The 57671-nt window shown below is 35.2% G+C and carries 52 protein-coding genes and 1 pseudogene (1 of these 53 running past the window's edge); 23 read left to right on the top strand and 30 right to left on the bottom strand.

The window, feature by feature from the left end; all coding sequences use genetic code 11:
- From F6K18_RS24970 to F6K18_RS24945, 6 genes are all read left to right on the top strand, one after another.
- A protein-coding gene (locus F6K18_RS24970) for a tetratricopeptide repeat-containing sulfotransferase family protein (RefSeq protein ID WP_287525017.1) crosses the window boundary here: on the top strand, positions 1 to 153 show its 3' end. The gene continues 2094 nt to the left of window position 1, outside the view; the window shows 153 of its 2247 coding nt (coding positions 2095-2247); its start codon lies beyond the left edge, outside the window; its stop codon occupies positions 151 to 153.
- A 74-nt stretch (positions 154 to 227) separates the two neighbouring features.
- Positions 228 to 464 (top strand): hypothetical protein, encoded by a 237-nt coding sequence (locus F6K18_RS24965; protein ID WP_287525016.1) that lies wholly within the window; start codon positions 228 to 230, stop codon positions 462 to 464.
- 1329 nt (positions 465 to 1793) lie between these two features.
- On the top strand, positions 1794 to 1985 hold the full coding sequence (locus F6K18_RS24960) for a hypothetical protein (protein WP_287525015.1): 192 nt from the start codon (positions 1794 to 1796) through the stop codon (positions 1983 to 1985).
- Entirely contained in the window at positions 1982 to 2173 is a 192-nt protein-coding gene (locus F6K18_RS24955) for a hypothetical protein (RefSeq protein WP_287525014.1), read from the top strand. Before F6K18_RS24960 ends, F6K18_RS24955 begins: the two co-directional genes overlap by 4 nt.
- Positions 2174 to 2381: 208 nt before the next feature.
- Positions 2382 to 2570 (top strand): hypothetical protein, encoded by a 189-nt coding sequence (locus F6K18_RS24950; RefSeq protein ID WP_287525013.1) that lies wholly within the window; start codon positions 2382 to 2384, stop codon positions 2568 to 2570.
- Positions 2571 to 2750: 180 nt separating this feature from the next.
- Positions 2751 to 4790: a tetratricopeptide repeat protein gene (locus F6K18_RS24945; RefSeq protein WP_287525012.1), complete on the top strand. Its 2040-nt coding sequence runs from the start codon at positions 2751 to 2753 to the stop codon at positions 4788 to 4790.
- A 950-nt stretch (positions 4791 to 5740) separates the two neighbouring features.
- Here F6K18_RS24945 and F6K18_RS24940 read toward each other — a convergent pair.
- The 3 genes and pseudogenes from F6K18_RS24940 to F6K18_RS24930 all read right to left on the bottom strand — a co-directional run.
- Positions 5741 to 6040 (bottom strand): annotated as a pseudogene (locus tag F6K18_RS24940) (hypothetical protein); the annotation flags it as partial.
- A 267-nt stretch (positions 6041 to 6307) separates the two neighbouring features.
- Entirely contained in the window at positions 6308 to 7480 is a 1173-nt protein-coding gene (locus F6K18_RS24935; RefSeq protein ID WP_287525010.1) for a hypothetical protein, read from the bottom strand.
- Entirely contained in the window at positions 7473 to 8261 is a 789-nt protein-coding gene (locus tag F6K18_RS24930) for an NACHT domain-containing NTPase (RefSeq protein WP_287525009.1), read from the bottom strand. Before F6K18_RS24930 ends, F6K18_RS24935 begins: the two co-directional genes overlap by 8 nt.
- Before the next feature lie 35 nt (positions 8262 to 8296).
- On the opposite strand from F6K18_RS24930, the gene F6K18_RS24925 reads away from it, so the two are divergent.
- Positions 8297 to 8473, top strand: coding sequence for a hypothetical protein (locus F6K18_RS24925; RefSeq protein ID WP_287525008.1), 177 nt, complete (start codon positions 8297 to 8299; stop codon positions 8471 to 8473).
- 228 nt (positions 8474 to 8701) lie between these two features.
- Here the strand turns inward: F6K18_RS24925 and F6K18_RS24920 are convergent, their stop codons facing one another.
- Together F6K18_RS24920 and F6K18_RS24915 are read right to left on the bottom strand one after the other, a co-directional pair.
- Positions 8702 to 10057, bottom strand: a complete 1356-nt coding sequence (locus F6K18_RS24920; protein WP_287525007.1) for a glutamine synthetase family protein — start codon at positions 10055 to 10057, stop codon at positions 8702 to 8704.
- Between the two features lie 631 nt (positions 10058 to 10688).
- Entirely contained in the window at positions 10689 to 10832 is a 144-nt protein-coding gene (locus tag F6K18_RS24915; RefSeq protein WP_287525006.1) for a hypothetical protein, read from the bottom strand.
- 533 nt (positions 10833 to 11365) lie between these two features.
- On the opposite strand from F6K18_RS24915, the gene F6K18_RS24910 reads away from it, so the two are divergent.
- Positions 11366 to 11497, top strand: a complete 132-nt coding sequence (locus tag F6K18_RS24910; protein WP_287525005.1) for a hypothetical protein — start codon at positions 11366 to 11368, stop codon at positions 11495 to 11497.
- Between the two features lie 23 nt (positions 11498 to 11520).
- Here F6K18_RS24910 and F6K18_RS24905 read toward each other — a convergent pair whose 3' ends face one another.
- The 3 genes from F6K18_RS24905 to F6K18_RS24895 form a co-directional block, all read right to left on the bottom strand.
- Complete coding sequence (locus F6K18_RS24905; protein ID WP_287525004.1) at positions 11521 to 13368, bottom strand: hypothetical protein; 1848 nt, start codon at positions 13366 to 13368, stop codon at positions 11521 to 11523.
- A 1248-nt stretch (positions 13369 to 14616) separates the two neighbouring features.
- Positions 14617 to 15702 (bottom strand): restriction endonuclease, encoded by a 1086-nt coding sequence (locus F6K18_RS24900; protein WP_287525003.1) that lies wholly within the window; start codon positions 15700 to 15702, stop codon positions 14617 to 14619.
- A gap of 1046 nt (positions 15703 to 16748) precedes the next feature.
- Positions 16749 to 17015 carry a hypothetical protein gene (locus F6K18_RS24895; protein ID WP_124143340.1) on the bottom strand — a complete coding sequence of 89 codons (267 nt, stop codon included), beginning with the start codon at positions 17013 to 17015 and terminating at the stop codon, positions 16749 to 16751.
- Between the two features lie 979 nt (positions 17016 to 17994).
- Here F6K18_RS24895 and F6K18_RS24890 point away from each other — a divergent pair.
- Positions 17995 to 19650: an AarF/ABC1/UbiB kinase family protein gene (locus F6K18_RS24890; RefSeq protein WP_287525002.1), complete on the top strand. Its 1656-nt coding sequence runs from the start codon at positions 17995 to 17997 to the stop codon at positions 19648 to 19650.
- Positions 19651 to 19919: 269 nt separating this feature from the next.
- Here F6K18_RS24890 and F6K18_RS24885 read toward each other — a convergent pair whose 3' ends face one another.
- A complete protein-coding gene (locus F6K18_RS24885) occupies positions 19920 to 20600 on the bottom strand; it encodes an MAE_28990/MAE_18760 family HEPN-like nuclease (RefSeq protein ID WP_287525001.1) in 681 nt (226 codons plus the stop codon).
- Positions 20600 to 21718, bottom strand: coding sequence for a DUF262 domain-containing protein (locus F6K18_RS24880; protein WP_287525000.1), 1119 nt, complete (start codon positions 21716 to 21718; stop codon positions 20600 to 20602). The genes F6K18_RS24885 and F6K18_RS24880 overlap by 1 nt, the downstream gene beginning before the upstream one ends.
- Positions 21719 to 22334: 616 nt before the next feature.
- Here F6K18_RS24880 and F6K18_RS24875 point away from each other — a divergent pair.
- Positions 22335 to 22832 carry a 2TM domain-containing protein gene (locus F6K18_RS24875; RefSeq protein ID WP_287524999.1) on the top strand — a complete coding sequence of 166 codons (498 nt, stop codon included), beginning with the start codon at positions 22335 to 22337 and terminating at the stop codon, positions 22830 to 22832.
- Between the two features lie 519 nt (positions 22833 to 23351).
- Positions 23352 to 23561, top strand: a complete 210-nt coding sequence (locus F6K18_RS24870; protein ID WP_287524998.1) for a hypothetical protein — start codon at positions 23352 to 23354, stop codon at positions 23559 to 23561.
- Positions 23562 to 23588: 27 nt separating this feature from the next.
- On the opposite strand, the gene F6K18_RS24865 is transcribed toward F6K18_RS24870, so the two are convergent.
- The 4 genes from F6K18_RS24865 to F6K18_RS24850 form a co-directional block, all read right to left on the bottom strand.
- Positions 23589 to 23960 (bottom strand): hypothetical protein, encoded by a 372-nt coding sequence (locus F6K18_RS24865; protein WP_287524997.1) that lies wholly within the window; start codon positions 23958 to 23960, stop codon positions 23589 to 23591.
- A 485-nt stretch (positions 23961 to 24445) separates the two neighbouring features.
- Positions 24446 to 25372 carry a glycosyltransferase family 2 protein gene (locus tag F6K18_RS24860; protein WP_287524996.1) on the bottom strand — a complete coding sequence of 309 codons (927 nt, stop codon included), beginning with the start codon at positions 25370 to 25372 and terminating at the stop codon, positions 24446 to 24448.
- A gap of 223 nt (positions 25373 to 25595) precedes the next feature.
- Positions 25596 to 26681: a phospho-N-acetylmuramoyl-pentapeptide-transferase gene (gene mraY / locus F6K18_RS24855; protein ID WP_287524995.1), complete on the bottom strand. Its 1086-nt coding sequence runs from the start codon at positions 26679 to 26681 to the stop codon at positions 25596 to 25598.
- A 232-nt stretch (positions 26682 to 26913) separates the two neighbouring features.
- Positions 26914 to 27996 (bottom strand): DUF3134 domain-containing protein, encoded by a 1083-nt coding sequence (locus tag F6K18_RS24850; protein ID WP_287524994.1) that lies wholly within the window; start codon positions 27994 to 27996, stop codon positions 26914 to 26916.
- A 587-nt stretch (positions 27997 to 28583) separates the two neighbouring features.
- Here F6K18_RS24850 and F6K18_RS24845 point away from each other — a divergent pair.
- Positions 28584 to 29168 (top strand): PAP/fibrillin family protein, encoded by a 585-nt coding sequence (locus F6K18_RS24845; RefSeq protein ID WP_124145828.1) that lies wholly within the window; start codon positions 28584 to 28586, stop codon positions 29166 to 29168.
- 553 nt (positions 29169 to 29721) lie between these two features.
- On the opposite strand, the gene F6K18_RS24840 is transcribed toward F6K18_RS24845, so the two are convergent.
- Both F6K18_RS24840 and F6K18_RS24835 read right to left on the bottom strand, forming a co-directional pair.
- Entirely contained in the window at positions 29722 to 30312 is a 591-nt protein-coding gene (locus tag F6K18_RS24840; protein WP_287524993.1) for a hypothetical protein, read from the bottom strand.
- A gap of 348 nt (positions 30313 to 30660) precedes the next feature.
- Positions 30661 to 31752, bottom strand: coding sequence for a ParM/StbA family protein (locus F6K18_RS24835; RefSeq protein WP_287524992.1), 1092 nt, complete (start codon positions 31750 to 31752; stop codon positions 30661 to 30663).
- Positions 31753 to 32994: 1242 nt separating this feature from the next.
- On the opposite strand from F6K18_RS24835, the gene ftsH2 reads away from it, so the two are divergent.
- The 4 genes from ftsH2 (at position 32995) to F6K18_RS24815 (ending at position 37540) form a co-directional block, all read left to right on the top strand.
- Entirely contained in the window at positions 32995 to 34881 is a 1887-nt protein-coding gene (gene ftsH2, locus F6K18_RS24830) for an ATP-dependent zinc metalloprotease FtsH2 (protein ID WP_287524991.1), read from the top strand.
- Between the two features lie 250 nt (positions 34882 to 35131).
- Positions 35132 to 35257: a hypothetical protein gene (locus tag F6K18_RS24825; RefSeq protein WP_287524990.1), complete on the top strand. Its 126-nt coding sequence runs from the start codon at positions 35132 to 35134 to the stop codon at positions 35255 to 35257.
- Positions 35258 to 35361: 104 nt separating this feature from the next.
- On the top strand, positions 35362 to 35487 hold the full coding sequence (locus tag F6K18_RS24820) for a hypothetical protein (RefSeq protein ID WP_287524989.1): 126 nt from the start codon (positions 35362 to 35364) through the stop codon (positions 35485 to 35487).
- Positions 35488 to 36229: 742 nt separating this feature from the next.
- Positions 36230 to 37540, top strand: a complete 1311-nt coding sequence (locus F6K18_RS24815) for an aminopeptidase P N-terminal domain-containing protein (protein WP_287524988.1) — start codon at positions 36230 to 36232, stop codon at positions 37538 to 37540.
- A gap of 887 nt (positions 37541 to 38427) precedes the next feature.
- Here the strand turns inward: F6K18_RS24815 and F6K18_RS24810 are convergent.
- Complete coding sequence (locus F6K18_RS24810; protein ID WP_287524987.1) at positions 38428 to 38694, bottom strand: hypothetical protein; 267 nt, start codon at positions 38692 to 38694, stop codon at positions 38428 to 38430.
- Between the two features lie 351 nt (positions 38695 to 39045).
- Here F6K18_RS24810 and F6K18_RS36835 point away from each other — a divergent pair, with 351 nt between their 5' ends.
- Complete coding sequence (locus F6K18_RS36835) at positions 39046 to 39165, top strand: ATP-binding protein (protein WP_353734854.1); 120 nt, start codon at positions 39046 to 39048, stop codon at positions 39163 to 39165.
- Between the two features lie 63 nt (positions 39166 to 39228).
- Complete coding sequence (locus tag F6K18_RS24805) at positions 39229 to 39540, top strand: hypothetical protein (protein WP_287524986.1); 312 nt, start codon at positions 39229 to 39231, stop codon at positions 39538 to 39540.
- A 282-nt stretch (positions 39541 to 39822) separates the two neighbouring features.
- On the opposite strand, the gene F6K18_RS24800 is transcribed toward F6K18_RS24805, so the two are convergent.
- Entirely contained in the window at positions 39823 to 39951 is a 129-nt protein-coding gene (locus tag F6K18_RS24800) for a hypothetical protein (protein WP_287524985.1), read from the bottom strand.
- Between the two features lie 874 nt (positions 39952 to 40825).
- Here F6K18_RS24800 and F6K18_RS24795 point away from each other — a divergent pair.
- The gene (locus tag F6K18_RS24795) at positions 40826 to 45223 is read left to right on the top strand and encodes a response regulator (RefSeq protein ID WP_287524984.1); all 4398 of its coding nucleotides are present in this window, start codon (positions 40826 to 40828) and stop codon (positions 45221 to 45223) included.
- A gap of 325 nt (positions 45224 to 45548) precedes the next feature.
- Here F6K18_RS24795 and F6K18_RS24790 read toward each other — a convergent pair whose 3' ends face one another.
- Positions 45549 to 45740, bottom strand: a complete 192-nt coding sequence (locus F6K18_RS24790; protein ID WP_124145835.1) for a hypothetical protein — start codon at positions 45738 to 45740, stop codon at positions 45549 to 45551.
- Between the two features lie 523 nt (positions 45741 to 46263).
- Between F6K18_RS24790 and F6K18_RS24785 the strand changes: the two genes are divergently transcribed.
- Complete coding sequence (locus F6K18_RS24785; RefSeq protein ID WP_287524983.1) at positions 46264 to 46482, top strand: hypothetical protein; 219 nt, start codon at positions 46264 to 46266, stop codon at positions 46480 to 46482.
- A 115-nt stretch (positions 46483 to 46597) separates the two neighbouring features.
- Here the strand turns inward: F6K18_RS24785 and F6K18_RS24780 are convergent, their stop codons facing one another.
- Entirely contained in the window at positions 46598 to 46963 is a 366-nt protein-coding gene (locus F6K18_RS24780) for a translation initiation factor (protein ID WP_124145836.1), read from the bottom strand.
- A gap of 470 nt (positions 46964 to 47433) precedes the next feature.
- Between F6K18_RS24780 and F6K18_RS24775 the strand changes: the two genes are divergently transcribed.
- Together F6K18_RS24775 and F6K18_RS36830 are read left to right on the top strand one after the other, a co-directional pair.
- A complete protein-coding gene (locus F6K18_RS24775; protein WP_124145837.1) occupies positions 47434 to 47760 on the top strand; it encodes a DUF760 domain-containing protein in 327 nt (108 codons plus the stop codon).
- 987 nt (positions 47761 to 48747) lie between these two features.
- Positions 48748 to 49326: a hypothetical protein gene (locus F6K18_RS36830; protein WP_353735158.1), complete on the top strand. Its 579-nt coding sequence runs from the start codon at positions 48748 to 48750 to the stop codon at positions 49324 to 49326.
- 322 nt (positions 49327 to 49648) lie between these two features.
- On the opposite strand, the gene F6K18_RS24760 is transcribed toward F6K18_RS36830, so the two are convergent.
- From F6K18_RS24760 to F6K18_RS24750, 3 genes are all read right to left on the bottom strand, one after another.
- Complete coding sequence (locus F6K18_RS24760) at positions 49649 to 50353, bottom strand: ROK family protein (RefSeq protein WP_287524982.1); 705 nt, start codon at positions 50351 to 50353, stop codon at positions 49649 to 49651.
- A gap of 89 nt (positions 50354 to 50442) precedes the next feature.
- A complete protein-coding gene (locus F6K18_RS24755) occupies positions 50443 to 51096 on the bottom strand; it encodes a YqiA/YcfP family alpha/beta fold hydrolase (RefSeq protein WP_287524981.1) in 654 nt (217 codons plus the stop codon).
- Between the two features lie 372 nt (positions 51097 to 51468).
- Positions 51469 to 51933 (bottom strand): Spy/CpxP family protein refolding chaperone, encoded by a 465-nt coding sequence (locus F6K18_RS24750; protein ID WP_287524980.1) that lies wholly within the window; start codon positions 51931 to 51933, stop codon positions 51469 to 51471.
- Between the two features lie 115 nt (positions 51934 to 52048).
- On the opposite strand from F6K18_RS24750, the gene F6K18_RS24745 reads away from it, so the two are divergent.
- Positions 52049 to 52192: a hypothetical protein gene (locus tag F6K18_RS24745; RefSeq protein ID WP_287524979.1), complete on the top strand. Its 144-nt coding sequence runs from the start codon at positions 52049 to 52051 to the stop codon at positions 52190 to 52192.
- Positions 52193 to 52253: 61 nt separating this feature from the next.
- On the opposite strand, the gene F6K18_RS24740 is transcribed toward F6K18_RS24745, so the two are convergent.
- The 7 genes from F6K18_RS24740 to F6K18_RS24710 form a co-directional block, all read right to left on the bottom strand.
- Complete coding sequence (locus F6K18_RS24740) at positions 52254 to 52490, bottom strand: hypothetical protein (protein WP_287524978.1); 237 nt, start codon at positions 52488 to 52490, stop codon at positions 52254 to 52256.
- Positions 52491 to 52707: 217 nt separating this feature from the next.
- Positions 52708 to 54051 (bottom strand): glutathione-disulfide reductase, encoded by a 1344-nt coding sequence (gor, locus tag F6K18_RS24735; protein ID WP_287524977.1) that lies wholly within the window; start codon positions 54049 to 54051, stop codon positions 52708 to 52710.
- Between the two features lie 170 nt (positions 54052 to 54221).
- Entirely contained in the window at positions 54222 to 54596 is a 375-nt protein-coding gene (locus F6K18_RS24730; RefSeq protein WP_287524976.1) for a hypothetical protein, read from the bottom strand.
- A gap of 39 nt (positions 54597 to 54635) precedes the next feature.
- The gene (locus F6K18_RS24725) at positions 54636 to 55178 is read right to left on the bottom strand and encodes a hypothetical protein (protein WP_287524975.1); all 543 of its coding nucleotides are present in this window, start codon (positions 55176 to 55178) and stop codon (positions 54636 to 54638) included.
- A 74-nt stretch (positions 55179 to 55252) separates the two neighbouring features.
- Positions 55253 to 56209 carry a class I SAM-dependent methyltransferase gene (locus tag F6K18_RS24720; protein WP_287524974.1) on the bottom strand — a complete coding sequence of 319 codons (957 nt, stop codon included), beginning with the start codon at positions 56207 to 56209 and terminating at the stop codon, positions 55253 to 55255.
- 74 nt (positions 56210 to 56283) lie between these two features.
- The gene (locus F6K18_RS24715) at positions 56284 to 57234 is read right to left on the bottom strand and encodes a class I SAM-dependent methyltransferase (protein WP_287524973.1); all 951 of its coding nucleotides are present in this window, start codon (positions 57232 to 57234) and stop codon (positions 56284 to 56286) included.
- A 78-nt stretch (positions 57235 to 57312) separates the two neighbouring features.
- On the bottom strand, positions 57313 to 57671 hold a 359-nt coding region (locus F6K18_RS24710; RefSeq protein WP_287524972.1), incomplete at its 5' end, for a hypothetical protein.

The raw sequence follows: 57671 nt of genomic DNA, 5'->3' as shown, positions 1-57671 counted from the left end.
CCAAATTATAAAGTTCCTGACTACAAGAAATTAAATTTAGGTTCATATCCCCCTATAAGTAAATCACTGCATCAAAAATTGACCAACTTCTTTCGACCTCATAATCAAAAATTAGAGGAGTATTTAGGGATAAAATTTAACTGGGAAAGTTGAAATGGATGACTAAAAGTTAGGAGAAAAATTTCGAGAAAAACAGTAGGGTGAAGCTCTTAATTTCTCCTACAACTATGATCGAACGAGTATTTGATTTTCTGAATTTGCCAAACCATCAAATTCCCGACTACCAAAAATTAAACGGAGGATATTATCCACCTATCAAGAAATTACTGCCTCAAAAATTTAGAGATTTCTCTCAAGCTGAAATTCACAACTATGAATCAGACTTACAGATGAAATTTAACTGGGAAACTAGAGATAGATGGTTAAAAGTTAGGAGAAAAATTTCGAGAAAAGCAGTGCCATAAAGCTCTTAATTTCTTCCACAACTATGGTGAAAGGAGTCTTTGATTTTCTCAATTTGCCCCACTATCAAATTCCCCACTACCAAAAATTCAAAGGAATCTTTGATTTTCTCAATTTGCCAAACTATCAAATTTCCAACTACCAGAAATTTAACTGAAGGTCTTATCCATCTATCAAGAAATTACTGCCTCAAAAACTGAGAGATTTTTTTCTAGCTGAAATTTACAAATTAGAATCAGACTTAGAATAGATGATTAAAAGTTAGGAGAAAAATTTCGAGAAAAGCAGTGCCATAAAGCTCTTAATTTCTCCCACAACTATAATCAAACGAGTCTTTGATTTTCTCAATTTGCCCCACTATCAAATTCCCGACTACCAAAAAATTCAACGTAGAGTCTTATCCACCTATTAAGAAATTGCTTCACCAAAAATTGAGAGATTTCTCTCAAGCTAAAATTCACAACTATGAATCAGACTTACAGATGAAATTTAACTGGGAAACTAGAGATAGATGATTAAAAGTTAGGAGAAAAATTTCGAGAAAAGCAGTGCCATAAAGCTCTTAATTTCTCCCACAACTATAATGAAACGAGTCTTTGATTTTCTCAATTTGCCAAACTATCAAATTTCCAACTACCAGAAATTTAACTGAAGGTCTTATCCATCTATCAAGAAATTACTGCCTCAAAAATTGAGAGATTTCTCTCAAGCTGAAATTCACAACAAAGCAGTGCCATAAAGCTCTTAATTTCTCCCACAACTATAATGAAACGAGTCTTTGATTTTCTCAATTTGCCCCACTATCAAATTCCCGACTACCAAAAAATTCAACGTAGAGTCTTATCCACCTATTAAGAAATTGCTTCACCAAAAATTGAGAGATTTCTCTCAAGCTGAAATTCACAAACTAGAATCAGACTTACAGATGAAATTTAACTGGGAAACTAGAGATAGATGATTAAAAGTTAGGAGAAAAATTTCGAGAAAAGCAGTGCCATAAAGCTCTTAATTTCTCCCACAACCATGATGAAACAAGTCTTTGATTTTCTCAATTTGCCCAACCATCAAATTCCCCACTACCAAAAATTTAACTGAAGGTCTTATCCATTTATAAAGTTCCTGACTACCGAAAATTAAACTTAGGATCTTATCCACCTATCAATAAATCACTTCACCAAAAATTGACCAATTTATTTCGACCTCATAATCAAAAATTAGAGGAGTATTTAGGGATGACATTTAACTGGGAAACTTAGAGATGAATGACTCAGAGTTAGGAAAAAAATTTCGATAACAACAGTAGGTTTAAGCTGTTAATTTCTCCCACAACCATGATGAAACGAGTATTTGATTTTATGAATTTGCTTAACCATCAAATTCCCGACCACCAGAAATTCAATGGAGGGTTTTATCTATCTATCAAGAAATTACTTCAGCAAAAATTGAGAGATTTCTTTCTACCTCATCATCAAAAATTAGAATCAGACTTACAGATGACATTTAATTGGGAAAATGGAAGATGAAAAGAGTATTTGATTTTCTGAATTTGCCCAACTATCAAATTCCCGACTACCAGAAATTTAACTTATGCTCCTATCCACTTATTAGGAAATTATTGCCTCAAAAATTTAGATATTTCTTTCAAGCTGAAATTCACAACTTAGAATCAGACTTAGATATGAAATTTAACTGGGAAACTAGAGATAGATGACTCAGAGTTAGGAAAAAAATTTCGAGAAAAGCAGTGCGATAAAGGTCTTAATTTCTCCCACAACACCTGATGAAAGGAGTCTTTGATTTTCTCAATTTGCCCAACCATCAAATTCCCTACTACCAAAAATTCAACGGAGGATATTATCCACCTATCAAGAAATTACTGCCTCAAAAATTGAAGCTCTTAATTTCTCCCACAACACCTGATGAAAGGAGTCTTTGATTTTCTCAATTTGCCCAACCATCAAATTCCCCACTACCAAAAATTCAACGGAGGGTTTTATCCACCTATCAAGAAATTACTGCCTCAAAAATTTAGAGATTTCTCTCAAGCTGAAATTCACAAACTAGAATCAGACTTAGAGATGACATTTAACTGGGAAAATGGAAGATGACAGGAGTATTTGATTTTTTCAATTTGCCAAACTATCAAATTCTTGACTACCAGAAATTAAACTTAGACTCTTATCCGCTTATCAAGAAATTACTGCCTCAAAAATTTAGAGATTTCTTTCGAGTTGAAATTCACAAACTAGAATCAGGCTTAGAGATGATATTTAATTGGAAAATTTGAAATGGATGACTACGAATTAGGAGAAAAATTCCGAGAACAACAACAGTGGGATAAAGCCGTTAATGCCTACCATCAAGCAATAAAGATCGACCCAAATTTTTCTTGGTCTTACTATAAATTAGGGCAAGCTTTGACTAAACTACAAAAATGGGATGAAGCTATTACAGCTTACCGTCAAGCCATCAAATTAAATCCTGATTTTCCCTGGTCTTACCATAACTTAGGAAATGCCCTTATTAAACTAGAAAAATACTCAGAAGCTGTCGTTGCTTACCGTCAAATTATTAAAATTAATCCTGATAGTTATTGGGATTACAATAAATTAGGAGAAGCACTGGTTAATGTTGGAGAATTTGAGCAAGCTATTGTTTCTTATCAAACAGCAATTCAACTCAAACCAGAACTTAAAGGTACTCATCAAAAATTAGCAGATATTCTCTTTCAAATTGGCAAACTAGAAGCAGCAGAAATAGCATATCGTCAAGCAATAAAACTAAATCCAGAAGTGGTTTGGTATCGCCAATGTCTGGGAGATGTTTTACTTAAACAAAAAAAATTAGATGAAGCGATCGCTACTTATTTGGAGGTTGCTCAAGTTAGACCAGATTTACCTTGGATGCACCTACAGTTAGGAGATGCTTTTGCCCAACTTTCTCAATCAAACTTAGATGAAACTATCAATTATTATTGTCAAGCTATTAAAAATCCAGATAAATATCCTATTTATCAAACAGCACTATATCTCATCAGAGAAAATCCAGAACTATACCTAAAATTAGGAACAGCTTTAGCACAAGCAAATCAGATTTCTGGAGCCATCATTATCTATTATATGTTGCGAGAAATTTTCCCTAGTAAGAATCAAATAGATATCTTTCAGGAATTAGAAAAAATATTACGGCAAAAAATTCAACTAGAACAAGATTTAAACTCATATTATGTTGCTGTAGAAACTAATCGAGATAGCCAATCTTACTATTATCTAGGATTAGCTCTAACTCAACAAAAAAAATGGTTAGAAGCTTCTATTGCCTATCATCGTGCCATAGAAATTAATCCTGATTTTGCTTGGTGGTCTGATACTCGTCTCTGGGAAACTTTTGAAAAATTAGGCAAACTTGAGGAGACAGTAAATTTATTTCAGAAACTTATTGAAAATCAAAATAATTCAGTTTCCACTTACCTAAACTTAGCAGAAGCTTTAACTCAAGTAGACAGAACTAATGAAGCGATCAAATATTATCAAACAGCTTCTAAACATTATATTTATAAAACCCATCCCACCTTTGTTAAACAACACTGGAACTCAGAACAATTATCTGAAGCCAACTTTCTAATTATTGGGGTAGGCAAAGGAGGAACCACCTCTCTTTATAGCTATATAACTAAACATCCCCAAATTTTACCTGCCATCAAAAAAGAAATACATTTTTGGTCTTTCAATTTCCATAGAGGTATAGATTGGTATCGGGCACATTTCCCTTCCATTTCAGAGTCAAAAAAATTTTTAACTGGAGAAGCAAGTACTACCTATTTTGATGCTCAATATGCCGCCTGTAGACTCTTTCATTTTTTTCCCAAAACCAAGCTAATTCTCATTATGAGAAATCCTGTCGATCGAGCAATTTCTCATTACTATCATCAAGTACGTTTAAATAAAGAATTTCGTTCTTGTGAAGTAGCTATTAACTCTCAACTTGAAAAACTCAGCAAAATTTCTCATCCTAATTATTGGAATTTTGCAGGAGATTATATTGCTTCTGGAGTATATGTAGAATTCCTCAAGAAATGGTTAGCTATTTTTCCTAGAGAACAATTACTAATTTTGAAAAGTGAAGACTTTTATCGTGACTCGGCAACTACCATGAAACAAGTTTTCGACTTTCTAGGTTTGCCAGATTATCAAATACCAGATTATCCAAAATTAAATGCTGGTTCTTATTCTTCTATTAGTAAGTCACTTCGACAAAAATTAAGTGATTATTTTCAACCTCATAATCAGCGTTTAGAAGCATATTTGGGGATAAAATTTAATTGGTAGAAAGTAAGCATTCAGCTGTCAGCTATCAGCTATCAGCTATTAATTCATTTATTAAGTAATTAACTTATGTAGAACAACCTTTTTGCTAATTAGCAGCCCAGTTAATGTTAATTATTCTTATGTTTAATTCTCCCCCACTCCCTCACTCCCTGACCTATCCGTATATCCGTGCCATAATCCCTGTGAGCCACTCCCCTACTCCCAGGCTCAAGAAAATTTTGTCAATGGCTAGAATTACTTAAGTATTTGCACTTGTTCAAAATTTGTTTTTTTGAGATTATATCTCTCGGCTGAAAATTGGCATATTTAAGATGTTATTAACGTAAATACTAGGTTATAGCCTTGTATTGAAGAGTCTATTCTTAGGTTTAAGCACAAAATTGGCACAATATCTTATGTACAGACTATGTACTAAATCGCTGAAACAACGCAAGCTCGTGAAATATTTTGTAATAATTTGAGGAAAATTAGACTACTTTGATTTAGAGAAATAATATTAAAAGCTGATTTAATTAGTAAAAGCTATATCGAGCGATCGCGATTTAGTTTTGTTTTTGAAAGTTACTTTGCAATGCTCTGAAAAAGTCAAACGGAAAGTAGTAATAATTTTCTAATTGCTTTGTCATACTATAATTCCTTGGAGCGATCGCTCTATTTCTGGATTTTTCTGTGTTGAGTAAATCAGGAAAAGTCTATCAAGAAAGATTCAGGTAGGGGAACTCTTGGATTGGTGGCGTACAGAATTCGGATGAAAATTATTTACGACTGGCGGATGAGTCAGTGGGAAAAGAAAGATTCAGTAAGTGAAAATTTTTCCTAAACTTTTCTGTATATTGCTCAAGCTATGCCTCCCACATTCTCCCTATATGAATCCTTAGTTCAACAAAACATTGCCAATTTTGGAGTTGGATTTTGATGGAGATTTTGCTGGAATTAGAGGATGTTTATAACTAAAGATTTGCTGTGTTACGTTTTTCTATTTCAGCAATTGATAATAATAATGTGTCTTCTATTTCTTGTCTAACTTCTCGACTGACATAACAATCACTCTTGAGGCAATTTAAAAGTAGTCCGTTGGCATAATAATACTCTTGTAAGGCAAAAGGCTGCTCATAGTTAAACTGCCAATCGTGACAAATATTGCCATATTTAATTATTAATTTTCTTAATTTATCACTACAAGCTTGACCATTAGTTTTCAACCATTCCTCAAATTTTTCCTTTGGTTGATTAAAATTTGGTAATTCAGATTTTAGCTTATGTCTCCCACATTCTCTCTATAGCAATATGATTTTAGTTGTGAGATATTGGAGACTTTTGTTTTAAGGAATAGGGAATAGGGAAAAAACGAATATATAAGAATAAGAAAACTGCTATATTCTATGGTTTAAGGGAAAACTTCAATTCTTACTTCTGATTCCTGATTGCTATATATGAATTCTTAGTTCAACAAAAAATTGCCAATTTTGGAGTTGGATTTTGATGGAGATTTTGCTGGAATTAGAGGATGTTTATAACTAAAGATTTGCTGTGTTACGTTTTTCTATTTCAGCAATTGATAATAATAATGTGTCTTCTATTTCTTGTCGAACTTCTCGGCTGACATAACAATCACTGTTGAGGCAATTAAAAAGTAATCCATTGGCATAAAAATATTCTCTCAAGGCAAAACGCTGCTCATCATTAAACTGCCAATCGTGACAAATATTTCGATATTTTATTATTAATTTTCTGAATCTATTACCCCAAGGTTGACCATTGATTTTCAACCATTCCTCACACTTTTCCTTTGGTTGATTAGAATTTGGTAATTCAGATTTTAGTTGATGTAATTTTTGTTTAAATTCTAAGTCTATTGGATACTCAATAATACTGTCAATTATATTTTTTGTACTAGATGGATACTCAATAATACTGTCAATTATATTTTTTGTACCAGAATTAGGCTCAAAAGACATTTTTACCGAAGATAACAATTTATATAATTCTACATCGAGCATAAAACCAGAGTGCTTAAACCTTTCTTCAAACATCAAATCGTTCAAAAAAATACTCGTTTCGTTAAAACTATCTATAAATTCTTGATAAAGATATCTGATATTCTTAAGCTCAGATTCTTCAGTTGATTTTGAAGCTTCCTTTAAGAAAAAAAAATTAACACTAGATAGACATTCCCAGAAAAAGAATCCAACTCGAATATCCAAATATTTTACCGAAATATTACCCATAAGAGACTTTTCATTTACCCATCTCAAAAAATCCTGCAATTTTTCATCTCCACTTAAAATTCCATCTACCTTTTCCTTCATTAACAACAACAAACCATCAGCATTAGAAGACATTCCAACCGCAAATAAAAATACCTCTTGCCAACGATAGTCAGTAAGATGACTAACTAAACTTTTCAACGCCTCCTCCGAAGAATTTTTGCCAATAATAAATTCCCTAGCAGTAAAATATTCGTGAAAAGTCAAATGGGAAAAAGAATAAACACTTTTCGCACGTTCAACTAATAACCCATGCTGAGATTCTATAGAACGCAAAACAACTTCACTATCCAGTTGTAAAGCTTCCTCATCAGTATTAGCTCCAGGCAAATTACAAATATAATCAGTGATATATTTCTCAGCTACTTTCTGCTTAAAGAAAAGCTCTCCATTCTCAAAAGTAATCCAGGCGATTTTACTCAATAAATCCTCCTTCCTTTGAGGCGATAATTTCCCATAAACTTGACGACGTTGAATTCCACGCTTGGCATCCCATTTTTTTAATAGCGCATCTAAATCCTTCCTTATATAACTCAGAACGATTTGCTGGAAAATCTCCAGACTCCTCAAATACCAAACATAAAAGAGTCAATAATAAAGGATTTGTCGCCAGTTCCAAAACTCGCTCATTTTCTCGTACCTGTTCCAGAAAATATTCAGGTTTTACAGACTTATTTTCAAACCAATTATTAGCAAACCTCGATATTTGTTCATCATCAAAATCAGCAACCTCCACCTCAGTGAACTTATCAAACGTATATTCTCTCGCTGCTATTCGACAAGTAATAATAAAATGATTGGCTGGATATCGATCGGAAAAATCACGAATTTTCCTAATAACATCCTCCACATTTACCTCCCTCACCTCATCCAAACCATCAAATAAAATTATTGCCCTGCCTTCCCTAATAATTTCTTGTAAATCACTTTCTTGTCTCGGCAAATTTGGCAAAAATTCCTGATGAATATATTCCAAAATTCCCTGTTTATCCGCAACTTCAGCAAAATCTCTCAGAGTCAAAAATATAGGTAAATAGTCAGATAAAAAATTCCCTTCTATACATTGAATAGCTATATAATATTTTAAAAAAGTAGTTTTACCCGCTCCTGGGTTACCCCAAATCATTAACTTCCGATATTTTTCTACTGCCTCCATTCCTGGAAATCTTGTCTCTGTAGTTTTTCCAAATACCCAACCTTCCAACTTTCCCGATTCACATTCTTGTAATAACTCATTAATTGATTTACGTCACTGAAATTTGTTCTACATGGCCTTGCGTAGCTGACCGAACTATAAACTTTATCATTGTGCATCGAGAAGCTGGTTTGTTAATTTCTAGTGCTATTGGTTTATCTATAATTATTTATGTGACCACAATTTCGGCAGTAAAATTAATCAAAGCGATTGGGAAGTAATATCAAATCCGGTATAGCAATGAGCGCTCAGGTATTTACAATGTCCAGCTCAAAGTGCAGTAAGCGAAAAGGTGTACAAAAAATAATGTGTAAATATGCCAGCGCACATTGCTATAGTAATCCACCAAGAGAAAATCAAGTTCAACATTTCAATCCCAGTGCTTTCCTAGGTCATGCTACGCAAACAGGCAGAGGAACTGATAACTGATAACTGAAATACCCCAAAAACTAATATCGCGACAACAGAATCTTAACCTCCTCCTCTATATCCATATCCTTCATCGCCTCCCACTCAGCTTGACGCACAGCAATAAACGCTTGAGCCAACTCAGACCCCAAAGCATTTTTCAAAACATCATTATTATTTAGATGAGCGATCGCCTCTCCCAAAGAACCAGGCAAAGCATCTATCCCCCGCGCCTCCCTTTCTGCAGAAGAAAAATTTCCAGGGTCAACATCCACAGGTTCCCCCACATCAAGACCACGATTAATCCCATCCAAACCAGCAACTATCACACTTCCCAAAGCTAAATAAGGATTAGCAGAAGGATCAACAGTTTTCAACTCAAAGTGAGTAGGAGAAGGTGGAGCAAAATTACTCGGCACTCTCACAGCAGCCTCCCGGTTATCCAACCCCCAAGCACGAAAAGCACCGCTCCAAAAATGGGGGCGAATCCGACGATAAGAATTAACGCTCGGAGTTGTTAGTGCCATTAAAGCAGGTAAATGTTCGAGAATTCCAGCAATAAAACTACGAGCTTTTTTGGAAACTCCCCCCATCCCTTCCGAGTTAGGAACAATATTTTTTCCCCCCTCCCACAGACTCAGATGTAGGTGACAACCACTACCAGCTTGGTCAGCAAAAATTTTCGGCATAAAAGAAGCAGTAAGTCCATGATTGAGAGCTACTCCTCGCACGGTTTCCCGGAAAGTTATTTGTCTATCAGCAGCTTGTAAGGCATCACTATAACGAATGGAAATCTCCTGTTGACCAGGACCTGACTCTGGATAATATCTTTCCACTTGAATATCTTGACCCATGAGACAGTCCGCAATATCGTCAATGACGGTGCGGTTAATATCCATCCCCAAGGTTGAGGCAAAAACTGTATTATCTGTGGGGGCGATACCGTCAGAAGTAGATTTCAATAGATAAAATTCATTTTCAAAAGCAGCTTTTATTTGTAAACCTGCTTTTTCGGCAGTGGCGATCGCTTGTTTGAGAAATTTACGGGGACATAATGACCAGGGGGTACCATCTTTAAATATATCACCAATTACACTGGCATGAGTAGGAGTGTAGGGTAATGTACGGAGGGTAGACCAGTCAGCAACTAACCAAGCTTCTCCTACTGGAGTGAGACCTGTTTCGGGAATTACCGCATCATACATGACTGGTAATGCTTGTTGGGCAACTGTGATGCTGGGTCCTGTATGGAAATGTTCTGGTAATAGGTTGATATGGAATGCTTTGGAGCGGATAATATTGGCATTATCACAGAAGAGGATACGGACGAATTTTGTACCGTTTTCTTTGAGATGTTGAAAAATGTCTTGTTGTATATTTTGTTTTTTGTTGTTCATGTTTTAAGGGAATAGTTGTAGTTTTAGGTTGGGTTAAGCGAGAGCGCAACCCAACAAAAACTTGTATGGAAGTAATTTTTTTAGTCTAAGAGAATAAATTTTGCTGGAAAAAAATATCAGAATGTTAACAGTGGGATGTGCTATATATGTTGGGTTGATCCTGCGGAGAAGCTAGGCTAAAGTTGCCTCAAACCAACCTATAAAGTAGTTAAGTTCGCTAATTATAAGTTGATGGCGGTTTGCAATTAAGTTGTCGATCCTCGGTAGACATCTCCAAATAATAAAAAATCAAATCAATTATCGCACAGAAATTATCAATTCTTTCCCCCCTACTCCCTACTCCCTCTTTTGGAGGAGATGTCTAATCTAATCTAATTCAGGACTTACGCAAAGGCACTGTATATAGAGTCTTGGTGCCTTACGCTGGGGAAGTTCGCACCCTACCAATAGCGTTCATGCTTAAGTCCTATAATTAATATAGATGTAGATGAGTAAAATTCGACGCTCGCCACTCATCAAAATCGTCATTGCCAAGCTCCCAATTTTAAACCCACAATTGTCATTGCACGAAGCACCAAAAGAAGGTAGGATTTCTGATTGCAACTCGGAAAAAATGATGATAGTATAAGTATTATTGGGGGTTTTTCGCCCCTAAGCATGGCTTTTTATTCAACACAAAAAAGCAGCTCATAATCAACACACTAATAGCGATCGCTAAATAGATGAGTAAAAGTCGCCATTGCCAGGCTCCCAAGTTTAAACTCACAACTGTCATTGCATGAAGCACCAAAAGAAGGTAGGATTTCTGATTGCAACTCAGAAAAAATGATGATAGTATAAGTATTATTGGGGGTTTTTCGCCCCTAAGCATGACTTTTTATTCAACCAAAAAAGCAGGTAACAATCAAAACAGTAATATGGAAAAGCGATCGCTAACCAACTAAGACTAAAATGATGAGTAAAATTCGACGACCGCCACTCATCAAAATCGTCATTTCCAGACTCCCAACTTTGAACGGACAACCATTGTCATTGCACTAAGCACCAAAAGGTAGGATTTCTGATTGCACCTCGGAAAAAATGATGATAGTATAAGTATTATTGGGGGTTTTTCGCCCCTAAGCATGACTTTTTATTCAACCAAAAAAGCAGGTAACAATCAAAACAGTAATATGGAAAAGCGATCGCTAATATAGATGAGTAAAATTCGACCCTCACCACTCATCTCGTCATTTCAAGACACCAAAGTTTGAAGCCACAAATTTCATTACACGAAGCACCGAAAAAATGTAGGATTTCTCATTGCACATGAGAAAAAACGGTGATATTATAAGTGTTCTTGGGGGTTGTTCGCCCCTACACATGACTTTTTATTCAACGCAAAAAAAAGCAGCTCATAATCAACACAGCAATATGGAAAAGCGATCGCTAAATGCTTAATTAAAATCAAGCCATGTAGTTAATTATCCCTGAATATAACTATCAATAACTTTCACAATATTAACCCCCATTAATTTCACATAATCATCCATATATTTAGTACCAGGAGTAAGAATTGGTAAATTTTTCCTGTAAGTAGGCAGCCAAAATTCACTACTAATACTCCAATTTTTAACAGTACTTTGATAATTTTCCAGATAACTTTGAATCAAATACTCATAGACAAACTGTTTTCTAATACTCCTACTTTTAATTTCTTCTCGGTTTCCTGGATTCAGATAATAATCAAAATTGGCATATTTAATATCAATCACCTGAATAGAGATTTTATTCATAATTTTATTCAGGAAATTACTAAAGCTTTGATTGATTTCTTTGAGAGAGCGGAGTCTATCCTTATCCCGAAAGAGAGATAGATAGAATATGTTGTCTTTAAGGAGATATTCAGACCCCAAAACATAGTGAATAAATCGTTGAAAAAATCTATCGGGAGATAAGATGCCAAATTTAAGAGCTAGATAAAATATGTGATTCAAATTTTCCATCATTTGTAGTTGTTCGAGACTAAAGTCATCCAAAATTTCCCAATAAGAATAAAACTGATTTGGCAAGGAGTTAACTATCAGTGTATCTCCCTCAAGTTTGCAGAATTTAGCTAACTCGTTAAAAGTATGGTTTTCTAGTTCTGGGTTTTGATTAAGAAGGGCAATTTTTAAGTGATATTTATTGCATTTGAAGGTGGTGTAGTAGTGTAAGTCATTCCAATTTTTTACTTTTTCAATTTTATATGAATTTGTAGATGGGATTAAATCTGGAACTGTGGAGTTTGAGCGATTATTTTTAGTATTAAATGAAATAATTACAGCATCGGGAAAAATATCCTTGCCGTTGACATGAAAAATCTTACTCAAATCAATAATTCTATTTTTGTAATTCAAATGAGCAATTATTTCAGAAGCAATATATCGGCTATTCAGATAACAGACAAAACATGGATTTGTGTATCTGAGCAGATAAGTTAAACACATTCCCTCCCAAACACTATGAAAATTATTAAATCCCCATATTTTGCCATCTTCTACATCATCCAATTCCCCAAATAAAAATTTCTCAACTGCATCATAAAAATGCCAATAATCTATATCTTTTAACGCCGTATAGTTATCAATTGCTTCTAAAGCATCTCTCAAAGTGTTGATGATTAAAGAATAATGGGTTTCGCTAAACAGACTATATTCATACCCAATATACTTATGCCGAAATCTAGCAGATAGAGCAGCAATTTCTGGATTAACATTTTCGCCTAATTTTTGTTTAATCTCAGTAAATATATAACAATACATAGCCACAAGATCAGAAGCTTCATAAGATATTTGTTGGCGAGGTATATCAATAGAGTCAATAAAAATAGCACCATTATTCAGGAAAGTAGATTTGTGAAGATAACGATGAATTTTACTATAGTCTATAGTTTCAGATTTACTAAGACGAGAGACAAGTGCTAATATTTTCAATTCATCGTAAACATCTAATATATTATCTAAAGCATCAAGTTTGCTATAAAAAATGCTTTCTTGATTATCGTTGATGATAACTTCTTTTCCTGCTTCCTGTTTTAATACACCGTCACGGTCATTTATTTTGATATTTTTCTGCAAATATCCTTTTTCTTGATAAATATTTTGCACAATTTTCAGAACTTTATAGAGCTTGAAAAATAATTCACATTTAAACTCAAAATTATTAATATTCTGGTCATTCTGAGTGAACCCTTTAGGTAAATGAAAAATTAACTTACCTCCCTTTTTTTCAATGCCGACAAAAGAATATTTAGTGTTAACTCTAGGTTTTAATTCGGCAAAATTTATCATTTTTATGAGGAAGGAAGAAAGTGTTTAGTTATCTAGGAGAGAGGGAAGCAAGGAAGAAGTAAAGCAGATAAATAAATTTAGGGACTAATGTTAAGTCCAGATAGTTAGTGATTGAAATAAACCAGGGCAATAAATTTAGAGACTAATATTAAGCTCAGATAATCGGTAATTATAAAACCAAAATATGAATTTCTTCTTCACTTCTTATCCACAATAAAGCCACCGACTACCAAAAAAATATCAGACTAAGCAAAAATTCTTATTGCGACATACGCAACAAAACCACCGACTGCCAAAAAAATATCAGACTGAGTAAAAACTCCTATTGCGACATACGCAACAAAACCATCGACTACCAAAATATCAAACTAAGCAGAAATTCCTATTGCGACATACGCAACAAAACCATCGACTACCAAAATATCAAACTAAGCAGAAATTCCTATTGCGACATACGCAACAAAGCTACCGACTACCAAAATATCAAACTAAGCAGAAATTCCTATTGCGACATACGCAACAAAGCTACCGACTACCAAAATATCAAACTAAGCAGAAATTCCTATTGCGACATACGCAACAAAGCTACCGACTACCAAAATATCAAACTAAGCAGAAATTCCTATTGCGACATACGCAACAAAACCACTAGACCTGTACTAAAAATAAATCGCGATCTAATAATCAAAAATCTTATTTTGGTCTAGAAATTATGAGCAGAACATATTCACAGTCATCCTCAATTCTATCGCAACGTTTACTGAGAATTAAGTATGAATAACGAGAAAAATTATTATGCACAAGCAATAAAACTACACGAACAACGGCAGGAGTTAGTATCAACAAAAAATATAAGAATTATTGCACCTGGCAGTAGTAGAGCGCCATGATTATCCCCATCAGAGCAAATCATTTTCACTTTAATTTATTGAATAAATTTGACAACATTTCAACTACCTTGAAATTCAATTCAGAGGAGTTTAAAACTACTGCCAATTATCTTTAATTACTGGTGTTCAATAATTGGGTAATTGTTACCACAAAATCTGCTAAAATAGGTCATTTCAGTGATCAGTTATCAGTTGTAAAAAAAACTCAAGCGTTCGAGAAATTGTTAAAGAAATTACGAGCAAATTAAGTAAAAAATTTTATCATACTAAATCCGGTTGAAAATCTTACCTCTTTCCTTTTCTCCTCTGCCTTTTCCTGTATTAAATATCCTCTAGAAACAGCAAAAAATAAAATAACTTAAAAAGTCAACCATTCACAAGAAATAATCGCATCAATAAAATCATCAGATAAAGCAATAAAATCAGAATATGTAATTAATTTAATACTTTGTTTATCCACTTTTGATAATAAATCTTCCAAAGGTCTTCTATCTCTAGGAAATACACTATCCCACAGATAAAACATTAACTTATTTTCTATAGATTCTTTAGTAACTTGATTATCTTCAGACTTCAAAAACCAAACCCCAATTTGTTTGTCTTCAATGCGGCGAATTAGATGATGATTTACCTTAATAAAATCATTCAACTTATTCACAAAAGAAACCCATTTCTCATCCCTACCCTCAATCGCTATATCTTTAATTTTTTCTATTCCATAACCAGGCACATCCACATATTCCCAATCCCATCTCCGCTTGAAGGCACTATCCAGATAATAAATAGACTCATCCGAAGTATTAATCGTCGCAATAATCGATAAATTTCTAGGAATAGAAATTCTCTGACTTGTCAAATTTTCTAAGACCCTTAAACCATCCTGATTATCACTCATTTCTAAATTCATCTTTGTCATCTTACAAAAAACATCAAAATTACTTCCATCCACTTGTATATTTTTATCAGTTGTTTGAGCATCATACCCCATCGATCCTAACAAAGCCACTATTTCTAACTCTGATAAATTGACATCATAAGTTGACCAATTATCTGTTTCTCTATCTAATAATTGAAAAATCGGACCGAATATAGCAGCAGCATTACCTCGGTTTAATTCATCAATTACTAACAGCACATTCTCATTACTATTATTAATTAAATTTTTGTAAGCTAATCCTAATGCTCGTAAAAAATGACCTTGATAAAATTTATATATAACCGAACTTCCGATAGTTTGTGGCAATAGTTTACCCACAAAATCAGCATAATTATATTCAGGATGAAATACTGTTTTAATTGTGTTTTCTAATGATTTTGTTTGTTCATGCCATTTAATTCCCAAGGAATTAGTTGCTATCTCTCGCACTTTATAACTTTTGCCTGTACCTGGACTGCCAAATAGAATTTTCTGAATAGGTTTAGTTGTTTGAGAAATATCTAACATCAGTTCATTTTTAATATTGACTGAAAATATATATAGAAATTATCATACTTGTGAGGTACACAATTCTGGGTTTTAGGCAACAAGTAACAGGGAACAGGCAACAGGCAACAGGGAAATACAAAGAAATAAAGATAACTGTACCTCGCTAACCTCAGAAACGCCATAGCAGTTATTTTTTTGTTGTGTATAAAATTTCTTGAAATATTGTTGAATAATACCAAATTAATAAGAAGTTGCATAGAATAAAATTTTAATCAGAGTTGATAGTAGATCAAGACAGAGAAATTAATGAATTCATAATTCTGTGCAGCTTCACATAAAAATGGTATTAGTAGTCAAGCAAAATTAATTTTATATTTGGTGATCAGCTTAAATAGGTAGGAAAAATTATTTTTAGATTGACATCTCTACCCCAAAAAAATATATATTTTATTCTCTATTCCCTGTTCCCTATTCCCTGTTACCTACGAACAAATTTTAAATTAATTTTGCACAGGTACTTATTTATTACTTATTTTTAAGATGTTTATAGTAGTTTTTAACGTGGTTGTATAGAAAATATCAAGGCAACAAACAATAGGAGTAATAGACATCTCCAGAAAAGAAGGAGTAGTACGGATGTTGCATGCAACGTCCCTATAGAGTAGGCGGAAAGAATTAATGATTTATGTACGAGAATTAATTTGATTTTTTATTATTGGAGATGTCTAATTTTTAACAAAATTATTTCTACAGCAGTCGAAGGAAAGGTTAGGAAAGTTCAAAAGTTTAAAACTCAGGCAACGTAATACTTTTCCTTCTTCCTTCTTCCTTCTTCCTTCTGCTATAACTAAAATTGACAAAAAACATTAACGGTGCGCCATTGCACACCGCTAGCTGTAATTTATATATTATATAGCGCCCTACTGCAACTCGAACAAGTCTTAGTAGAAGGGTAGAATCTATTAAGAATATTAATTCATAGCTATACCATTCACACTTGTATTCAAGTTCTATATCTCACCAGTATGAAAATTGCTATATGTATAATTTAACCAAGAAAATAATCAGGCTAAAGATTGACGCATCGGAGTACGACCGTAAGGATGTCCCTTGTAACTAATTACGATTTGATGAGCTAACCATAAATCTAAACACCGACGCATTAATAGGTAGCGATCGCGCCAAAGTTGATGGCACTTTTCCGTAGATGGGCAGTCAATCACCATTACTACCCTAGACCCAACTAACTCGCGGTTTAACTGACAACTGTCTAAATCTATAGGACTACGAGTCTGAAACCGTTCAATTGCGACAGATTCTATATTATTCATCTAAAAATATTTCGGTAATTTGGAAACCCTTAGCTTTCGCTAGGGGATCAATAAAGATCGGCCATAGCCGAAACGAGAATGTTATAGGTCGGTATCATGTCAAAGGTACTGGCTTAACCCACTATGCCTGTTTAACCATTGAGTTCTAGAGGATAGGACTGGCAGAGAGAGCATCTCAAGATAGGAACTTTAACACTAACCTGTAACTTAGACTGCAAATATCTAAGGATAGTCAGGTGTTGGTTGGCAAAGACTTCCAGCAGTCTGTCCAAGCCTTTGAACTTTAGTCCTGGGGTTCCTGACTATTATCTTTATTGATTATAAAATAAATATAAAGAATTTTGAGAATAATGTAAAGCAGAAATTTGTGTAATTTATAGTTTTCTTGCTGTCAAAATAGATACCATTTATTCAAACAAAAGTCAAAAATAAAAAGTCAAAAGTTTTATAGCGCTACGCGCTAGGGAATAGGGAGTAGGCAATAGGCAATAGCTGGACTTTTAGATTTTTTACAGTGAAAATGGCTTCAAACCCAGTATTAGCAAGGAAAATACCTAAACTTGCTTAAAATGGCTGTTTGCGTAGCATTCCGTAGGAAAACCTAGATATATCAAGAAAACGTTTGATTTAAGATAGAAACATTGCTGTATATAAGGTTTGACCTTATTTTTAACCTGTTTTTTCCTAAAGTCCAGATAGTAACCTGTTAAAGGGTTTTTCCTACGGAAAAGCTCCGCTAACAGGGTTGAGAAATGTCAAACACTTTAATGTGTAGCGCTATAATTTTACTAATGACTGATACATTATATTTCGGATAAAATGCTTGAAAATCAGTACAGATAAGGAAAAAAAAGTCTGTAGGTGAAATGAAAGTTACTCACAATGCACCAGTTTATGATCGGCGCTATCCTAAATATTTAGATATATTAAATTTTCCCTATAGGTAAAGCAAACATCAATCCAATCATTGGGAGGCCCCGTGTTATCTAGCCTGACAGCAACTAATTCTCGCCGAGCTGAAATAGTCGAAATTGTGTTCCGTAACGGTTGGGGCTATATGAAAACCCTCCTCACAGGGGGCAAAACTGGCGAACCAGATATACCAACACCAGAAGTTCTACGCAATATTCTGGTAGATTTAGGCCCAGTATATGTAAAACTCGGCCAGCTACTTAGTACCCGTCCAGACTTATTACCAGCAGACTATATAAATACCTTGTCAAGTTTGCAAGCTAATGTACCAGCAGTACCTTGGTCAGAAGTGGAAATCTTAATTCGTCAACAGTTATCCCAACCTCTAGAAGAAATATTTAGCGATATTAATACTGAGTGTGTAGCAGCGGGTTCCATCGCTCAAACTTATAAAGCGACCTTAAAAGACGGTACGGAAGTAGCTCTAAAAGTTCAACGTCCAGGTATTGACAGAATAATTGACAAAGATACATCCCTGCTAAAAAGTTTAGCTGAATTAGTCTCATTCACAGATTTTGGCAATGACTACGATATAGTTTCTCTTGCGGAAGAATTTAGTATTGCTCTGAAAGCTGAACTTGACTTCACTAAGGAAGCTGGTTATACCGACGAACTACGTCGAGACTTATCTACCAGTAAGTGGTTTGACCCCAAGCAAATAATGCTTCCGAAAGTATATTGGCAACTAACAACTCCGAAAATATTAGTTCTCGAATGGCTAAATGGTAAACCTATCTTATCAGCGAAGGTTAAAGGCATTAACAATAATGGGGATGTAGATGCAGAAAAGCAGGCACTCTCTACTTTATTATGTCGTGCTTTCTTTCAACAGTTTTATATCACTGGTTTCTTTCATGCCGATCCTCATCCTGGGAATATATTTTATCTTGAAGATGGACGTATTGCTCTACTAGACTGTGGAATGGTTGGTCGCCTCGATCCTCGCAGTCAGCAGAATTTAACGGAATTATTATTAGCGATCGTCGATCTAGATGCTAAAAGATGTACTCAGTTAACTCTACAAATGGCAGAAGTTGCTCAACCGCCAAACTTAGCTAAGGTGGAAAATGAGTATAGCAAAATGCTGCGGAAATATTATAATCTGAGCTTGGCTGAAATCAATTTTTCTGAGGTTTTTTATGACATATTACAATTGTGTCGTAATAACAGAATTAAGTTGCCTAGTAATTTAGGTTTGTATTCCAAAACTTTAGCAAATTTGGAAGGTGTCGCTCGTAGTTTCTATCCTAAGCTTAATCTTTTGGATGAAATTAGACCATTAATGACCGATTTATTTCGACGACAGTTATTAGGGGAAGATCCAGTTCAAACATTATTAAGAACAGCTATTGATGTGAAGAATTTATCTTTAGAGTCACCTCGTCAACTAGACTTACTTTTAGATAGAGTTACTTCTGAAACATTGAAGTGGAATTTAACTTTAAAAGATATTGAACCTTTGACTCGTAGTGTAAATAAGTCGGCTAATAGACTATCTTTTAGTGTGGTTGTAGGTTCATTAATTATTGGTGCTGCTATTGTAACTGCGGGTTCTCAAAGTAGTCAGTTATCTGTGTTAAGTGAAGCTTTATTTGCAGTAGCTAGTTTTCTTGGGTTATGGTTAATTATTAGTATTCTTCGTTCTGGTCGTTGGAGAGAGTAAATACAGTTAGAAGAAGGAAGAAGGAAGAAGAAAGAAGGAAGAAGGAAGAAGGAAGGGTGCATCTAAATTTTGAATAAAGCCAAAGATTTATCGCTTTTAGGCAACAGCTCCGAAAGGCAACAGGCAACAGGGAATATACAGGAAAATAGTATTTCTGCAAATATGAAATGCACTTAGAAGGAAAGTACATGAGTCTATAGATTGATACCTTATGAGTTTTGGTATTATATGAACCGTATTGAATTATATTTCATAATCTGAACATAATATTAGGGAGAATTTGTAGATGAATCTAAATATTCTTGATTGTCTAAATATGTTTCAATATTTTCCAGAATTTGTCTTAAATATTCTACTACTTTATTTTTAATTTCCATCAGTTCATCAGCACTTATTTTCTTTCCTACTTCTGCAAAAGGTCTAATGCCATGTGCTAAATCATTTCTGTTATCCTTGACTGTCAATAAATCACTACTATCAATTTTTGTTTTTGCAGACAATCCATATTCCTGAGCTATTTCTTTAATTTTTTTAGCATCAATGTTTCCAGAAAATAGTTTTTCTTTATCAAATCCAACAGTAATAATATCTCTTGATATATCTACAATTTTTTGAAGAACTTTGTCTGGATTTTTCTGCTTCAAATTACGAAGCACAATTTTCTGTAATTCAGGTCTAATATTATCAAAAGAAACTCCTTGATTTTTTAGCTCATCAAATATTGCTTCAATAGCATCTTTCATTGTGGATTCTATTAAATTGTAAAGTAATAAATAAGCACTCGCTTTCAGAGTATTTTCTAATTCAGTGTATATTTTTTTAGCTTTACTATTTCCTTGACTTTCTGTGATTAATTTTATTTTTCCTTGCTGTAAGCTTTGGAGGAAAATAAAATATTTACTAACTTCTTCAGAGCGTTCATTAAAATATTGAACTAATATGCTTGTCATTATTTACCTAATAGTTTATCCCTGACATATTCAATTCGTCTAATTACTTTCTTATTAGAACTGCTTGCATCACCTTTCGTGTAATTTTGAAAATTACTCTTAGGAGAATTCAGCAAATCATCTCCTTGATAATGAAGATTATTTTTTTCTCTCAAAGCAAGAGCAACACCTACAGAAAGAGATTCAAATTTAATCCTAGTAGTTGTTTGATTTAATTTTTTACCTGAACGAAAACCATCAGGAAAATTTTCTTTGACAAAATTTATCATTGCTTCAAATTCATGTCGCATTTTCTCTAAGTCTATATTTTTATCATCATTAGCATTTTTTAAATACTCATCAAGAAAATTAATTACTCCCAATTGACTATTAAAATTTTTATACTTATTCAAAAAAGCAAAAAAACGTAGTACAAACTCTTGAGGGTCTCGTTGCTTAATAGCTGCTTGAGAAAAAGAACAAAGATTCCTAAATTTTGGTAATTTTGATAATTCTTCAATTAAATTAGTAACTTTTCCTGGGTATATACCTCTGCGTTTCTCCATTTCATTTAATTGAACACTACCAGTATTAATTCTTTCAAAAACATCTCTTCGTGTTTCCTCATCTGCTTTTTCTGTTAATTCAATTATCCGAACAGTAGCTCTGTTAAAGCGTCTCTGACGAGGAAGAGGTAAGTCTTCAAATTTAAAATTATTAAGCTGACTTAACTTTTTTAATTCACATAGTGTTAGCTCATTTTTAATGAATCTAGTTAAGGTACGAATACGTTGAGTACCATCAATAATTTCTAAACGAGCTTCATCTTCTTCATTTTCCTCATCATTAATACCAGCAACAAATATAGGAGGTATTGGCAATCCTAAAAATACAGACTCAATAAATTTTGACTGCCTTTCATCATCCCAAACCATCTCTCTTTGATAATCAGGTACAAATAACTCATTAGTATCGTTTTCTTCTCCTTCCATATACTTCTGAACAATAACTTCCACTGGATATTCCGTTGTTCGATAATCAACAGCTTTTTGTTTTTCCCTAATCTCAGCTTCAGCAGCTTCTTTTTGTGCGTTAGTTATTTTTAGTTTACTATTAGTAACTTTCGACTTTGGTGGCATATTTTTGTTTTAAGTAATTTGTTTAAACCTAAAAGTATATTATAACAGTCGAAGGAAAGTTTAAGACCTATCAAAAGCTTAAAACTCAGACAACATAATATTTTTCCTTCTCTTCTAGATAACTAAAACCTTCTTCCTTCTGCTATATAACTTCAGAGACTATTCATCAAGTAAATATTTAAGATAATCACAAACAAAAAATACATCTATTCTGTAAAAAATATTTTCTCTTTTGATATAACTGTCATTTTTTGAGGTGCATCTCAATTAAGCGATAAATAATTATATTCAACAAGAGGGAATACTCAAACCACTTGGTGAATTTACAGGTAAACTCAGACTATAGAGCATCCTGATTTTTGAGGTGCATCTCATATTTACAAAAATACTTTTTTTCCTATTCCCTATTCCCAGATCCGGTGTTCCCTAAAAGCGATAAATTTTTGGCTTTCTTCAAAACTGAGATGCACCCATTTTTTCTAGTGCTAATGACCAATAATATCCAGTAGAAATTTCACCTATTGACAGGACAGGAATCTACTATTGTTATTCTTTGATATCTATAGCAAGCTAGAATATATGATAGAAATAATTCTAAAATTTAAGCAATAAAGTTATGACAAACGAACAAAACCAAATTACCCAAACTTATGCTCAAGACGATGCCCAACAAATTCTGCAAATTGCCCTAGCACGTCGCTCTGAAGGAGGCGAACTAACAAGAGCACAAGTATTAGAAATTGCTCATGAGATGGGTATTTCCACAGAAGACTTAGCAGCAGCAGAACAGGAATGGCTTTCCCACCGAAGTGAGTTTCAGGAAAAACAACTTTTTAATCAAGTTCGTAGAGACAAATTAAAGCAAAGTTTGATTAAATATGGCATTGTAAATTCATTTTTACTGTTGCTGAATTTAGTAACTGCTCATACTCTTTCCTGGTCTTTACCAATTTTATTATTGTGGGGATTATGGTTAGCTTTAGATGCCTGGAAAACTTTCCAAATTGAAGGAGAAGAATATGAAAAAGCTTTTCAAAGATGGCGGTTGAAAAAACAATTAGGTCAATCTTTTGGCTCTTTAGCAAATAAAATTTTAAAAAGTTTACAGTCTTGAAAAGAAATGGAGATACTTGCTAAATAGACATCTTCATAAAAGAGAGAATAGGGAATAGGGAATAGGGAGAAATAACTGATAATTTATGTACGATAATTAATTTGATTTTTGATGATTGGAGATGTCTAATTATATATAGGAAAGAGAAGGTTTGTTTGATTAATTAAAACCATGGAAAATTACCCCTAATTCCTTACCTAACAAATAAGCGATCGCTCACTTAAATTATTTAAAAAATCAATGCCTATTCAGAAAAGAGGGAATAGGGAATAGGGAATAGGGAATAGGGAATAGGGAGAAATAACTGATAATTTATGTACGATAATTAATTTGATTTTTGATGATTGGAGATGTCTAATTATATATAGGAAAGAGAAGGTTTGTTTGATTAATTAAAATCATGGAAAATTACCCCTAATTCCTTACCTAACAAATAAGCGATCGCTCACTTAAATTATTTAAAAAATCAACGCCTATTATTAGTGTTCAAACGTTTTATTGAAATCAATAAAACACACTATGAAATTTATTAACCCCAAAATTGATTACGCCTTTAAAATAATCTTCGGATCTGACCAAATTAATGAACAAGAACACTTAAGCGTTAGCATAAAAGTCAAACAACGCAAGATTTTTTCTTCTTCCTTCTTCCTTCAAAATAAACAGAAACGATCGCCCACCTCAGTAACTAAGAGAGCGATCGCGTCAAATTTATTACTAATTTTTTGACAAAAAACCCAATATCAAACTGATGATTTACGCATCCAAAATAGAAACAGTAACTTCACCAGAATTATCATCTTCATAAACATCAAGAAATAAAGCACTAACTATAATTGCTTCTTTGACTTCCAATGTAATCGTATCATCATATCCATTTAAAGAAGACCATGTAGCTGAAGTTTCAACATTGGTCTTCAAGTTAACAAATTTGCCACCATATATCCAGAGTAACACAAATGGTTCAGCACCCATGCCACTACCATAGCTAAATGATCCACTCTTAATCCGCAAAACATACATACCAGGATCTAAACTTGCAGATGCAGCCTCTTTCTGCAGGTTTTCCATCCATGTTTTGTCTACTAATAAACAGTTCTTCTTACTATCAACAGTCAAGTTTTTCATGTTACTATCTCCTCTTTGATTAGATTATGTATCAGTTTTTGGCCTGTTTTAAACAGATTCAATTGAGCTTACCTGCCACTATTATTATTGGAGTAAGCATCAATAATAATATCACAATACAGCCTGTAGAAAAATATTGAAGAAGGCAGAAGGCAGAAGGAAAAATTCCTTATGGATAGTCTTCTACTTAGTTAGATAAGCAATTATAATAACTTCTATAAAAATCAATAATTAAAGCATCCTATTGAATGAAATTCCATATATAGCAATGTGCGTTAGCATATTTACAAATTGCAGGAGGTGTCCAATAACTAAAAGTCTTATTATTATCAGCAATTTATTCCCTCTATTGCCTCTCTTGGTCAGGGTTCCCTTGCGTCTGACGGCGACGCGGGATCTGATCGCTTGCGTCTATCGCCGACGCGGGGTCGCACCGCTGTTGCTTATTGCCTGTTGCCTGCGCGCAGCGCTATAAAAAAATTAGACTAAAATCTTTCAATTTGTCGTGCTTCATCTGACAACTTTGCTTCTTTTTGACCGATAATTCTTGCCCTACCATTTAACAAACCAATAGGAGTATCAAACAACTCTACAAATTCTGCTTTACCTGATATTATTTTCATCGTTGTTAGAGGTAACTCTTTTAATAACCATCTACTCAAACGATACACATACTCTTTAGTTTTAAACTCTCGCATTAAATCGATACCGTGCAGTTCATGCAAATACTTATTTGACTTTCCATACCTGCGCCATTGACTTTGTAAATCTTTCCAAGTTGAACGATGACGATGTTTAACTACTGCATTTTCTACAAATTTAAACTGATAAGATGTTTCTCGTAAAATACGCCAACAAATATCAGCATCTCCACCCGTTGTTAAATAAGGACGAAATAATCCTACCTCTACAAATGCTTGCTTTCTAATAGCTAAATTAGCAGTTTGACCATAAGGACAAAATGAATTAGCTAAAGTATGTTTTTGAGAAAGAGTATCTTGTTTATCTGCATATTTTTCTAATAAACTATCCCCAGGTAAAGCAAGTATTTCTCCCACAACAATGCCAATATTAGGGTCAGAAAATGGCTGAATTAAATTTTCTAACCATTGAGGTTGAGGACGACAGTCGCCATCAGTGAAAGCAAATATATCGCTACTAGCAGCACGAATACCAGCATTGCGAGCAGCATAGGAACTTTGAATTTGATTTTCAGTGACTAGACAAATTGTAATTTGATTTGACTGTGCTGCTGCTTCAATTAGTGACTTACTGCGATCGCCACTATTATTATCTACGAGTAAATATTCTACTTGGTCAGCAGGATAAGTTTGCGACCGCAGACATTCTATCAAGTCTGGCAAGTCTTTCTCACCATTATAAATTGGTACAATTACCGAAACTTTTGTCATGATCGGTTTTTCAATTAATAATTTATATCATGTCCGGATAATTAGACATCTTCAGAAAAGAGGGAAAAGGTAACAGGGATAAATAATTGATAATTTATGGATAAGAATTGATTTTATTTTGGATTTTTACCAGATGTCTATTAGTGATAAAAAAACTTTCTCCTTTTCCCGATCTTCTTTCTTCCCTCCTGACTCCTGACTCCTGACTCCTGACTCCTTTTTTTTAAAATAAACACAAGCTAGCCAAAATTGCACTAACTGAGTAAAAACATCCCACCACTTGAGTTTCCGACCAACCAGATAATTCTAAATGATGATGAAAAGGAGCCATTTTAAATAAGCGTTTGCCTACACCATCAGGTCCTTTTGTTGCCTTGTAATAACTCACTTGAGCAATAACCGAAAGAGTTTCTATTAAAAAAACCACACTAAGAATTAACAATATCCATAGAGTATTAGTTAGTAGAGCAACTGCAGCTAAACTTCCACCCAAAGCTAACGACCCTGTATCACCCATAAACACCTTAGCAGGATTGCGGTTATGAACAACAAAACCGAGACAACTACCACTCATACAAGCACAAAAAATCATTAACTCCGGAGCAGTAGGAGCTAAATAAGCAGCTAACCCTAAAAATGCAACTGCTCCCAAACCTCCCATCAAACCATCAACACCATCCGTAAGATTTGTAGCATTACTTTCTGCAACTAAAACAAAACCTGCCAGAGGCCAAAATAGTAATCCTAAAGATAATTGTAAACCAAATGGTAAAGCAATATTAGTAACCGTACTAGGTTCACTCCATGCTAGCCATCCACAAAATAGCATTGCAAAACCCACCTGCAAAGCCAATTTCATTTTCGGAGATATTCCCTTATTAGACTTACGTTGCAAAATTCTCCAATCATCCAACCAACCAATAAAACCATAAGCTAGAGTCATTGCCGATACTGCCATGACATCTGGATGAAACTTCGATAATAACAGAGCGATCGCTACTCCCACCGGAACAAAAAATATACCTCCCATAGTTGGAGTACCTGCTTTTTGTAAATGCGCTTGGGGGCCATCCTCCCGGATTATTTGTCCAGCTTTAAGTTTTCTAAGTATAGGTATAATCCAATACCCCAAACTTGCAGTTGCTAGAGCACATAGAATTAGGGGTAAGCTCAGAGATTCTATACCGATAATTCGATTAGCCATGCTATCTAAAATTAGGGCAAAAGAGCTTAACCCTAAACCCAGACCCAAGAATAAATTTTCTCCCGATAAAGCAATAGATTTGCTAAAAATGAGCTTATTTTGCATAAAAAATCTCCTCCACACACACTTTTTAATACTTTAGGTTTGATTAAATAATTATCAAATTCAGCTTTTAACTGAATAGCTTTTTAGTAATTACCGAATAATTAAGGTTTAAAGCCTCTCCTTTACAAGGAGAAAAAAGAAAAAATTTTCCCACTCCGCGTCAATCCTATCCGTTTTCAAGGAGAGGTAATAATTAATTATTAATTATTAATTATTAATTGTTGAAAAATATCTATTCACCAGAGTCATCGGCATTTCCTTCTAAAACATCATCATCACTAAAATTGTCATCTACAGCTATCAATTCTGAGATTTCCTCTTCCTCTTCTAGATAATTGTCTGATTCTGAAGGATCTCTAGGTAACATTCTGCCTGATGTTTCTAACCAGTCCACTATAGATGAGTCTCGTTGGGTAGGGATTACATCTGCCGGTTCATGGCGAGGTATTAGAAGCAGGGAGGGGTTGTAAACAAGAACTGGTTGTGACTGAGATTGGTTATTTCTACGACTAATAACTCCTACTGGTTGTCCTACTGGTTGTTCTACATTTGCCTTCACCATACTTGGTGACACAACTACAGGTTGTGGATTTACTGTCTCCTGTACCGTAGTTGGTTGTGGCACTACTGGTTGTGGATTTACGGTCTCCTGTACCGTAGTTGGTTGTGGCACTACTGGTTGTGGATTTACGGTCTCCTGTACCGTAGTTGGTTGTGGCACTACTGGTTGTGGATTTACGGTCTCCTGTACCGTAGTTGGTTGTGGCACTACTGGTTGTGGATTTACGGTCTCCTGTACCGTAGTTGGTTGTTGTACTACTGGTTGTGGATTTACGGTCTCCTGTACCGTAGTTGGTTGTTGTACTACTGGTGTTTCCTGTACCGTAGCGGGTTGTGGCACTACTGGTTGTGGATTTACTGTTTCCTGTACCGTAGTTGGTTGTGGCACTACTGGTTGTGGATTTACTGTTTCCTGTACCGTAGTTGGTTGTTGTACTACAGGTTGTGGATTTACTGTTTCCTGTACCGTAGTTGGTTGTGGCACTACTGGTGTTTCCTGTACCGTAGCGGGTTGTGGCACTACAGGTTGTGGATTTACTGTTTCCTGTACCGTAGTTGGTTGTTGTACTACAGGTTGTGGATTTACTGTTTCCTGTACCGTAGTTGGTTGTTGTACTACAGGTTGTGGATTTACTGTTTCCTGTACCGTAGTTGGTTGTTGTACTACAGGTTGTGGATTTACTGTTTCCTGTACCGTAGTTGGTTGTGGCACTACAGGTTCTGATGAACTGTTTGTTTGTTGTTTTTCTTCCATATATCCTCAGTCAAGGAATTTTAGTAAGTCTATCCTAATATCTTTAGATTTACTCATCTCCTCTATCCAGTCTCTTGGATTTTAGGGGATTTTGTTTTAAATTTGCCAGCAAATAATATATATAAATGTTTTTCCTATCCTTGTTTAACAGATTAGATGAATTTACTGGCATCAAATTTTGAAGAAGTAGTCAGTACTAGGGGCGAATGGCCATTCACCCCTACAGTAGGTTACAATGCTGTCGATAGGGGTGATCATCTCTATCAAACCTTATTTGCACCTCTTGTAAGATGGGAATCCATCAGGGAAAAGAGAATTTCAGAGGTTGAAAAAGAACAAGATGGATAATTTGGCACCAAAAAATAATATAAAATATAAAATTTTTAGATTCATTCAAACAAAGTAAAATTAATCTCAAGTAGTAAGCCGATCCAAATTTTTTGCTACTGTTAAGGATATCGTTAAAATTGCTGAAGACCCGGATACCCGAAGAATGTTTTTGAAATCTTCTTCTTCATGTAAATAAATGACAAATAAATGAAAATTGTCAGCTTAGAATCAACGCAGATTGACAATAAACAAAAATTATGATTTATAAGTCCAGATTAATAGAGACACTTACAGGCAAAAATCGTGGTTTACTAGCAAGCAAATATGACCAACAAGTAATTCTAGCAGCGATCGCTCAAGTAGAAGATTACAATCCAAACCCTTGTCCCTTTGAAGCAAAAGAACTATTAAATGGCAATTGGCGATTACTTTATACTACCAGTCAAGAATTACTACGCATTGATAGTTTTCCTTTCCTGAAACTAGGGGAGATTTATCAATGTATCCGAGTCCAAGATACGGCAATCTATAATATTGCTGAAGTATCTGGTTTGCCTTTATTAGAAGGAATAGTTAGTGTTGTTGCTCAGTTTGAAGCTGTTTCCGAAAAGCGAGTAAATGTTAAATTTAATCGTTCAATTTTAGGTTTACAAAGTTTAATAGGTTATCAATCACCTAATAGATTAATTGCTGAAATAGAATCAGGAAAAAAATTTACTGCTGTTGATTTTAAGATACAAAACCGAGAACAAAAGGGATGGTTAGATATTACATATTTAGATGAAGATTTACGCATTGGAAGAGGCAATCAAGGCAATGTATTTGTACTAACTAAAGTTTAAGGTAATATACTAACTAATTTTTGTGAATGATGAGGAATACAGTTCAAATATCTAAAAATAATTTTTACTTTATTTATGATTTATCGATCATTTTTAATGATGAAATCCACTATACCTTATGTCAAAAATAAAAGCATTCGTAAGATGGTCTCCAAATTTATTTGTCTGCCTCTTATATGAAATCCTGTTATACAGTTATCGCACTTTCTACTGCCATTCAATGCAGACATAAAATGCCGGAATATCCCCAGATAATTCCCACTCTAATCCTTGCTTTTTCTTGACTCGGTCTTCCGCTGATCATACGATAACTAATTTCCGAAGACTATAGAAGACTATATTAATACTAATCATCAAAAAGAATGCTATGAAAAGGAAATTGGCAAACTATGCAGTTCGAGAGTTTCTCCAATTTTATTTGGTACTTAATCTATGTAAATTAGTTTCTTTTTTTTCTTGCTTCTCTACTTCTTTGCCTTGACTATTTTGCCATTACTCACTCAAATTGGTGGGCATTATTTTTGTGAATAAAGATATATTGAAGCATAATTAATTAGAAATCTTCTAACAGAGAACTTAAGCGCTGCAATAAAGGATCTGCATCAGTTGTAGATTGTTGAACAGATAAATCTTCTTCTGTTGGTTTAGTATTAGTAGGAGTTAATTCTTCTGACTCTTCTTGGGCTGATTTAGTAATAGGTATTTCTATCTGTGACAACTCTGTCTTAAAAGTCTCCATAACTTCGATGAATTTAGCATCTAAATTTAATTGGATTTGAGTCAACTGTTGATGCAATTGATTCAAGTGTTTTTTTAACTCATTTTCATTAGATTGATTAGATTGAACTGTATTATTAGATGTATTCAATTCATCAGAAACCAATTTTGTTTCTAACTCAGAAAAATGTTTGGTAAGCTTCTCATAAATTCTGTGCTCTAGCCTTTGTAAATTAGACGCAGATTTAGCTAATTCTGTCGATGATGAAGATACATCCAAAAATTGCCACAGAGCTTGTTTACAAAGATTGCTAAAAGTTCGATATTTTTGAGAATTTAACTCTTTTTCTATAGCTACCAATAATTGCTGATCTGCTGCCTCTTCGGTAAAAAAGACTTCTTTTTTCTGATTTTTTTCCCAAAGCATCAGGTAATATTTTTGTTAACTTAACACGGGGAAAGAGAAAATAAATTTTCTACTGTGCCCCGTTATTTTTTACTTCCAGACCTAGAAAAAACTACACAGGAACTCAGTGCGATACTCAATTAATATATAAACTAGATTTTAGCACCTGAGGTTATCTAAAATTGCTTAGATTGTACACAGGTTCATTTCATTCTAGATTTTGACAATAAATTCATTGATTTTTAGACAGCGAAAGATAAATTTCCTAAAGCTGTAAATAACCTGGTTCCCTCAATACATAAAATGGCACAGTTTAGAATGAAACAGTCCTGGATTGTACAACCTCAAATATCTTTGTGATGTTAAAACTTATCTAGATATTGCTAGTTGAGCCTCTCCATAAATATATTGTCCCAGAGTATTTGCTTCTCTAGGTGGTTGAGCTAAATGAGCATTGAGACCTGCCTCTTGTAATAACCTTTCCAAATCTTCCTGGAAAAATTCTGCACCACCGCCAGTCATAACAACATCTGTCACCCTTTCTGGTAGCCACTTAATCAAACGGTCACAGAGTTTAGCTGCAAAAACTTTACGCAACTCAGGCACAACGCCATCAAGATTAATAGGTTTTGTCGCTCCTCTGGGACGGTAGGAACGCTGGCCTTCTGGTTTATGGACTGCTTCTAGCAAATATAAAGACTGAGCATCTGATCCCTCAATCTTAGAAGCCACATCTTCATAAAATTGGCTCATGGCAAAAGGTTCACTCTTAGAAGCAGCTCTAGCAAACCGAAAACGGTCTACCATTAAAAAGTCTGTAGTCTGATGGCCAATATCAACAATAGCAAGAGATAGTTTAGGTAACTCTGGCTGAAATTCCTTGCCGTTGTTAGCTTCACACCATAGCAAACTACCATACCCCTCTGGCATGATCCAAACCTTATTAATTCTAATTTCGGTAGGTTCGCTACCTCGATAGGACATTTTATGAGGACATTGTAATTGACTAACAATCTGTTCCTTTTCCTTTTCAAATTGCTCTTGGGAATAAAATGGTAAACCCATCACAACTGAAAATTCGCCTTTGAGCTGAAAATAACCAGCACAGGCCAAAATTTTAATGAGAGCATCTTCGACTTTGGACTTGGCAAAAGAGCGTTCATCACCGAATAGATTTGCCCCGAAATCAGCAGCCAACTGACCTACAGCGTATCCAGAGCCTTGATATTCCAGCCACATATCTAATAGTGGGTCTGTAGGTTTAGACTCAAAATTACCCGATCTTACTTGTTCTAAACTTAATTGTTTGACATTAGCTGGAATGAAAACTACACCATTTGGAGTCCGACTAACACAAGCTTTACTAGCTGTCCGTCCTAAGTCCACACTCAGGATTGTTTTTTTATGGACACTAGGTGGTTTCTGGGTCAGCATTGCTGCTGCTGGCTGTTTAATAACCATTAGGTTGTATTACCTCACTAAATTTTTAAATCAAAACACTACCGTTGTTAAAAATCCTAAGTTATAAATTAATTAAGACCTACGGTATTAAGCGAATAAAATCAACATAGAATTTAGAAGTAAAGTACTTTCAGAAGTTTCAGTCAACTGGAGAATACACAGTCTATACTTTTACATCGTCACTTCTGCAATAAGGGGAGATTACCATATCAGGCGTGAGACATTCCTCTATTTCACACTTGTTTTAACAAGGGATTATTTTCAACCGAGTGATCGAAAAGTGGAGATTTTCAGACTTCCCCCAGATAGGTTTTTGGTTAAACCTGTTCTTTTGAGCCGAGGACATATAGCTAACTAAATATAATATTTAGATATTAGTCTGATCAAAATTATTATTAAAGCATAGTTTCACGAAGCTCCATTTATTGAACAGGTTAATGAAACTTTTCAGGAATTATTATCAGAATTTCTAAGTTAATTAAAATAACTTTCCATAAACTTAGCATCTTAAGTTAAAAATGTTTAGCACATATATAAGGAAAAGGAAGAGGAAAAAAGTTGATTTTTTGACCGTGCCTCACTTCACTGGCAAGTGAAACATCTAGGAAACTAGAGTAATTCCCTACTTCTGACAAAATGACTTAATACTAATTTAGATATTAATTTAGAGATTTAACCTTAAATTAATACTTCCTTCTTAATATTCTTGATCATACCCTTCACTTATTTTCTCATCAAAGCCTTAGAAATTAAATATTCTCTTCTAAATATATATGTTGCTAACCCTAGCCTAAGATTGCTTCCATCGGGGATAACTCTAAAGGAATTTCCAGTCCCCTAATTTGTTAGTGCCAATACCAGGATATTTGTTCTCGAAGTCCAAGTAGTTGCCTTAATGTCTATTGTTAAGTTACATTTAGTTAAGATTATGAGTATTTCTTGGCCACTGAACTAACGGTGTTAGTGCCAGTAGCTGATGGGGAAGACCCCCAAAACCGCCCTGGCTTACCTGTGAAGCAAACCTTTAAACCTGAAATGGTTGACCCCAAAGAATGGTAGGTACATTGTTAGCGTTTGTCGAGTATTCCCTAGGAAAGCTCCTCTAGAAGAGGCAACAGGGAGCCAAATAGTTATATTTGGGACTCTCCGCCTTCAATCAAGTCAGGTGGGCAAAAATATCAAAAGTGTAAAAAATTACACCAACTATTTCAATTCAATTTTACTAAAAGAGGCCAATAATTTATGAAAATTTCTTGGAGAACAATTGTACTTTGGAGCTTACCAGCTCTAGTCATAGGTTTTTTCATTTGGCAAGGGGCATTTTCCCCGACAGTAGCAAACATGGGTAGCAATACCGCTAGTACCCGGATGAGCTATGGTCGATTCTTGGACTACTTACAAGCAGACCGAGTGACAAGTGTAGACCTTTATGAAGGTGGCCGTACAGCTATCGTTGAAGCAGTCGATCCAGAACTAGATAATCGGGTCCAACGATTAAGAGTAGATTTACCAGCTAATTCCCCAGACCTAATTTCTCGTCTACGAGAGGCAAATATTAGTTTTGACACTCATCCCCCACGCAATGAAGGGGCAATATGGGGATTATTAGGAAATTTGGTTTTCCCAGTTTTATTAATTGTCGGTCTATTTTTCCTCTTCCGTCGCTCCAGTAATGTTCCTGGTGGCCCTGGACAAGCAATGAATTTTGGTAAATCTAAGGCCCGCTTCTCCATGGAGGCAAAGACAGGTGTACTGTTTGATGATGTGGCTGGAGTTGATGAGGCCAAGGAAGAATTACAAGAAGTTGTGACTTTCCTCAAAAAACCAGAAAGATTCACTGCAGTGGGAGCGCGAATTCCTAAAGGCGTATTATTAGTTGGCCCTCCAGGAACTGGTAAAACTTTGTTGGCCAAGGCGATCGCTGGTGAAGCTGGTGTTCCATTTTTCAGTATTTCTGGTTCGGAATTTGTGGAAATGTTTGTGGGTGTGGGTGCTTCCCGCGTTCGCGACTTATTCAAAAAAGCAAAGGAAAATGCTCCTTGTATTATCTTTATTGATGAAATTGATGCGGTAGGTAGACAACGTGGTGCTGGTATCGGTGGTGGTAATGATGAAAGGGAACAAACTCTTAACCAGTTGTTGACAGAGATGGATGGTTTTGAGGGTAACACTGGTATCATTATTATTGCTGCTACTAACCGCCCTGATGTATTAGATTCTGCATTATTACGTCCAGGTAGGTTTGACCGTCAAGTTACTGTTGATGCTCCAGATATTAAAGGTCGTTTGTCAATTCTGGAAGTTCACGCTCGCAACAAGAAGCTCAGTGAAGAAGTATCTCTAGATGCGATCGCTCGTCGTACTCCTGGTTTTACAGGTGCAGATTTGGCCAACTTACTGAATGAAGCTGCAATTCTCACTGCTCGTCGTCGTAAAGAAGCAATTACTATGCCGGAAATTGATGATGCTGTAGACCGGGTGGTCGCAGGTATGGAGGGAACTCCACTTATGGATGGTAAGAGCAAGCGGTTAATTGGTTATCACGAGGTTGGTCATGCCATCGTTGGTACTTTGATCAAAGATCATGACCCAGTGCAAAAAGTCACTTTGATTCCCCGTGGTCAAGCTCGTGGTCTCACCTGGTTTATGCCTAGTGAAGACCAAGGTTTAATCTCAAGGTCACAAATTTTGGCTCGTATTACTGGTGCTCTTGGTGGTCGCGCTGCTGAGAAAGTTATTTTTGGTGATGCTGAGGTGACAACTGGTGCTGGTAATGACCTGCAACAGGTTACAGGGATGGCACGTCAAATGGTGACTCGTTATGGTATGTCCGATCTCGGTCCGATGTCTCTGGAAACTCAACAAGGCGAGGTGTTTTTGGGTCGCGACCTAATGACTCGTTCAGAATATTCTGATGAGATCGCTTCTCGTATTGACGATCAAGTTCGCACTATTGTTGATCATTGTTATGAGCACGCTTGTAATATAATGCGTGAGAACCGGGTTGTGATAGATCGTTTAGTCGATCTGCTTGTTGAAAAAGAAACTATTGATGGTGATGAGTTCCGACAAATTGTGGCTGAGTACACTAATGTTCCAGAAAAAGAACGTTTTGTTCCAATCATGTAATTGAGGTTTTATACTTCAATTGATTTAGTAGGTTTAGAATGATAATTTACTAAATAGTTGAAGTGCAAAATATAGTGTCTTAAAAAAGAACTGAAAATTAAGTTATTTTTGTGCTTAATTTTTGGTTCTTTTAATATAGAAGAAAGAATGATATCAAATCCGGTTAAACAGTTATAGATAGGTTAACTGTTTAGGAGTCAACCCACCCCTCGCCCCTCCCCCTCCTGGGAGCAGGGTCTATTTCTATTTATTGTCACTAGAGAAAAATTTATGGGGAGATGGGGAGATGGGGAGATGGGGAGATGGGGAGATGGGGAGATGGGGAGGTGGGGAGATGGGGAGATGGGGAGATGGAGAGATTTGTATATTTGCATAATTTTTTGTATTTCTTATGAATATTCTCTGACGACAAAGAATTAGCCCTGCCTCCTGGGAGGGGAAGTCAGTCGGACCGAGTCAGGAGAAGAAAGATAAGACAAGATGAGCGTAGTTATGGCGATTGGAGATTTTTTTTATTTCCAATTAAACGGATTTGATATGAAGAAGGAAGAGGGAAGAGGGAAGAGGGAAGAAGGAAGAAGGAAGGAAAAAGAAGGAAGGCTTTAGTTATCTGGGAGAAAAATAAGAAGGAATAATACCGGTTAAAAATAAAGAATACTATGAAAAGTGCATCTTGATCTGATATGCTTAAAAATAGCTGATCCAGTTAATTTTAGATAGTTATATCTACCTTTTGTTTTCAATATTTACTCCTTCTTCCTTCTTGCTTTTTCCTTATTTATTGCTTCTAGCATTTGTCACAAACGTTTATCAAATTGGTATAAAAGGAATAATACTAAATATCGCGCATTATTGCTACATTTTCTTGAGACTAAAGAGTAGGGAGTAGGGTTCAAAAACATAATATATTTTGGCTTAATGCCAATAATCCTTACCAAAATTATTGAACCACTATTATTACTTAATAACTGAAGTCGCATCGGAAGTATAGAATTAATGCATGGTAATTGGTATAAGAAGGAAGGGTTTAGTTATCTAGGAGAGAAGGAAGAAAAAGAAAAAATATTGCGTTGTCTGAGTTTTAAGCTTTTTATCTTTCCTAACCTTTCCTTCAAATGCTATATCAAATAGAATGTTAATGCTATAGTTTTAAATAGCAAAAAAATGGGTATTTACAGAACTTTTGAGGATAGTGAGGTACAGTTATAAGACTATTTATTCCAATAAAGCCAGATGAGCTGTTGCTTAGAGCAATAAAACTTTGTACCTCATCAACTCAATAACTGCTCTAATATAAATATTTATCCCAAAATCAAAATATTTTACCTATTTCTTACTTCTGAAAAATATGACAATTTCAACAGAATATAAACAAAGACGCAAACAACTAATGACAAAAATTGGCAATGGTACGGCTATATTTAGAAGTGCGCCAATGGCTGTCATGCACAATGATGTAGAATATGCCTATCGTCAAGATAGCGATTTTTTTTATTTAACTGGTTTTAATGAACCGGAAGCTGTGGCAGTTATTGCACCACACCATGAAAAGCATAAATTTGTTTTGTTTGTGCAACCAAAAGACCAAGCAAAAGAAACTTGGACTGGTTATCGTGCTGGAGTGGAAATTGCTAAGGAAAAGTATGGTGCTGATGCAGCTTTTTCTATTAATGAACTGAATAAAAAGTTACCTGAATATTTGAAGGGTGCCGATAAAATATATTATCGTTTAGGACGCGATCGCCACTTCAATGAAACTATTCTGCGACATTGGCAAAATTTGATGCGGGTCTATCCGAAAACTGGTACTGGTCCGATCGCCATTCAAGATGCGGGTACGGTTTTACATCCGATGCGTCTGCTTAAAAGCACTGCGGAATTAGAACAAATGCGGAAAGCTGCTGATATTGCTGTTGATGCTCATAACCATGCGATGAAGTTTGCTCAAGTGGGACAGTTTGAATATCAAATTCAAGCGGAAATGGAGTATATTTTTTCTCGTCATGGAGCGACTCCTGCTTATCCTTCTATTGTTGCTTCTGGTGCTAATTCTTGCATTCTTCATTACATAGAAAATAATCGGCAAATGCAAGAAAATGATTTGTTGTTAATTGATGCTGGTTGTGCTTACAATTATTATAATTCTGATATTACTCGGACTTTTCCTATAAGTGGCAAGTTTACACCAGAACAAAAGGTTATTTATGAGTTGGTTTTAAGAGCGCAACAAGCAGCAATTTCTGAAGTAAAACCTGGAAATCCTTATAAACAATTTCACGAGACAGCAGTACGAGTATTAGTGGAAGGTTTGATTGATTTAAAATTGTTAAAAGGTAATATTGACGAAATAATTGAAAAGGAAAAATATAAGCATTTATATATGCATAGAACCGGACATTGGTTAGGTTTAGATGTACATGATGTGGGTGTTTATCAGTGGGGAGAAAATCCACAAAATTTACAACCAGGGCAAGTTTTAACTGTGGAACCTGGTATTTATATCGGACCGAATATTAAATCAGTTGAAGGTCAACCGGAAGTATATGACCGTTGGCGTGGAATTGGAGTTAGAATTGAGGATGATGTTTTAGTCACTGCAGAAGGAAATGAAGTATTAACTGCAGGAGTTCCGAAATTAGTTGAGGAATTAGAAAATTAAATTTTTCTTCTTTTACTTAATAGACATCTCCAGAAAAGAGGGAGTAGTAGGGAGGTTGCATGCAATCTCCCTACAGAGTAGGCGGAAATAATTAATGATTTATGTACGAGAATTAATTTGATTTTTTATTATTGGAGATGTCTAATGAAAAAATAGTGAATTAACTAGAATTATTCAGCATCAATAACTTATATAGCATTTCAACGGTAGGGTGCAGACATATCCACTACTTAGGCAATGGCACTAATTATAGTAGTTAAATCAGCAATAATCACCAAATTATACACTATATTTGATTTGGAGAAAAATTATTAACAATAGTAGGGGCAACGGGAGCAATAATTTATGCAGAAGGAGAACTTCAAAAAATAGGAAAAAATCTCAAAGTAATGATAATTAGACATCTACTCCACGCATAGGGAGTAGGCAGCTTTGCTGTAGGGGTAAAGAATTGATAATTTCTTTGGGATTATAGATATTGATTTTTGATTCTTGGAGATGTCTATTAGCTGAAGGTAAAATTGAAAAACTGATGTTTTGCGCCCAAAGTTAATCTCAAAATCATTACCACTCAGCAACGCCAAATTTACCGATAATTTATGGTGACAAAATTATCATGGAAGAAGTATTTAGCAATTTAACAGGACTTACGCAAAGACACTATATATAGTGCATAATAATTTTGGCGATCTTCACTATAGTTGTGTGCGATCGCTTCAGTCTTAATTCAAAAAAACTTCAGCTATTCAAGTTAAACAAGTTTCATTTTTTTGTCAGTATCTGGATCATAAATTATATAATCTATTATCCAAAAATGTTCACTTTTAGGATGGAAATAAATACAGTTAACTACTCCTATTCCTCGAATTACTTGATGTTCGTTACCACTATAGCGCTGTGCGAACAATTTCAATTTGATCAGAGAACTTCTGATTAATAACTGTATCATCAAAAATTCGATAACCTTGTTTGTCAGTCACAATTTCTTCTTTGACATTTCGCCATAAATCTAGATAGTTTAAATTTGCTATTCTTAAATAACGATTAATTGTATCATGACTAATATCTTGTAGATGATTTGCTAAATTTGTGATGGTATAGTTTGTTTGAGAATTGAGTAAATATTGACAGTAATCAACATAAGTAAAATCCATATTTTATAGATTTATACAATAATAAAATCATCTAACAATTATATTTTTTGGGTGAATTTATTAAATAAATTTAAACAATTTTTACTAAAAATTTATGCTCTGATTACTACTAGAAAACGACTGGTATTTTAGATAGTATATGTCCCCAAAAACTATGAACTAGAATCGAACCTACTCAAATTAGAAGATACAGTACATATAGCGTACCTGCGTAAGTCCTGTTTAATTAATAATGCTGTTAAATATAATAAAAAAGCTCATAAAACTGTAGAAATTGGTTATAAAAAACCTGAATAATCTGCCTGTATGATATCTATCAAAGATAATGGTATAGGTATTCGATAAAAGCATATAGAGACAATTTTTAAACTTTTTAAACGATTACATGGGAAAGATAAGTTTGGTGGCAGTACAGGGGTGGGTTTAACAATAGTCAAAAAAATCATTGAGCGTCATGGTGGTAAAATTTGACTGGAGTCTAATTATGGAGAAGGAACAACATTCTATCTCAAATTATCAGAGAATTAATCATCAATGAGTGAATTACTAAATAAACAAAAAAAATTATCTTTGCTAATAGTTGAAGATAGTGAGGAAGATTACACTAAATTAATCCGACTTCTGAGGAAACAAGGTTTTGAGTATCCTATATATCACTGTGTAGATGGAGATAACGCATTAGATTTTGTTTTCCAGACAGGAGAATATTCTCCTGAAGTAGCTCCTCGTCCTACACTGATTTTAATAGATTTAAATCTGCCAGGAACTGATGGAAGAGAAGTAATTGAAGTTATCAAGAATCATCAACAATATGTAGGTTGGGTTAAGCGCATCCTTTATAGTTAAATGAAGCTATCCCACTATTTTTAACAAGTTTATTTGTTTAAGTAAAATGTGTTTGAAAAGCTTTATTTTTCGTTTTTAAATATCAACATATTTAGAGTTTTTAGCAAAAGTCTTATTAGTTGGATAGGTTCATCTAATAGTTCAGCAGTGAAAGCTGTAGACCAACAATAAGTAGGGCTTGCTGATTAAATCTCAAAGCATTGACATATAAAGAATTTAGCCTTTTTGGGGCCTTTAAAAAGTGCCTAGTTTTCAGCTCTTAATGCTCAAAAAGTTAGTATTTTAGGCGTATAGCTGGGCAGAAAAATTATTCTTACAATTCTTACTCCTACTTCTTCTAAGTACCCTGTTCCTCCTGTCTTCCCCTCCACCGGAGGGGTTAGGGGTGGGTTGTCTCCTACCCTCACCCATAAGACTTTTGAGCGCAAACCCTAAGTAGCCTTCTAGTATCCGTTAAGATTTATTTTATAGATGCTTTCTAAGTATTGTAAGGGCTAGAGCAAAACTACAAACCGAAACTTTATTATAAGTGATTATCCGAACATGATATAATATACAATTAATTTAGCTTTACTACTTATAAATATATAATATAATACCATTTTGATAAATGTTTACCACAAATACTTAAGGTATTTTTAATAGTCAGTAGTTCAATAGTCAGGAAATATCAAATATATTGTTTTAGTAAATATAGATATTAAAATAATTAATTTAGCAGCATAGCTTTGCTATATTTATCGCATTCTTTTTTCACCTTTGTATTAAGAATTTATAAAGCATCTATACATTCTTGTTAGCCCCTATTTCTATTGAACAAAAGGAGAAACACCGCCAGATATTTTAGATTTAGATCGGCTTATTAATATTAGACATCTGGTGATCATAAAAAATCAAATCAATTATCACAAAGAAATTATCAATTCTTTCCCCCTACTCCCTACTCCCTCTTTTCTGGAGATGTCTATTAGAATATTTGCCGTGCTAGTACAGTAACTATTTATTTATTTTATCCCTAGTATTGCGTGATTATCACTATTAAACTATAATCTACAATATATTTTAGGGTGATGAATACAGTAACAAAAACTTGTTAACTATTTTGAAAATATAGGATATCGATAGAATCAAGAAGTTTACTTCATTAACTTGCCAATCTAAATATTTAGTATATCTAGCTGTAGTAAGCTTAACCATTAATAATGGTGGCCTGATAGGTTGAATACCCTACCATCACTCGCATTTTTATCACTCATACTGACTACTTCCTCAAAGAAGCACAAAAATGCCTAAATCAATCTATAGCAAAATTCCCCATGGTGACATCAATGTTAGCACACCTGAAGCTTTATTGCCGACAATAACTATTTTACTCCTAGATGATTCTGAGGTCGATCGCCTCACCTACATTCGTTATCTTCAATCAGATCCAGAACGCACTTACCACATAATAGAAGCGGAAACTGTAGAAGAAGGAATAGAAATCTGGCACTCCGAGCAACCAAATATAGCCTTGGTTGATGTAAATCTACCGGATGGAGATGGATTGGAGTTCTTAGAAGCAATTGCCACTCACTACCCTAAAGCTCAATTACCCGTAATTGTGCTAACTGGATTGGGCGATGATCGGGTTGCAGTACGAGCAATGAAACTAGGATCAGCAGATTATCTGGTCAAGGGAGATATTACAGCTACCTCCTTCTGTGCTTGTGTTAGTCAAGTTTCTGTTCGCACTACAATGCTGACTCACTCAGACCTAAAATCGGCAATAATTAGGAATCCCCTGGTTGTTAATCTGGATACAACAGTTAGAGATGCCATTACCTTAATGAATAACCAGCGATCGCTTACCAGTGATGCCAAAAAAGCAGATAGGTCAAAAAAAGATTGTCATCAAGGAGCAAGGTCAAGCTGCGCGTTAGTAGTTGAGGATGGGCGGGTCGTAGGTATTATGACTGAGCGGGATGTAGTCCGCTTAAGTGCGCAGCAAAAAACCCTCGATCGCTTGGTAATGGGTCAGATTATGACACCTTCAGTCATTACCATACCTGAGTATGATTTTACCGATTTGTTTTCTGTAATTAACCTGCTTCAGCAGCATCAGATTCGTCACTTGCCAATTCTAGATGAGCACGAGCATCTGGTTGGATTAATTACCCACGATAGTTTGCGACAAATTTGCCAACCAACTGACCTGCTACGACTACGTCTGGTGCGCGAAGTAATGAACCGTAAGGTGATTTGTGCCACACTAGAGACATCTCTGTTGACAATTGCCCAACTGATGAGCGATCGCCATATTAGTTCAATCGTGATTGTGGAACCTGGTACAGAATCACTGCAAATTCCGGTGGGGATGCTGAGTGAGCGAGACCTGGTTAGATTTCAGGCATTGGGTCTAAATCTAGAAAATTCCATAGCAGAGGCAGTGATGAGTAAACCGCTGCTGACAGTTAAACCAGAAGCGTCACTTTTGACTGTGCAACAAATTATGGAAGAGCACAAGATCCGTCAGTTAGTGGTGAAAGGAGAACAAGGAGAGCTTATAGGCATTGTGACACAGAGCAGTTTCTTGCAAGCTATCAATCCCCAGGAAGTTAGCAAGTTGACGGAAGTTTTGGAACAACGAGTGGTGCGCCTAGAAGCAGAGCGAATCAAACTACTGGAAAGTCGCACTGTTGAACTAGAAAGCTTGGTGGAAGCGAGAACTAATGATCTTAAGGCTAAGGCAAAGCGCGAAAAATTAATAATGATGACTGTCACAGACCAGATTAAGTCGTCGCTGGATTTGCAGAACATTCTTGATACAGCAGTACGAGAGATTCCCTCCCTGTTGCACTGCCATCGGGCGATGGTTTACCAATTCTATTCTCAGTCTTCTGATACTGTGGTTGCTAAGTCAATTGCTGAAGGTGAGCGATCGCTATTGGATGCAGAATTTGCCCATATCTGGGTGACACCTGAATGGATGGAGCAGTATCGCCATGGTCAGATTCGGGTAGTAAATGACGTATACGAATCAGATATAAGTCCAGATAGTCAAGAAATCCTTGTAAGTTTCGGTTTTCGTGCTACCCTGCTTGTACCAATTATAGTAGAAGAGGAACTGTGGGGTCTGATTCTTGCCAGCCACGATCGTGCCTATGCCTGGGAAAAAAATGGGATCAATTCAGTCCAAAGATTATCTGTTCACATTGCCATTGCAATCCAACAGGAAAAAGCTTATGAACAAATAAAGGTTGAACTGGAAAAACGGCGACGAGCAGAATCTGCCTTGATCAAGAGCGAAAATCGTTACTCAACATTAGCTGCGACTGTTCCAGTGGGAATTTTTCGTACTGATATGATAGGGAACTGTACCTATGTTAACGATCGCTGGAGTCAGATTGCTGGAATCTCTGTAGAGGCAGCAACTGGATCTGGATGGCAACAGGGTCTACACCCTGACGATCAAGTTATGGTTACTACCGCCTGGAAGCAATTTATCCAAGGCAAGCATTCTGGCCAAATGGAATATCGCTTGCAACATCCTGACGGCACTGTGAAGTTGGTGTATGCACAAGCAGTGGCAGAATGGGATACAGAGGGGCAGAAAATCGGTTATGTTGGCACAATTACTGATATTAGCTGTCGTAAACAAGTTGAAGAAACCCTACGCAAAAGTGAGGCTCATTTAAAAACGGCACAAGAAATAGGTAAACTTGGGAGTTGGGAGTTCAATCTAACAACGGGCGTAGTTGCTTGTTCGGAGGAAACTTTCCGCATTTTTGGACAGTTGCCAGCAGTGGGAACTCTAACTTATGAAAATTTCCTAGAGCTTGTTCATCCTGAAGACCGCGAGAGTATAGACCGTGCAGTTCAGACTGCCATAGCAACTGCTCAACCCTACAAAATCGAATATCGTATCTATCAACCAGATGGCTCTTTGGTTTATACCTCGAATCGTGGCAGACCTATGCGGGATATCTCCGGCAAAGTAACGCATCTCATAGGTACGGTACAGGATATCACAGATCACAAATTAGCTCAACAGCAGTTGCGAGAAGCAAAAGAAACTGCCGAATATGCTAATCGTGCCAAGAGCGAATTTTTAGCCCTGATGAGTCACGAAATTCGTACTCCGATGAATGGTATTCTGGGACTCACTCACTTGGCTTTACAAACCGATCTTACTCACTACCAGCAAGACTATCTCACCAAAATCCAGAGTTCCGCCCGATCGTTATTGGAAATCATCAACGACATCCTGGACTTTTCCAAAATCGAAGTCGGAAAACTGGAACTGGAATCTATGCCATTTGAATTAGATGAAATTCTCAATCACATCAAAAATATTCTTGCTCTCAAAGCTGCTGAAAAAGGGTTAGAACTATTATTCCAGGTTGGGGATGAGATTCCCCAGTATTTGATTGGAGACTCACTGCGCTTAACTCAAGTGTTGATGAATCTAGCGAGCAATGCTGTCAAGTTCACCGAAACAGGTAGTGTTACTATTGGAGTTGAACTACTCAGTTATAGCCAGGAAACTGTTTGCCTGAAATTTCAGGTGCAAGATACAGGAATTGGTATTAGTCCTTCTCAGATGGAAAAATTATTTCAGCCATTTAGACAGGTGGATGCTTTTACCAGTCGTAAGTACGGTGGTACAGGACTCGGATTGGCAATTTGCAAAGGTCTTGTCAACATCATGAGCGGAACCATTGGTGTTGAGAGCGAACTCGGTAAAGGCAGTATATTCTACTTTGAACTAGAACTGGGCTACCTCTGGGAGCCTGATGATGATTCTGATTATCCGGTATTCACTGATTCTAGAGAAAGTCAATTGTCCTACTTGGTAGAATTTGAAGCAATTCAGGGGGCTGATATTCTACTGGTAGAAGACAATCCAGTGAACCAACAAATCGCCCAAGAATTGCTGCAAAAAGTAGGTTTGAAAGTAGATTGCGCAACCAATGGAAAAGAAGCGATCGCTAAAGTTATGGAGCAGATTTACGACCTAATCTTGATGGATATTCGGATGCCGGAAATGGATGGACTAGAGGCCACTCGCCGTATCCGTTCTCTGGCAAAGGAGGACAACAGTGGAACAGAATGGTTTGCCACAGTGCCGATTATTGCTATGACAGCTAATGCTATGGATATAGATAAAACTAAAAGTTCGGCAGCAGGGATGAATTATCATCTATCCAAACCTGTTAACCCTCAAGAGTTATATGAGACTCTCCTGAAGTGGATTATTCCAACTAACAGTTCCTCTGTACCCACGAACAATATCCCTAGTCTTCTCCTAGAAAAGACTGATATTCCAGAGACTGCTAAATTATCTGTGCCTGGTCTGAATGTCAATTTGGGTTTAGAGTTTACGGGTGGTAAATGGAGTGATTATCTGGACATTCTGAGACTCTTTCAAACTTCTCAACAAAAGTATGACACTGAAATCCTAACAGCACTAAACTGCGGAGATTTGAAGAATGCGTTATATTTGGTTCACTCCCTCAAAGGAGCAGCAGGTAACATTGGAGCAGATATCCTCTACAAGTCTGCTGCCTCTCTACATCAGGATCTACGAAGTGAAACTGCCGATATGGAAGTTTTATCTACCAAAGCTTTAATTTTAGCCCAACAGTTTCAGCAGGTATTAGAGAGTATTGATATACTTGTAGATAAATTTACGAGTCAGTAGTTATGTAATGTCCGGTTGAATACTTACACTTTGGAGGAAGGAAGGCAGAAGGGAAAGAAAGGTTTAAAGGAATAAGGTTTTTGGTCGCGTAAGCGGAACAGAGTTCTATTGCGCTATTATCGGGACAGGTTGATTATATCAAATCTGGGTAATGGTAATTATTGAGGAAATGAATCATAGAGGAAATCGAAACAACTACATATTAGACCGTTTTATATTTAATTAAGTAGAGCTACTTATTAGAATTCAAAAAGAAAGATAAAATATAGCTTTTCTCACTACATTGAGAAATTATGTGTAATTAAAATAGGACTTGAGAGCAAGTCTAATATCTAGGCTCCAAGAATTCTCCGTTAATAGAAGAGTTATTAGAGGTATCTTCAGGTAACCAACGACATTCTAATTTTCCTGCTTCTATTTGAGGTACTTTAATAGCAAACCCATTACCATCACCTACCAGAGAAAATCCAAAACCAACAGAAGTTCCTAGTAATACTAAAGCAACTGTTCTAAACATTTATATATCTCCACTAATATAAGTTTAATTACTTCTTATTTAAAACTACAAAGCTAAAATCAAAATTCCGCAACAATTATCGTTCTTAATATTAGCTATATAAATATTATTGGCAAATTTATAACAGGCAACAGGCAACAGAAGACAAATAAACATAGGTGTAACTCATTAGGCTGAGAAACGCTATATCAATCTATTTCCTAACCAACCCATTTTTTGCTAATATTTAACTAGCTATCAGCTTTTAGCTATCAGCACTTCAGCTTTTAGAGCTAGAATTCAACAATTAATAATTAATTATTAATTATTAATTATTACCTCTCCTTGAAAACGGATAGGATTGACTAATAATGAAAAATTTTTCTTCTCTTGGTCGATTGGTGGACAGCGAGGAGACCCGAAGAGTAACAGAGCCGCTCCGAAGTACGCCATCCCACCCTACGGGAAGCTGCGCTAACGACCGCTTGTTTCTCCTTTAAAGGAGAGGCTTTAAACCTTAATTAGGGTTTGCTGAAAAAGTCTTATGGGTGAGGGTAGGAGACAGGAGACAGGAGACAGGAGGAACGGGGAATTTAGAGTAGGTAGGAGTAAGAATTATAAGAATGATTTCTCTGCCCAACTTTTGCCTAAAATACGCTCCATGCATGAGCATGAAGAGCTGAAAACCAGGCACTTTTTTCGACCTCAAAAAGGCACTTGTCTTTATATGTCAATGCTTTTAGATTTAATCAGCAAGCCCTAATTATTCGGTAAAAAACCCCGTCTTCTGAACGGCCGTGAAATCTCTTTTCCGTTCCGGAATGCTCCGCTCTCCTAGGGTGTCTCAAAAAGAATCTGCTGATTCCTGAGGAGCTTCTTTAACCACCGCTAATTTTAGCTTTGTAGCCCAATTTAGTTAAAATCTCCAGTAACTTTTGTTTATGTTCCCCCTGAATTTCAATTTCATTATCTTTCACAGTGCCACCCGCACCACATTGATTTTTAAGCTGTTTCAGTAAAGTTGTCAAAACTTCCTGGTTCGACTGAAACCCACTAATAATGGTAACTGTTTTTCCTTTGCGACCTTTGCGAGATGCTTGTACTTTTAAATTTTGTTGATTTGGAGGTAAGTTTGGTACTGCTCTTTCTGTTGCTGGGGAGGTAGCATTATTACCAAACTCTGAGTAAACTACGCGATCGCCTTTAGCATTCATATTAGAGGAATTATTTTTTGAACGACCCATAACTTTTAAGGAATATTATTTAGATTACTAAATCATAAGTATATCATGTATTAAGCTTAGTAGAATAAGTATTATAAAGCTTAGTTCAACAATAGGAAGGAATATAAATTTAACTAGGAAATTTGAGTAGCGATCGCCATTCAAGATTTATTTCCTCTATTTAACTAGCTATCAGTCAAAATCCCCGGTTCTTATAAGCTGGATGGTTGAGTCGGAGTTGAAATCTCCTTTTCGTTCCGGAATGCTTCGCTCTCCCAGGGTGTCTCAAAAAAAATCTGCTGATAGCTGAGGTGCTGACCGCTGAGGTGCTTCTTTAACAAAATCCATCCACAAACTGTCAAACGTGAAATACGGTTTGGCTAGAGTAGAAAAAACCGGATCGAAAAGTTCGGTCACTCTTAATACTGGAGTTGGAAAAAGTTGCTAATATGTAACTAAATACTAAACTCTATTAATTCTAGATAAGTACTATGAATAACCTTCCAAGTCATCCCTCTGAATATTCTGCCAATCAATCCAGTAGTGATAACGTATTATGGCAATATGTTCAATCTTTGAATCCAGAAACTGTAGCTCAACTTTCTAAACCAGAACCAGAAGTTGCTCAAATTATGGAACAAAATTTAAGAGGAATGTTGGGACATTTACCACCAGAGCATTTTGCCATGACTATAACTACTAGCAGAGAAAATCTTGGTCAAATGTTGGCTTCTGCGATGATGAGTGGTTACTTTTTACATCAAGCTAAACAAAGAATGGAACTTGACACATCTCTCCAAGACCTGCATTCTAGTTGAGATAGCTAAACATTTACTTGAGGTGATAAATTCTACAAACAATAGGATCAATGAAAGAGGATAATTTGAAATCAAACGGTTAATCCAAAAAGTATTTCTGATAATTGTCCCAAAATTAGAATCATTGTACAAAATTAATGTCCTCTTTCAACCACAAAATCAATGGAAATCAACTGAATTTATGACAGGTTATTAGTTGTCTAAAAAAATAATTATGCTCAATCATTCTCAAGTTAAAAATCAGGAATTGACTAAAAAAATATGTTAGTCAAACTTTATCTAAAATTATCCCAATTCCTACTAATTTAAAAATAGATGCTTTAATCGAAACTTTAGAGAAGCATTCTCATACTCGTCAATTAATTATTCTCCAAGATTTTCCAGACCTAGATGCACTTTCAGGAGCTTTGGCTTATAAGTTAATTGCCGAACAATATAATATTCAGTGTGATCTTGTTTATACTGGTACTCTGATATCATATCCGCTGGGGCGCGTTTGTGTAAACTCAAGGGTGAATATCTACAGGGAATTTAAGTTTTTTTATTGCCCTTAAGTATTCCTGCCTGTTCCCTGTTCCCTGTTCCCTGTTCCCTGTTCCCTGTTCCCTACCTTTGCTATACAATACCGATGCTACCGGACATGATATGAGTCATCAAGAAAATATTACACTTGTTAAATTGACTGGTTTGCCAGTCCAAAAGTAGACAGTAGAAACTTCTAAAAAAAAGGATTTATCTGTTTATCAAGGATGTGTTTTTATTGATAACCAAGGTACTACCAGTCAGCTCACTTCACTGGTGGTAAAAACTATTCCTGTAGTGGCTGTTATTGACCACCATAGTCTACAAGAAAACTTAAAGGCAGAGTTTGTAGATATTCGGCCTTAAATCAAAGCTACAGCTACTATCTTAACCCAATATATTCAAGCAGGATTACTAGAATTTGATAATAATACTATCGAACATATAAAATGTGCTACAGCTTTGATGCATGGCATCAGGTCTGATACAAATCAGTTATTACAAGCAACAGATGAAGATTTTCTGGCGACGGCTTATTTAAGTCGTTTTTATGATGCAACGTTATTAAATGCGGTGCTACAATCTTCTAGGTCTCAACTGGTGATTGATATTATTGAAAGAGCTTTGTCTCATCGCTATATATATATATATAACAATGTTTCTATTTCTGGTGTTGGTTATCTTCGTGGTTTAGATCGAGATGTTATTCCTCAAGCTGCTGACTTTTTAATCACAGAAGAAAATGTTCATACTGCTGTTGTTTATGGTATTGTTCAAGATGAGGAAAAAGAACTAGAAGTAGTCACTGGATCGTTGCGAACTAATAAAATTACTCTAGATCCAGATGAGTTTATTAAAGAAGCTTTTGGAATGGATACCCAAGGACATTTTTTCGGTGGAGGGTGTTGCCAAGCAGGAGGTTTTGAAATTCCTATAGATTTTCTTTCTGGTTTGAATTTTAACAGTGAATATGCTCAAAAAAAATGGGATGTTTTTAATATTCAAGTTAAGCAAAAGCTTTTAACATTAGTCAATCCTAACTAAATAGGCATCTCCGAAAGAGAGAGAGTAGGGAGTAGGGAGTAGGGAGTAGGGGGAAATAATTGATGATTTATGCGTATGGGATTGATTTGATTTTTGATGATCGCGCCTATGTCTAATAGAGAAATACTAAAACTATGACTACTTAATTATTAGGCGTTGGTGAAAAGAGGTATGATATTTTGTCCGGATAAGAGCGCCAACAAAAAAACTTTCTCCTTCTATTCCTTGTTTCTTCTTCTTTCTTTCCTCCTGACTCCTGACTCCTGACTCCTGACTCCTAAGTAATTAAGATTAATATCATACCTTAATTTACCAACGCCAATTATTCTTTCCATAAAGTAATTCCTCCTAATAAACCATTTACATTAGGCACTATTTTTACATTTGTTGGTAATTCAAATTCAATTTTTTTTGTATTGCCACCACCAAGATAAATATGATCGCAATTAAATAAATGTTGTAGAGTAGCGATCGCCTTTTCTAAGCGCTTATTCCATTTCTTTTTACCAATATCATCTAATGCTGCTCTTCCTAACTGTTCCTCATAAGTGTCTTTTTTGCGAAATGGATGATGACCCATTTCCAAATTTGGCACTAGTTTTCCTTCTAGAAACAATGCTGAACCGAAACCAGTTCCTAAAGTAACTACCAACTCTACTCCTTTGCCTTCAATTGTTCCTAGTCCTTGAATATCAGCATCATTAGCAACTCGCACGGGTTTCCCCAAGCGTTCTGAAAGCACTGCTGCCAAATTCAACCCTATCCAGTCAGAATCTAAATTTGCTGCTGTTTTAATCACACCATCCATAACTACACCAGGAAAACCTACGGATATTCTGTCAAATTCTCCTTGTTCTGCTGCTAAAGAGACAATCTCTTTTAATATTGGGTCTGGTTTTGCTGGGTCTGGTGTTTCGACACGACTACGTTTTGTGATAGGTTCTCCTGTTTCATCTAAGACTATTACTTTAATCCCGCTGCCACCAATATCAACTGCTAAAGTTTGTATAGTTTTAACTTCATTCATTGCTTACGCCTTTTTTTTATGACATATTGTCATCATAATTAATATTGTTTTACTCCGACAATATTTATAACCTTATCTTAATTATTTATCTAACTAAAGTCTTGCTTTAAAAACTGATTAATTTCCTGCCAAACTTTTGCCATAACATTCCCCAAAGTATGGTCAGTATCAAGTTCTATTAATTCTACCCAGGAGCGTTTGGCAACAAAATCTCGACTAGCTTGAATGGGAATCACGTTGTCATTTAAACCATGAAAAATTAAAGTTGGTACAGTACGTTTTAAATTTTTTTCTTCATACTCGATCAAATCAAGCATAAAATTATAACTCAATAGTGAATATTTTTTTTCTCCATAATGGTATATCCAATAATTTCCCCTTTGCTGCCATTTTTGTAATTTTTCTTCTCCTAAATTTTGTTGCCAATGGGATAAAAATTTAAAGGCTGGTGCAAGTAAAATTATTGCTTTAATATTTGAATTTCGTTCTGCTAAAAAAGTAGATGTTAAACCACCAAAACTAGAGCCAATTAATATTATTGGTGTAGATTTTTTTGTGATTTCTGACTCTACTTGATGAATTTGTCTTGTCAAAGTTAGGTTGTAAAAATCATTTTGATTTAAGTCTAGAATATTAAGATTGAGGTTGATTTCTGCGAAGCGATCGCGCAAATATATAGCTTTATTAGATTTGGGACTAGAGGCAAATCCATGTAAATAAATATAAGTGTAATTATTCAGCATTTCTTTTGTTTAAAGTCAAGAATAGGGCAGGGTAATTAGTAGCTAATATTTGTCCAAATGGTATTAACTAGCTATCAGCATTTTCCGTACCGGAATGCTCCGCAAACAGCATTTCCGTACAGAAACGCTTTTAAATTTATCTTGCTAAAGTATTTTTTTCAAAACTTGTAATAATTATTTTGTAAAGTTTATTAGTAATGACTAGTAATGACTGTTTTTTTCTTCGATAATTTTGGCGACGATCGAATCAGTTTTATATATTTATATCATATTATTTTATAAATCAGGCTGGCTATAAATTATTCCAGAATTTACTTACTATAAAATACTCATGCCAACCACCAGTACTTCTAGTCTTTAAAGTTAATTTAACTAGCGATTTTTGAGAGATTCCCGGCGTTGCTGCATTAACTTTGACCACTGTTGTAATTGTTCGGGAGTTAGCACTTCTCTAATTTTGAGAATGGTATTAAATTGTAATTCTGCTAAATCTTTTCTCAACTGTAAAACTTCGCCATGTTTTTGCCGTAGTTGATTATCAGTATTAGTAGCAATTATCATTTGATTCAATTCTTCCTGGGCATCCCGCAAATTTTCTAAACTTTGAATAATTTGCTGTTGATGTTGCTGACGAATTGCCACAATTTTATCAGTTTGTTCTTGTGTAAGATTTAGTTGTTGAAATACACCTTCTTCTGTTGATTGTGACTCCTGTACTTTTGTTGTTTGACTAATTATTTGAGCATCATTATTATAGTTAGGAGTTACAATAACAGAACTAATAGTTAAGGGTGTAACCAATAATCTTAATACAGCAGAAATCAAAGCTGGGGACATAAAATTTTACCTCTCAATATTTGGTTAGGTATGAATTAATATCAAATCCTTTTTTTTCAAATTATATCAAATCCGTTTAATTGGAAATAAAAAAATTCGGTGGTGGTGCATAGTAATGGTAAAGGAAGCACCAGGAGTTTGGGGGGATGGGGAGATGGGGACTGTGGGAAATGGGGAGATGAGGAGTGTGGGAGAAATTAAAAAATATGTATCCTACCATTACCATGCAGGACTATCAAAAATTCTTCAATCGTCATAACTACGCTCATCTTTGTGATTCTCTCTCCTCCTGACTCCTGACTACTCCTTACTTAACCAATCTATAACTGTTTAACCGGTAAAGAAGGTTGACTAAGTTTTTTGGCGTTGGTGATTTGAGATATGATATCATGTCCGGATAAGAGCGCGAACAAAAAACTTTCTCCTTCTACTACTCTTTCTTCTTCTTTCTTCTCTCCTGACTCGGTCCTCCCCCTCCTGGGAGGGGGAGGGGCGAGGGGTGGGTTGACTCCTAAAGAATTAAGATTAATATCATACACGCGCTTCACTAACGCCACTTTTTCTACCTAAATTGTTTCTTCCAACTTCGGTTTTACTTTTTTATTCTTACTTCTTTTACAGCGCTTTTCAATTGAGTAGATCACTAAACTCATTGTTAGGAGTCAGTCTTCAGGAGTAGACAGTAGTAGGAGCGAATGGCCATTCGCCCCTACAGGGTTTTGTTTGTGACGTGAGGTCAGAGATCGGCAAAAGTGCTGTAACCTACCACCTTCTTCAACGTAAAGTTACTAACTCTTCTGAAGTGGAGGGGTGAATACCAATAGTGCGGTCAAAGTCTGCTTTGGTTGCACCCATATTAACAGCGATCGCCATTCCTTGGATAATTTCTCCTGCATCTTTACCGACCATATGTACTCCTAAAACGCGGTCAGTATTACTCTCAACCACTAATTTCACCATTACTTTCTCATCTGCACCCGTGAAACTGTGGAACATTGGGCGAAACTTGGCGCGGTAACATTTGATAGAATCACCAAATTTTTCTTTAGCTTCTGCTTCTGTTAAACCTACGGTGGAACCTTCTGGTTCTGAGAAAACTGCTGTGGGAATATTTTCTAGAGAAATTGCTCTAGGGATATTACCAAATTCTGTATCAGCAAAAGCACGACCTTGAGCAATAGCAACAGGAGTTAAATTTGCTTTATCTATACAGTCTCCCACTGCATAAATATTTGGTTGAGTGGTACGACAGTTTCCACTAACGGCAATTGCACCACTAACTGTTTCTACTCCAGCGTTTTCTAAGTTCAAACCTTCTAAGTTTGGTTTGCGACCAGTTGCACAGAGGAATGTATCGACAATTAAAGGTTCGGCATTTTCTCCTGTTAGGTGAACTTTTAACCCTTCTTCGACTTTCTCAATTTTTTCTACATTTGTATTGATGCGGAAGTCTACTCCATGTTTTGTCATTCCTTCTTGAATATTGCTGCGGATGTCTTGGTCAAAACCTCGTAAAATTAAATCCCGACGAATAATTTGAGTAACTTCAGTACCGACACCATTTAAAATTCCGGCAAATTCTACACCGATATAACCGCCTCCCCAAACTGCCATTCTTTTTGGTTGCTCTTTGAGGTGGAACATTTCGCGGGAAGTAATACTATGTTCAATTCCAGGAATATTTATTTTTTCTGCTTTCCCACCAACAGCAATTAAGATTTTATCTGCTGTGATTTTACGATCGCCTACTTCTACGGTATGGGGGTCGATAAATTTGGCATATCCTTCTATTAGTTCTACTCCTGCTTTTTCCAGGAAACTGATGTGTAGTTTATTCAAACGTAGAACTTCTGTATTTACAGCATCTATTAATTTATGCCAATCAAAACTAGGTTCTACTTCACTCCAACCATAACCTACCGCATCTTGATACAAGTGGGAAAATCTAGAACCGTAAACCATCAGTTTTTTTGGGACACATCCTCTTATGACGCAAGTACCTCCTACTAAATCATTTTCAGCGATCGCTACTTTTGCCCCATAAGATGCTGCCCTTTTTGAAGATGCTAACCCTCCTGACCCTGCACCTATCACAAATAGATCGTAATCGTATGCCATAATTTAATATCCTCTGATTGATATTTCAACTATTTTGTTGTTTGTATTTTTCAATTATAACTGTTGTTGCTTCTCATGTAATTCTGTCATTGGGTATATCAGTTAAATTCGGACAACTGTTAATTTAATTAACTTTTGAATATCTGTAAAATCAACAACTTTTCCACACTCTATGTAGGTTTACGCGCTACTACTGTTGGGCAGATTCTGGCATTATCCCAAACAAATTTTATGTCATCAAAACCAACATTTTTTAGTTGTGATTTTGTTGTTGATGAACTCCTAAATGCTGTAAATTTTATCTTCAAGATATCAAAAAATATAATTTTTGAAAGTGACATATCCTCTGGATTAACTTGATTCATATCCCATTCTGAATTTGGGTCAACATTTGGGGCTGGGGTTAAAAAGCTAGTTACTAATATACCTCCTGGTATTAATGCTTTGAAAAACTGTTGATATAATTCGGTTACTTTGTCATCATCTGGTTCATAAACATTTAAACCATTGCTATTCAATAGTGTAAATTCATCTTCAAAAGGCAACTTCCAAGCATCTTCCCGATGTAATTCTACTTTTTCAGATCACCCATATTCTTCAGCTAATTTTTTTGCCAATTCTAAACTTTCAGAGTCAATATCAATTCCCACTAAACGAAAATTTTCTACACCTGTAAAATCCAACTTTAACAAATCTCTTATTACCCCAGAAGGTAAGGAAGCAAAAACTATATCTTCTTCCACATAATTCTGAATAACTTTACCAAAATGGGCATATCTTTGCTGTGAGGCAAGGAACATAAGACTTTTATTCAAAATAAACTTTTCTAATTCTGTTAAACTACGACCTTCTGTATCAATACCAGTAACTCTTCCTTGATACTGATGTTCCATTACATAATCTGTCCAATAGCCATTTAAACCACTATTTTGTAATAAAAATTGTCCTAAAGGAAAACCTGCTAATTCATTAAGAAGTTCTAATTGTCTGGCAACAGTAACATGGGGTTTATCTCCAGTCTGAATAATTCTTTGTTTAATCCTTTCTATGGTTTCTTCGAGACTTTCATTTTTACTTCCATGAGAGAGGATACGTTGTTCATTAAATTCTTGATATTGTTTAGTCATTGACTTACTTTGATTAAATTTCACTGTTGATTTTACTGCTGAATATCTGTCAAATCAACAGTTTCTCCACATTATTATTTAGGTTTTCTAGCTACTACTATTGGAAATATCCTGGCATTATCCCAAATAAATTCAATCTTATCAAAACCAACATTTTGTAGTTGTAATTTTGTAGTCGATGAACTCCTAAATGCTGTAAATTTGATATCTAATATATCAAAAAATATAATTTTTGAAAGTGACATATCCTCTGGATTAATCTGATTCATATCCCATTCTGAATTTGGGTCAACATTTGGGGGTGGGGTTAAAAAGCTAGTTACCAATATACCCCCTGGTATTAATGTTTGGAAAAACTGTCGATACAACTCGGTTACTTTTTGATCGTCAGGCTCATAAATATTTAAACCATTGCTGCTCAATAGTGTCAATTCATCTTTAAAAGAGAGACTCCAAGCATCTTCCTGATAGAATTCTACTTTTTCAGATAACCCATATTCTACAGCTAATTTTTTTGCCTGTTCTAAGGTTTGGAAATCAAGATCAATTCCTACTAAACGAAAATTATCTACCCCTGTAAAATTCAACTTCAACAAATCTCTCATTACCCCACAAGGTAAGGAAGCTAAAACTGCACCCTCTTGTACATAATTCTGAATAACTTTAACAGAATGGATATGTTTTTGTTGTGTGGCAAGGGGAAGAGGATTTTTGTCCAATATAAACTTTTCCAATTCTCTTAAACTACGACCTTCTGCATCAATACCAGTAAATCTTCTTTTATACTGATGTTCTATTAAATAATCTGTCCAATAACCATTAAAACCACGATTTTGTAATAAAAATTGCCCTAAAGGAAAATCTGCCAATTGATTGATAAGTTCTAATTGTCTGGCAACAGTAACATGGGGTTTATCTCCAGTTTGAATAATTCTTTGTTTTATCCTTTCTATGGTCTGTTCAATAGTTTCATTTTGATTTCCATGAGAGAGGATACGTTGTTCATTAAATTCTTGAGATTGTTTATTCATTGACTTACTTTGATTAAATTTCACTGTTGATTTTACTGCTGAATATCTGTAAAATCAACAGTTTATCCACATTATTATTTAGGTTTTCTAGCTACTACTGTGGGATATATTCTTGCATTATCCCAAATCAATTCTATTTCATCAAACCCAACTGTTTGTAATTGTAATTTTGTTGTTGATGAACTCCTAAAGGCTGTAAATTTAACATTCAATATATCGTCAAATAGGATTTTTGTAAGTAACATATCATCTAGATTTAGTTGATTCATATCCCATTCTGAATTGGGGTCTAAACCTGGGGATGGAGTAATAAAGCTAGTTACTAATATACCTCCTGGAATTAATGCTTTGAAAAACTGTCGGTATAACTCCGTAACTTTTTCATCATCAGGTTCATAAACATTTAAACCATTGCTCCTCAATAGTGTAAATTCATCTTGAAAAGGCAGATTCCAAGCATCTTCCTGATGAAATTCTACTTTTTCTAATAAATCATATTCTTCAGCTAATTTTTTTGCTAATTCTAAACTTTCATAATCAATATCAATTCCCACTAAACGAAAATTTTCTACACCTGAAAAATCCAACTTCAACAAATCTCTCATTATTCCACAAGGTAAAGAAGCAAAAACTAAACCATCTTGCACATAATCCTGAATAACTTTACCGAAATTGACATATCTTTGTTGTGTAGACAATAAACTTTTATCCAGCAAAAATTTTTCCAATTCTGTTAAACTACGACCTTCGCTATCAATACCTGTCACCCTTCCTTGATACTGATGTTCCATTACATAATCTATCCAATATCCATTAAAACCTCCATTTTGCAATAAAAATTGTCCTAAAGGAAAACCTGCTAATTCATTAAGAAGTTCTAATTGTCTGGCAACAGTAACATGGGGTTTATCTCCAGTTTGAATAATTCTTTGTTTTATCCTTTCTATGGTCTGTTCAATAGTTTCATTTTGATTTCCATGAGAGAGGATACGTTGTTCATTAAATTCTTGAGATTGTTGAGTCATAATTCTATTTTAATTAAATTAGACTTTTGATTTTAATTTACTGCTGAATATCTGTCAAATCAACAGCTTCTCCACACTCTATTTAGGTTTACGCGCTGTTACTGTGGGATATATTCTCGCGTTATCCCAAATAAATTCTATTTCATCAAATCCAACAGTTTGTAATTGTAATTTAGTTGTTGATGAACTCCTAAATCCTGTAAATTTAACATTCAATATATCGCTCAATAGTATTTTTGAAAGTAACATATCATCTAGATTTACTTGATTCATATCCCATTCTGAATTGGAGTCTAAATCTGGGGGTAGAGTTAAAAAGCTAGTTACTAATATACCTCCTGGTATTAATGCTTTGAAAAACTGTTGATATAATTCGGTTACTTTGTCATCATCTGGTTCATAAACATTTAAACCATTGCTATTCAATAGTGTAAATT

This window comes from Okeania sp. SIO2C2 (assembly GCF_010692625.1).
Classification (GTDB): Bacteria; Cyanobacteriota; Cyanobacteriia; order Cyanobacteriales; family Microcoleaceae; genus Okeania; species Okeania hirsuta.
Note: the sequence above shows the minus strand (reverse complement) of the source record. Positions and strands in the feature narration are given on the sequence as shown.

Bases quoted from the DNA above. Each gene is read 5' to 3' on its own strand.
- F6K18_RS24965 (WP_287525016.1), top strand. From the start codon at position 228: ATGATCGAACGAGTATTTGATTTTCTGAATTTGCCAAACCATCAAATT.
- F6K18_RS24960 (WP_287525015.1), top strand. From the start codon at position 1,794: ATGATGAAACGAGTATTTGATTTTATGAATTTGCTTAACCATCAAATT.
- F6K18_RS24955 (WP_287525014.1), top strand. From the start codon at position 1,982: ATGAAAAGAGTATTTGATTTTCTGAATTTGCCCAACTATCAAATTCCC.
- F6K18_RS24950 (WP_287525013.1), top strand. From the start codon at position 2,382: ATGAAAGGAGTCTTTGATTTTCTCAATTTGCCCAACCATCAAATTCCC.
- F6K18_RS24945 (WP_287525012.1), top strand. From the start codon at position 2,751: ATGGATGACTACGAATTAGGAGAAAAATTCCGAGAACAACAACAGTGG.
- F6K18_RS24920 (WP_287525007.1), bottom strand. From the start codon at position 10,057: ATGAACAACAAAAAACAAAATATACAACAAGACATTTTTCAACATCTC.
- F6K18_RS24915 (WP_287525006.1), bottom strand. From the start codon at position 10,832: ATGACAGTTGTGAGTTTAAACTTGGGAGCCTGGCAATGGCGACTTTTA.
- F6K18_RS24910 (WP_287525005.1), top strand. From the start codon at position 11,366: ATGAGAAAAAACGGTGATATTATAAGTGTTCTTGGGGGTTGTTCGCCC.
- F6K18_RS24905 (WP_287525004.1), bottom strand. From the start codon at position 13,368: ATGATAAATTTTGCCGAATTAAAACCTAGAGTTAACACTAAATATTCT.
- F6K18_RS24900 (WP_287525003.1), bottom strand. From the start codon at position 15,702: ATGTTAGATATTTCTCAAACAACTAAACCTATTCAGAAAATTCTATTT.
- F6K18_RS24895 (WP_124143340.1), bottom strand. From the start codon at position 17,015: ATGAATAATATAGAATCTGTCGCAATTGAACGGTTTCAGACTCGTAGT.
- F6K18_RS24885 (WP_287525001.1), bottom strand. From the start codon at position 20,600: ATGACAAGCATATTAGTTCAATATTTTAATGAACGCTCTGAAGAAGTT.
- F6K18_RS24880 (WP_287525000.1), bottom strand. From the start codon at position 21,718: ATGCCACCAAAGTCGAAAGTTACTAATAGTAAACTAAAAATAACTAAC.
- F6K18_RS24875 (WP_287524999.1), top strand. From the start codon at position 22,335: ATGACAAACGAACAAAACCAAATTACCCAAACTTATGCTCAAGACGAT.
- F6K18_RS24870 (WP_287524998.1), top strand. From the start codon at position 23,352: ATGAAATTTATTAACCCCAAAATTGATTACGCCTTTAAAATAATCTTC.
- F6K18_RS24865 (WP_287524997.1), bottom strand. From the start codon at position 23,960: ATGAAAAACTTGACTGTTGATAGTAAGAAGAACTGTTTATTAGTAGAC.
- F6K18_RS24860 (WP_287524996.1), bottom strand. From the start codon at position 25,372: ATGACAAAAGTTTCGGTAATTGTACCAATTTATAATGGTGAGAAAGAC.
- mraY (WP_287524995.1), bottom strand. From the start codon at position 26,681: ATGCAAAATAAGCTCATTTTTAGCAAATCTATTGCTTTATCGGGAGAA.
- F6K18_RS24850 (WP_287524994.1), bottom strand. From the start codon at position 27,996: ATGGAAGAAAAACAACAAACAAACAGTTCATCAGAACCTGTAGTGCCA.
- F6K18_RS24845 (WP_124145828.1), top strand. From the start codon at position 28,584: ATGATTTATAAGTCCAGATTAATAGAGACACTTACAGGCAAAAATCGT.
- F6K18_RS24840 (WP_287524993.1), bottom strand. From the start codon at position 30,312: ATGCTTTGGGAAAAAAATCAGAAAAAAGAAGTCTTTTTTACCGAAGAG.
- F6K18_RS24835 (WP_287524992.1), bottom strand. From the start codon at position 31,752: ATGGTTATTAAACAGCCAGCAGCAGCAATGCTGACCCAGAAACCACCT.
- ftsH2 (WP_287524991.1), top strand. From the start codon at position 32,995: ATGAAAATTTCTTGGAGAACAATTGTACTTTGGAGCTTACCAGCTCTA.
- F6K18_RS24820 (WP_287524989.1), top strand. From the start codon at position 35,362: ATGAGCGTAGTTATGGCGATTGGAGATTTTTTTTATTTCCAATTAAAC.
- F6K18_RS24815 (WP_287524988.1), top strand. From the start codon at position 36,230: ATGACAATTTCAACAGAATATAAACAAAGACGCAAACAACTAATGACA.
- F6K18_RS24810 (WP_287524987.1), bottom strand. From the start codon at position 38,694: ATGGATTTTACTTATGTTGATTACTGTCAATATTTACTCAATTCTCAA.
- F6K18_RS24805 (WP_287524986.1), top strand. From the start codon at position 39,229: ATGAGTGAATTACTAAATAAACAAAAAAAATTATCTTTGCTAATAGTT.
- F6K18_RS24800 (WP_287524985.1), bottom strand. From the start codon at position 39,951: ATGGGTGAGGGTAGGAGACAACCCACCCCTAACCCCTCCGGTGGAGGG.
- F6K18_RS24795 (WP_287524984.1), top strand. From the start codon at position 40,826: ATGCCTAAATCAATCTATAGCAAAATTCCCCATGGTGACATCAATGTT.
- F6K18_RS24790 (WP_124145835.1), bottom strand. From the start codon at position 45,740: ATGTTTAGAACAGTTGCTTTAGTATTACTAGGAACTTCTGTTGGTTTT.
- F6K18_RS24785 (WP_287524983.1), top strand. From the start codon at position 46,264: ATGGGTGAGGGTAGGAGACAGGAGACAGGAGACAGGAGGAACGGGGAA.
- F6K18_RS24780 (WP_124145836.1), bottom strand. From the start codon at position 46,963: ATGGGTCGTTCAAAAAATAATTCCTCTAATATGAATGCTAAAGGCGAT.
- F6K18_RS24775 (WP_124145837.1), top strand. From the start codon at position 47,434: ATGAATAACCTTCCAAGTCATCCCTCTGAATATTCTGCCAATCAATCC.
- F6K18_RS36830 (WP_353735158.1), top strand. From the start codon at position 48,748: ATGCATGGCATCAGGTCTGATACAAATCAGTTATTACAAGCAACAGAT.
- F6K18_RS24760 (WP_287524982.1), bottom strand. From the start codon at position 50,353: ATGAATGAAGTTAAAACTATACAAACTTTAGCAGTTGATATTGGTGGC.
- F6K18_RS24755 (WP_287524981.1), bottom strand. From the start codon at position 51,096: ATGCTGAATAATTACACTTATATTTATTTACATGGATTTGCCTCTAGT.
- F6K18_RS24750 (WP_287524980.1), bottom strand. From the start codon at position 51,933: ATGTCCCCAGCTTTGATTTCTGCTGTATTAAGATTATTGGTTACACCC.
- F6K18_RS24745 (WP_287524979.1), top strand. From the start codon at position 52,049: ATGGTAAAGGAAGCACCAGGAGTTTGGGGGGATGGGGAGATGGGGACT.
- gor (WP_287524977.1), bottom strand. From the start codon at position 54,051: ATGGCATACGATTACGATCTATTTGTGATAGGTGCAGGGTCAGGAGGG.
- F6K18_RS24725 (WP_287524975.1), bottom strand. From the start codon at position 55,178: ATGACTAAACAATATCAAGAATTTAATGAACAACGTATCCTCTCTCAT.
- F6K18_RS24720 (WP_287524974.1), bottom strand. From the start codon at position 56,209: ATGAATAAACAATCTCAAGAATTTAATGAACAACGTATCCTCTCTCAT.
- F6K18_RS24715 (WP_287524973.1), bottom strand. From the start codon at position 57,234: ATGACTCAACAATCTCAAGAATTTAATGAACAACGTATCCTCTCTCAT.